At 73.0% G+C, this 57,671-nt stretch carries 47 protein-coding genes (1 of these 47 running past the window's edge); 11 read left to right on the forward strand and 36 right to left on the reverse strand.

The features are described from left to right. Positions 1-189 precede the first annotated feature (189 nt). The 25 genes from AB0K51_RS09690 to hrcA form a co-directional block, all read right to left on the reverse strand. Positions 190-1,035, reverse strand: coding sequence for a phosphate ABC transporter ATP-binding protein (locus AB0K51_RS09690; protein ID WP_363452442.1), 846 nt, complete (start codon positions 1,033-1,035; stop codon positions 190-192). Positions 1,036-1,091: 56 nt separating this feature from the next. Beyond that, positions 1,092-2,084: a sortase gene (locus tag AB0K51_RS09695; protein WP_363452444.1), complete on the reverse strand. Its 993-nt coding sequence runs from the start codon at positions 2,082-2,084 to the stop codon at positions 1,092-1,094. A gap of 2 nt (positions 2,085-2,086) precedes the next feature. Then, the gene (locus AB0K51_RS09700; RefSeq protein WP_363452446.1) at positions 2,087-3,985 is read right to left on the reverse strand and encodes a hypothetical protein; all 1,899 of its coding nucleotides are present in this window, start codon (positions 3,983-3,985) and stop codon (positions 2,087-2,089) included. Between the two features lie 180 nt (positions 3,986-4,165). Next, on the reverse strand, positions 4,166-5,758 hold the full coding sequence (locus tag AB0K51_RS09705; protein WP_363452448.1) for an Ig-like domain-containing protein: 1,593 nt from the start codon (positions 5,756-5,758) through the stop codon (positions 4,166-4,168). A gap of 38 nt (positions 5,759-5,796) precedes the next feature. Beyond that, the gene (locus AB0K51_RS09710; protein ID WP_363452450.1) at positions 5,797-6,798 is read right to left on the reverse strand and encodes a substrate-binding domain-containing protein; all 1,002 of its coding nucleotides are present in this window, start codon (positions 6,796-6,798) and stop codon (positions 5,797-5,799) included. Between the two features lie 159 nt (positions 6,799-6,957). Then, positions 6,958-9,606 carry a hypothetical protein gene (locus AB0K51_RS09715; RefSeq protein WP_363452452.1) on the reverse strand — a complete coding sequence of 883 codons (2,649 nt, stop codon included), beginning with the start codon at positions 9,604-9,606 and terminating at the stop codon, positions 6,958-6,960. Then, positions 9,603-12,929: a phosphate ABC transporter permease PstA gene (gene pstA / locus AB0K51_RS09720; protein ID WP_363452454.1), complete on the reverse strand. Its 3,327-nt coding sequence runs from the start codon at positions 12,927-12,929 to the stop codon at positions 9,603-9,605. Before pstA ends, AB0K51_RS09715 begins: the two co-directional genes overlap by 4 nt. After that, positions 12,926-13,942 carry a phosphate ABC transporter permease subunit PstC gene (gene pstC, locus AB0K51_RS09725; RefSeq protein WP_363452456.1) on the reverse strand — a complete coding sequence of 339 codons (1,017 nt, stop codon included), beginning with the start codon at positions 13,940-13,942 and terminating at the stop codon, positions 12,926-12,928. Before pstC ends, pstA begins: the two co-directional genes overlap by 4 nt. After that, positions 13,939-14,370: a hypothetical protein gene (locus AB0K51_RS09730; protein ID WP_363452458.1), complete on the reverse strand. Its 432-nt coding sequence runs from the start codon at positions 14,368-14,370 to the stop codon at positions 13,939-13,941. The genes pstC and AB0K51_RS09730 overlap by 4 nt, the downstream gene beginning before the upstream one ends. A gap of 293 nt (positions 14,371-14,663) precedes the next feature. After that, complete coding sequence (locus AB0K51_RS09735; protein ID WP_363452460.1) at positions 14,664-15,377, reverse strand: alpha/beta hydrolase; 714 nt, start codon at positions 15,375-15,377, stop codon at positions 14,664-14,666. A gap of 63 nt (positions 15,378-15,440) precedes the next feature. Further along, positions 15,441-16,379, reverse strand: coding sequence for a GTPase Era (gene era / locus AB0K51_RS09740; protein ID WP_363452463.1), 939 nt, complete (start codon positions 16,377-16,379; stop codon positions 15,441-15,443). 56 nt (positions 16,380-16,435) lie between these two features. Further along, positions 16,436-16,597, reverse strand: a complete 162-nt coding sequence (locus AB0K51_RS09745) for a hypothetical protein (RefSeq protein WP_363452465.1) — start codon at positions 16,595-16,597, stop codon at positions 16,436-16,438. Positions 16,598-16,711: 114 nt separating this feature from the next. Beyond that, on the reverse strand, positions 16,712-17,065 hold the full coding sequence (locus AB0K51_RS09750) for a cytidine deaminase (RefSeq protein ID WP_363452467.1): 354 nt from the start codon (positions 17,063-17,065) through the stop codon (positions 16,712-16,714). 43 nt (positions 17,066-17,108) lie between these two features. Further along, positions 17,109-18,098, reverse strand: coding sequence for an aldo/keto reductase (locus AB0K51_RS09755; RefSeq protein ID WP_363452469.1), 990 nt, complete (start codon positions 18,096-18,098; stop codon positions 17,109-17,111). Between the two features lie 91 nt (positions 18,099-18,189). Then, complete coding sequence (locus AB0K51_RS09760; RefSeq protein ID WP_363452471.1) at positions 18,190-18,729, reverse strand: DUF4383 domain-containing protein; 540 nt, start codon at positions 18,727-18,729, stop codon at positions 18,190-18,192. Beyond that, positions 18,726-18,968, reverse strand: coding sequence for a hypothetical protein (locus tag AB0K51_RS09765; protein ID WP_363452473.1), 243 nt, complete (start codon positions 18,966-18,968; stop codon positions 18,726-18,728). The genes AB0K51_RS09760 and AB0K51_RS09765 overlap by 4 nt, the downstream gene beginning before the upstream one ends. A 110-nt stretch (positions 18,969-19,078) precedes the next feature. Beyond that, positions 19,079-20,410, reverse strand: a complete 1,332-nt coding sequence (locus AB0K51_RS09770; protein ID WP_363452475.1) for a hemolysin family protein — start codon at positions 20,408-20,410, stop codon at positions 19,079-19,081. 13 nt (positions 20,411-20,423) lie between these two features. Next, positions 20,424-20,918 (reverse strand): rRNA maturation RNase YbeY, encoded by a 495-nt coding sequence (ybeY, locus tag AB0K51_RS09775; protein ID WP_285737974.1) that lies wholly within the window; start codon positions 20,916-20,918, stop codon positions 20,424-20,426. A 14-nt stretch (positions 20,919-20,932) separates the two neighbouring features. Next, on the reverse strand, positions 20,933-21,943 hold the full coding sequence (locus tag AB0K51_RS09780; protein WP_363452670.1) for a PhoH family protein: 1,011 nt from the start codon (positions 21,941-21,943) through the stop codon (positions 20,933-20,935). Positions 21,944-22,198: 255 nt separating this feature from the next. Continuing rightward, complete coding sequence (locus AB0K51_RS09785) at positions 22,199-23,116, reverse strand: ribonuclease Z (RefSeq protein WP_363452477.1); 918 nt, start codon at positions 23,114-23,116, stop codon at positions 22,199-22,201. A 4-nt stretch (positions 23,117-23,120) separates the two neighbouring features. After that, a complete protein-coding gene (locus AB0K51_RS09790; RefSeq protein ID WP_363452479.1) occupies positions 23,121-23,474 on the reverse strand; it encodes a histidine triad nucleotide-binding protein in 354 nt (117 codons plus the stop codon). Between the two features lie 190 nt (positions 23,475-23,664). Next, the gene (locus tag AB0K51_RS09795) at positions 23,665-26,874 is read right to left on the reverse strand and encodes a PDZ domain-containing protein (protein ID WP_363452481.1); all 3,210 of its coding nucleotides are present in this window, start codon (positions 26,872-26,874) and stop codon (positions 23,665-23,667) included. Positions 26,875-26,954: 80 nt separating this feature from the next. Then, positions 26,955-27,698 carry a 16S rRNA (uracil(1498)-N(3))-methyltransferase gene (locus AB0K51_RS09800; protein ID WP_363452483.1) on the reverse strand — a complete coding sequence of 248 codons (744 nt, stop codon included), beginning with the start codon at positions 27,696-27,698 and terminating at the stop codon, positions 26,955-26,957. 99 nt (positions 27,699-27,797) lie between these two features. Next, positions 27,798-28,937, reverse strand: a complete 1,140-nt coding sequence (gene dnaJ / locus AB0K51_RS09805; RefSeq protein ID WP_363452485.1) for a molecular chaperone DnaJ — start codon at positions 28,935-28,937, stop codon at positions 27,798-27,800. A 74-nt stretch (positions 28,938-29,011) separates the two neighbouring features. After that, positions 29,012-30,085 (reverse strand): heat-inducible transcriptional repressor HrcA, encoded by a 1,074-nt coding sequence (hrcA, locus tag AB0K51_RS09810; protein WP_363452487.1) that lies wholly within the window; start codon positions 30,083-30,085, stop codon positions 29,012-29,014. Between the two features lie 309 nt (positions 30,086-30,394). Between hrcA and htpX the strand changes: the two genes are divergently transcribed. The 3 genes from htpX (at position 30,395) to AB0K51_RS09825 (ending at position 32,875) form a co-directional block, all read left to right on the forward strand. Beyond that, positions 30,395-31,318 (forward strand): zinc metalloprotease HtpX, encoded by a 924-nt coding sequence (gene htpX, locus AB0K51_RS09815; protein WP_363452489.1) that lies wholly within the window; start codon positions 30,395-30,397, stop codon positions 31,316-31,318. 44 nt (positions 31,319-31,362) lie between these two features. Next, on the forward strand, positions 31,363-31,950 hold the full coding sequence (locus tag AB0K51_RS09820; protein ID WP_363452491.1) for a hypothetical protein: 588 nt from the start codon (positions 31,363-31,365) through the stop codon (positions 31,948-31,950). An 85-nt stretch (positions 31,951-32,035) separates the two neighbouring features. Next, on the forward strand, positions 32,036-32,875 hold the full coding sequence (locus AB0K51_RS09825) for a DUF3097 domain-containing protein (protein WP_363452493.1): 840 nt from the start codon (positions 32,036-32,038) through the stop codon (positions 32,873-32,875). Positions 32,876-33,006: 131 nt separating this feature from the next. Here AB0K51_RS09825 and AB0K51_RS09830 read toward each other — a convergent pair whose 3' ends face one another. From AB0K51_RS09830 to AB0K51_RS09845, 4 genes are all read right to left on the reverse strand, one after another. Beyond that, the gene (locus tag AB0K51_RS09830; RefSeq protein WP_363452495.1) at positions 33,007-33,711 is read right to left on the reverse strand and encodes a hypothetical protein; all 705 of its coding nucleotides are present in this window, start codon (positions 33,709-33,711) and stop codon (positions 33,007-33,009) included. After that, positions 33,708-34,427, reverse strand: coding sequence for an RNA polymerase sigma factor (locus AB0K51_RS09835; protein ID WP_363452497.1), 720 nt, complete (start codon positions 34,425-34,427; stop codon positions 33,708-33,710). Before AB0K51_RS09835 ends, AB0K51_RS09830 begins: the two co-directional genes overlap by 4 nt. Before the next feature lie 130 nt (positions 34,428-34,557). Further along, the gene (gene hemW / locus AB0K51_RS09840) at positions 34,558-35,787 is read right to left on the reverse strand and encodes a radical SAM family heme chaperone HemW (protein WP_363452499.1); all 1,230 of its coding nucleotides are present in this window, start codon (positions 35,785-35,787) and stop codon (positions 34,558-34,560) included. A 70-nt stretch (positions 35,788-35,857) separates the two neighbouring features. Further along, complete coding sequence (locus tag AB0K51_RS09845) at positions 35,858-37,756, reverse strand: AMP-binding protein (protein WP_363452501.1); 1,899 nt, start codon at positions 37,754-37,756, stop codon at positions 35,858-35,860. A gap of 251 nt (positions 37,757-38,007) precedes the next feature. Between AB0K51_RS09845 and AB0K51_RS09850 the strand changes: the two genes are divergently transcribed. The 4 genes from AB0K51_RS09850 (at position 38,008) to AB0K51_RS09865 (ending at position 43,897) form a co-directional block, all read left to right on the forward strand. Next, entirely contained in the window at positions 38,008-39,741 is a 1,734-nt protein-coding gene (locus tag AB0K51_RS09850) for an ABC transporter ATP-binding protein (RefSeq protein ID WP_363452503.1), read from the forward strand. Positions 39,742-39,842: 101 nt separating this feature from the next. Further along, on the forward strand, positions 39,843-41,741 hold the full coding sequence (locus AB0K51_RS09855; protein ID WP_363452672.1) for an ABC transporter ATP-binding protein: 1,899 nt from the start codon (positions 39,843-39,845) through the stop codon (positions 41,739-41,741). Between the two features lie 96 nt (positions 41,742-41,837). Further along, positions 41,838-42,731, forward strand: a complete 894-nt coding sequence (sigJ, locus tag AB0K51_RS09860; RefSeq protein ID WP_363452505.1) for an RNA polymerase sigma factor SigJ — start codon at positions 41,838-41,840, stop codon at positions 42,729-42,731. A gap of 95 nt (positions 42,732-42,826) precedes the next feature. Next, positions 42,827-43,897, forward strand: coding sequence for an FAD-dependent oxidoreductase (locus AB0K51_RS09865; RefSeq protein WP_363452507.1), 1,071 nt, complete (start codon positions 42,827-42,829; stop codon positions 43,895-43,897). Between the two features lie 90 nt (positions 43,898-43,987). Here the strand turns inward: AB0K51_RS09865 and lepA are convergent, their stop codons facing one another. Further along, entirely contained in the window at positions 43,988-45,856 is a 1,869-nt protein-coding gene (gene lepA / locus AB0K51_RS09870) for a translation elongation factor 4 (protein ID WP_363452509.1), read from the reverse strand. A 104-nt stretch (positions 45,857-45,960) separates the two neighbouring features. Between lepA and AB0K51_RS09875 the strand changes: the two genes are divergently transcribed. The 3 genes from AB0K51_RS09875 (at position 45,961) to AB0K51_RS09885 (ending at position 47,792) form a co-directional block, all read left to right on the forward strand. Continuing rightward, positions 45,961-46,266 carry an antibiotic biosynthesis monooxygenase gene (locus AB0K51_RS09875; protein WP_363452511.1) on the forward strand — a complete coding sequence of 102 codons (306 nt, stop codon included), beginning with the start codon at positions 45,961-45,963 and terminating at the stop codon, positions 46,264-46,266. Between the two features lie 152 nt (positions 46,267-46,418). Beyond that, complete coding sequence (rpsT, locus tag AB0K51_RS09880; protein WP_285737949.1) at positions 46,419-46,682, forward strand: 30S ribosomal protein S20; 264 nt, start codon at positions 46,419-46,421, stop codon at positions 46,680-46,682. 435 nt (positions 46,683-47,117) lie between these two features. After that, positions 47,118-47,792: a hypothetical protein gene (locus tag AB0K51_RS09885; RefSeq protein ID WP_363452514.1), complete on the forward strand. Its 675-nt coding sequence runs from the start codon at positions 47,118-47,120 to the stop codon at positions 47,790-47,792. Positions 47,793-47,864: 72 nt separating this feature from the next. On the opposite strand, the gene holA is transcribed toward AB0K51_RS09885, so the two are convergent. Then, complete coding sequence (gene holA / locus AB0K51_RS09890; RefSeq protein ID WP_363452516.1) at positions 47,865-48,860, reverse strand: DNA polymerase III subunit delta; 996 nt, start codon at positions 48,858-48,860, stop codon at positions 47,865-47,867. Positions 48,861-48,955: 95 nt separating this feature from the next. On the opposite strand from holA, the gene AB0K51_RS09895 reads away from it, so the two are divergent. After that, positions 48,956-49,225, forward strand: a complete 270-nt coding sequence (locus AB0K51_RS09895; protein ID WP_363452518.1) for a hypothetical protein — start codon at positions 48,956-48,958, stop codon at positions 49,223-49,225. Positions 49,226-49,352: 127 nt separating this feature from the next. On the opposite strand, the gene AB0K51_RS09900 is transcribed toward AB0K51_RS09895, so the two are convergent. The 5 genes from AB0K51_RS09900 to leuS all read right to left on the reverse strand — a co-directional run. Further along, positions 49,353-51,974, reverse strand: a complete 2,622-nt coding sequence (locus AB0K51_RS09900) for a ComEC/Rec2 family competence protein (protein ID WP_363452520.1) — start codon at positions 51,972-51,974, stop codon at positions 49,353-49,355. A 104-nt stretch (positions 51,975-52,078) separates the two neighbouring features. Next, positions 52,079-52,723 (reverse strand): ComEA family DNA-binding protein, encoded by a 645-nt coding sequence (locus AB0K51_RS09905; protein WP_363452522.1) that lies wholly within the window; start codon positions 52,721-52,723, stop codon positions 52,079-52,081. A 1,141-nt stretch (positions 52,724-53,864) separates the two neighbouring features. Continuing rightward, positions 53,865-54,809 carry a DegV family protein gene (locus tag AB0K51_RS09910; RefSeq protein ID WP_363452524.1) on the reverse strand — a complete coding sequence of 315 codons (945 nt, stop codon included), beginning with the start codon at positions 54,807-54,809 and terminating at the stop codon, positions 53,865-53,867. A 180-nt stretch (positions 54,810-54,989) separates the two neighbouring features. Then, positions 54,990-55,775 carry a hypothetical protein gene (locus AB0K51_RS09915; RefSeq protein ID WP_363452526.1) on the reverse strand — a complete coding sequence of 262 codons (786 nt, stop codon included), beginning with the start codon at positions 55,773-55,775 and terminating at the stop codon, positions 54,990-54,992. A gap of 292 nt (positions 55,776-56,067) precedes the next feature. Further along, a protein-coding gene (leuS, locus tag AB0K51_RS09920; protein WP_363452528.1) for a leucine--tRNA ligase crosses the window boundary here: on the reverse strand, positions 56,068-57,671 show its 3' portion. 1,270 nt of this gene lie beyond the right edge of the window; 1,604 of the gene's 2,874 nt are visible here — the last part of the coding sequence; the start codon falls outside the window, past its right edge — the gene reads right to left on this strand; the stop codon is at positions 56,068-56,070.

A 57,671-nucleotide genomic window follows, 5' to 3' on the forward strand; every position in this document is an offset into this window, starting at 1 on the left:
GGCGGGCTGCGCGGGCCCGCGTACGGCGTACCGGACGGCTTCCACTACGAGATCACCGTCGACGGCCGCACGGTCTACTGCGCGGACCCCAAACTCACCGACTCCCAGCGCGAGTTGGTCAGTCTGGTGCTGCGCGAGGGCGCCTGACGGCCCGTCGGGTGCCTTCGGTGGCGCCCGCTGAGGCGGCTGTCAGCCGAAGCGGCCGTTGACGTAGTCGGCGGTGCGGGGGTCGGTCGGGTCGGTGAACATCGCCTCGGTCGGGCCGTGTTCGACGATGCCGCCGGGGGTGCCCTGTTCGGCCAGGAAGAACGCGCACTGGTCGGAGACGCGCTGGGCCTGCTGCATGTTGTGGGTGACGATCACGATGGTGACCTCCTCGACCAGTTCCCGGATGGTCTGCTCGATCCGGCGGGTGGAGGTGGGGTCGAGGGCCGAGCACGGTTCGTCCATCAACAGCACCTTGGGGCGCACCGCCAGCGAGCGGGCGATGCACAGGCGCTGCTGCTGTCCGCCGGAGAGCGCGCCGCCGGGCTGGCGCAGCCGGTCGGCGACCTCCTTCCACAGGCCGGCCTTGGTGAGGCACTCCTCGACCAGCTGGTCCTTCTGGGCGCGCGAGGCGCGGATGCCGGTGAGCTTCAGGCCGGCCACCACGTTGTCGTAGATGGACATCGCGGGGAACGGGTTGGGCTTCTGGAACACCATGCCGATGTCGCGGCGGGCCTCGGTGAGCCGCCGGTCGGGGGCGTAGATGTCGGCGCCGTCCAGCAGCACCTCGCCGGCCAGGGTGGCGCTCGGGATCAGCTCGTGCATCCGGTTGAGGATCCGCAGGAAGGTCGACTTGCCGCAGCCGGAGGGGCCGATCAGCGCGGTGACCCGGCCGGCCGGCATCTCCAGGGAGACCTGCTCCAGCACCTTGCGCTCCCCGAACCACGCGGAGATCGCGCGGGCGTCCAGCGTGCCGGCGGGGCTGGGCGCGCCGGACGGCAGGAGGGGCGCGGCGGGGCCGGGGACGGTGAGCGGTTCGGTGCTGGTCATCCAGCGCTCCTTGCGGGTCGGGCCGGGCCGCGCGGGGTGGCGCGGCCGAGGGTTCGTCAGATCAGGTTGGGCAGCAGCCGGGCGACCTCGTCGGCCACCGCGAGGGAGACCGCCCCGAGCACCGGGACGCCGATGATCCAGGTCGGCCGGCGGCCCCAGCGGGCCCAGCCCAGGGCGAGGCCGACGGCGGCGAGCAGCAGCAGTTCGCCCCAGAGCACCAGCGGGATCCACGCGCCGTCGTCGGTGCCCATCGCGGTCTCGCTCCTGGGCAGCGCGTCGGCGGACATCGGCCGCGGGTTGTTGGGGAGGACGTCGCTGGTCAGGTCGGCGTCGACGACCAGGGTGCCGTTGGGCCCGAACTCCGGTCCGGAGCCGGTGACCAGGATCAGCCGGCCGGCCCCGGGGGTGATGTCCGGGGGCAGCGGGTCGCCGGCCCGGCGCACCTTCAGCACCCGGAACTTGCTGACGCCCTGACCGGTGGTCACCTTGAAGGTCTCGCCGACGGTCAGGCTGCCGAGGTTGCCGAACGGCCCGCCGTAGCCGGCCTGCCGGCCGAGCAGCACGGCGGTGCCGGCCTGGCCGGGCATCGGCGAGTCGCGCCGGTGGCCGGGGCCGAGTTCCAGCACTCCCCCGGTGGTGCCCTCCCGGACCACCTCCGTCAGCCCGAGCTCCGGGATCTCCAGCAGCGCCACCGGCGTCCCGAGTTGGACCGGCGCGCCGGTCTGGTCCAGCTGCCCGATCGGCACCGTGCCCTTGGCGAGGCTCTCCCGCAGCGCGGCGTACCCGGTCTGGTGGTCGCGCAGGTGCTTGAGGCTGCCCAGCGGGCCGAGCTCCAGCACGAGTCCGATCAGCAGCGCGGCGACGATGGTCAGCGCCGCGCCGACCAGCTGCGGGCCGTCCGGGAGGATCCGCGGCCTGGTGCCCGTCGCGGCGGCGGGGGCCACGATCGGCCGCACCTGGGGCTTCGAGGGCGGCGGCGGGGCGAACGCCGCGGCGAGCGCAGCGGACGGCGTGGCGGACGGGTCGGCGGGCGACGGCAGCTCGGTCACGGTCACTTCACACCCGCCTCGGCGCCCGTCGCGGACTGACTGTCCGTGGCACCGAAGATCTCCGACGCCTCGATGCGCTCGGCCGTCGCGACACCCTCCGACGCCCCGGAGCCGTCCGAGGCGACATCAGTGGCATCAACGGCATCAGGAGCATCACCGGACGGGGCGTCACCACCACGCGGGCCGGCGTCTCCCGCGGGAGCGTCGCCCTCCCCCTCCTTGCGGCGCTGCCGCGCCTTGCGGATCTGCGGCACCGCGATCCAGCCGAGCAGCAGCAGCCCGCCGACCACCGCCAGCCAGGAGCCGATCGAGGTGGCGCTGTCGCCGGAGGCGGAGCCCGAGCCCGAGCCGGACCCGGAACCGGCCGCGGGCTTGGTCGCGGGCGGCGGGTTGGTGGGGTCGGCCGCGGCGGCGTGGATGACGCCGTCGGCGGCGACCGCGCCGGCCTTCCACGTGGTCGGTCCGGTGAAGGTGAGGGTGCCGGTGAAGTCGCGCAGCGACTTGGGGTTGACCTTGGCGCGGCAGCTGGCGGTGATGGTGTAGTCGCCGGTCAGCTGGCTGACGCCGCTGCGGTTGGCGATCACCCGCAGGGTGTTGGAGAGCGGGATCACGAAGCCGCCGTTGGCGGCGGGCCGGTAGGCGGTGACCGCGGTGGTGCCGATCAGCGGGACGCCCTCGGCGGGGAAGCCGGGCCCGGTGAGCTTGACGCCCAGGTAGTCGGCAACGGGGTCGGGGCACTTGCCGTCGGTGAGCAGGTCGATGGCGTCGTCGTCGTGGCCGGTGGCGTAGTCGAAGGACAGCGTGCCCGGCAGCACGGGTTCGGCGGCGGCGCGGTGGGCGCCGGTGAACTGACCGAGGGTCACCAGGAGGGCCAGGCCGACGGTGACCACGACCGGGTGGACCGGCGGGCGCAGCGCGGCGAGCCGGCGGTTGCGGCGGCGGGCCTGCCGGATCGCGAGGCCCAGGCCGACGACGAGCACCAGCAGGACCAGCACGGTCCACGGGATGGTGGCGTAGCGGTGCTTGTACACGGTGCTGGAGAGCTTGGGGTCGCGGTCGCCGTTGACGGCCATCGGGTCGATGGTGATGCCGGCCGTGCTCCACAGCGTCGGGTAGGCGCCGCTCACCTGGACCCGGTAGGTGACGCCGCTGCCGGGCAGCAGCTCCTGCAGGTCGGCGGGGGCGGCGCCGTTGGCGATGCTGCCGAAGGCGTTGGTGACCCGGACGGTCTGCTTGCCGCCGAGCCGGACGTTGCCGGTGTTGCGAACCGTGTAGGTGAGGGTGGTGCGGCCCTCCGCGAAGGGGTTGAGGCTCGGGTGGTAGACCGCGCGGGCGTCCTGGACGCTGAGCTCGGCGCGCAGGTCGCCGGAGACCCGGATGTTGACCCGGGTGCCGACCCGCTGGTCGACGGAGACCGCGTTGCCGTTGGCGTCCTTGCTCTCCTGACGGAGCGCCACCACGATGCCCGCGGCGTGGTCGCCGGGGGTGGCGTCGCGCGGGACGGCCAGCGTGAACGGGACGATCTGCCGGCTGCGGGCGGGGAGTTCGAGGGAGCTGACGGCGGTGCGCAGCCAGGCGCCGGCCTGGGTGGAGGGCTTGCCCTCGGGCAGCACGTCGTAGCCGCCGCTGTCGGTGTTGAAGGCGTCGGCGGGGTAGAGCCGCAGGGTCAGCGGCTGGTCGCCGTAGTTCCACACCGCCACGTGGTCCTTGACCACGGCGCCCGGGGTGGCGGAGTAGCCGAAGTTGCCGCGGCCGTCGGGGTCGGTGGCGGTGGCGGGCTGGATGCCGAAGGTCTGCGCCTGCGGGGCGTCAGCGGGCGCGGTCCGCGGTGCGGCGTGGGCGGGCTGGCCGCCGAGCAGGAGCAGCAGGGCGGGGAGAAGTGCCAGGAGCCATCGGCGCATCGGCGGGTTCCTCGGGGTGCGGGGGCGGTGCGGGGAGAGTGGCGGCCGGGCCGCCCTGGCGCTGGTTCGGCCACGAATGCGCGTACGGTGTACGGGCGTTGTGCTCGTGGTGTGCCGATTTCGCCAGGGCGGCCCGGCCGCCGGGTGACGGACTGACAGCCCTCAGGTGAAGGCTGGGCGTCAGATCGCGGTCAGGGTGAGCACGCCCTGGTAGGTGCCCGGCAGGGTGGAGGTCGGGGCCAGCAGGGTCAGGTCGGCGCCGAGCTTGGCGGTGCCGAGGCCGGTGGCGGTGGCCAGGGTCCGGGAGGACTTCAGGCCGAGCACGCCGTTGTCGTTGACCCCGACCGCGTCGGCCGGGTTGACCGTGCCGCCGAGGGTGACCTTGAGGCCGTCGCCCTTGGAGACCAGGTTCGGGGCCCAGCCGAGGTTCTGCGGGTTGATCAGGTTCGCGCCGGAGGTGAACTGCGCGACCTGGCCGCTGACCGACCAGCCGGGGGCGCCGGCACGGGTGTCGGTGACGGTGACGGTCTGGATCGGGCCGGCGGTGCCGAACCGGGTGGAGTCGTTGTTCAGGGTCAGCGGGGGCAGCGAGACGTTGGTCCCGGCCACGCTGATCACCAGGGCGCCGGGGGCGACCGTGGTGGTGATGGTCTCGGAGACCGGGGCCGGCGGCGGGGTGGTGCCGCCGCCACCGCCACCCGCCGGGGTGACGGTGAACGCCACGGCCGGGGAGACCGACGCCGCGTACAGGTTGGCGTCCGCCGGGGTGAAGGAGGCGGTCAGCGAGTGGTCGCCCTCGGCCAGGTCGGACAGGGTGACGGAGGCGGTGGCGGCGGAGACGGCCACCGGGGTGCCCAGCGGGGCGCCGTTGTCCAGGAACTGGACGGTGCCGTCGGCCGGCTGGTCGATGGTGGCGGTGACCTGGACGGCGGTGCCGTGCTGGGCCGAGCCGGACGGGTTGACCGCGAGGGCGGTGTGGGTCGCGGTCGCGGCCTTCGGGCTGACGGTGTAGGCCACCGTCTGCGCGGTGGAGCCGCCGAAGCCGCCGTCGGTGGAGGTGAACACCGCGCCGAGCGTGTGCGCGCCCTTGGCCAGGGTGCTGGTCTTCAGCACGGCCTGGCCGCCGGAGACGGCCACCGGGGTGCCCAGCGGGGCGCCGTTGTCGGTGAACTGCACGTTGCCCGCGGCGGCCGGGGAGACGGCGGCGGTCAGGGTGACCTCGCTGCCCTCGGTGGCCGAGCCGTTGGGGGTGGCGGTCAGCGTGGTGGTGGTCGCCACGACGACCGGCGGGTTCGGGTCGGTGCTGGTGTAGCTGTTCGGGGCGGTGAACCAGATCGCGCCCACGAAGTCGCCGAAGTAGGTCTGGCCGATCTTCGCCTGGCAGCGGACGTGGAACTCGTACTTGCCGCTGAGGGTGCTGAAGCCGTTCTTCTGCGCGAAGGAGGCCATGGTGTCGGACAGCGGCACCGAGAGGCGGCCCTGGGCGTCCGGCGGGTAGATGGACTGCGCGGCGTTCGGGGTGACGCCGTAGCCGTTGGCCGGGAAGCCCTGGCCGAAGACCAGCGCCTGCAGGTTGGTGCCGCCGGGGCAGCTGCCCGAGGTGACCAGGTTGATCAGCTCGGTGTCCGAGCCGGTCGCCGGGTTGACGGCGACGGTGCCGATGGTCGGGCTGTCCGCGGCGAACGCGGAGGCCGAGCCGAGGATGGTGGCGCTGCCGGCCGCCAGCAGGGTCGCCGCGCCGAGCGCGACGGTGCGGGTGATGCGGATGCTCACGACTGTGATGCCTTTCGCTAACGGAAGATGAGGGAGGGTCAGCCGGTGGTGCGAGAGGTGTCACCGCAGTTGGCGTTGACGCCGAAGCCGTACTGCTTGATGACCGCGGTCTGCTGGCAGACGAGCGCGCCGGAGCCGACGAACGCGTCGCTCCAGGGGCTGACGCCGACCTTGGCGGTGGGGATGACGTTGTAGACGTCGCGGGTCGCGGCGGCGTTGGTGTTCAGCAGCACCGACGGGACGCCGTTGATGTTGCCGAGCTGGGCGGTGCCGCGCAGGTCGGCGATGGTCGCCGAGGACTGGGCGATGTACTGGGCGATCGAGAACGGCACCAGCGAGTTGGTGTCGAGCACGCGGCCGTCGTGCTCCTCGATCTTCTTGCCGCCCTTGGTGTCCGAGACGCAGGGGTACTTGCCGGAGGTCACGTCGGCCTCGGTGATGCCGACCACGGACTCCCAGAAGCTGCGGGTGCCGGAACCGGCCTGCGGCAGCAGCGGGTGGATGTCGTAGTTCGGGCCGGTGCCGACGTAGCCGGGGTCGCAGCTGTAGATGGCGTGCAGGTCCGCGGTGGACAGGTCCAGCGGCAGCGCGGAGCCGGCCGAGACCGCGTAGGTGACGCCGTCGACGGCGAACGGGACGTAGGTCAGGCCCGGGGTGACGGCGGCCAGGTTCAGGCTGGAGGAGCGGGAGAAGTCCAGGCAGCCGTTGCCCTTGTTGAGCTCGTTGACCAGGGCGGTGCGGCCGGCGCCGGAGCCGTTCGGGCGGTTCAGGCCCTGGCAGGCGGCGGTGGACTTGGTGTTGATGGTCGGGGTGCCGACCGCGTCGTACGAACCGATGATCTTCTGGCCGTTCAGGGTCACGGCGTTGGCGATCGCGTTCATCACGCCCTGGGTGGTGTCGGAACCGACACCCGCCAGCAGGCGGTACTGCGGGGCACCGGTCGGGTCGGCCTGGGCGGTGCCGGTGCCGGCGATCATCAGACCGAGGCCGGTGGCCACGGTGACGGCCTTGGCCACCTTGCGCTTGGTGTGCAGGTTCATGGGCGTGAGTCCCCTTGTTCGGTACGAATCGGTGCTTATCGGACTGGTTCCGGGCAGCACGGAGCCGAGGCTCCGGCTTGGTGGCGCCGTGGTGCGTGCGAAGGGTCGGAAGGAGGACAGGTGGTCTGAGGGGGCGTCAGCGGCGCCGGCCGGGGCCGGTCAGCGGCGCAGCGCCCGGAGCAGCCGCGGTCCGAAGACCCCGGCGGCGGCGGCCAGCAGGCCGACCAGCAGTGCCCCGCCGAGCAGGTAGCGCAGCGCGCCGACGTCGGTGCCGGCGGTCTTGGCGACCGGGGCGGCCGAGGGCGCGGGCGACAGCATGCTCGGCTCGTGCGAGGGCGTCGGCGACGGGCCGGGCGGTGTGCCCGGGTCCTGGGCGCCGCCGGCTCCGCCGCCGTTGTCGGCGTGGCCCGCACCGGTCGAACCGGTGCCGCCGGCGCTGCCACTGCTGCCGCTGCCCGTGGTCGTACCGGTGGTGCTGCGGGTGGCGGGACTGGAGGCGGCGGCGGTGGGCGTGGCGCTCGCGGTGGGCTCGGGCACGCCGGCCCGGGCCTCGATCGCGTCGGCGACGGCGAGGGTCTGGGTGCGCAGCGTCTGCGGCAGCTGGGCGTAGCCCGCGGCGAGCTGTCCGGCGGCGACGCCGGGCACCTGGCCGCCGCCCATCGCGTAGCGCAGCAGCGCGGCGTAGGACTTGCCGCTCTCCTTGTCGAGCGCGCTGGGCACGGTGGCCGCGTAGGTGATGGTGGTGAGCGGGTAGCCGCCGGCGACCTTCGCCGCCGGGTCGACCACCGGTGCGCCGACCTTCTCGCCGGCCGGCGCGGCGGCCGCCTCGGTGAGCAGTGCCTGGTCGGTCGGCGCGACGAACTCGCCGTTGGCGTTGCGCAGTTGGGCGGTGTTCAGCCCGTAGCGGGCGGCCTGGGCGGTGGTGGTGACGGCGAGGATCCCGCGCAGGCCCTGGGCCTGCGGCGCGGCCTTCTTCAGCGACGGCGGCAGCGCGGTGGCGTCCCACACCGACTTGGCGAGCGTGTCGCCGCGGGCGGTGGCGCGGGAGCCTTCGCGCATGTTGCTGGCGTAGGGGTGGCCGTCCAGGTTGCACCACTCGGGGCGGTTGAACGGGTCGTCCGGGAACGCCTGGCAGTAGCCGTCCGGCTTGGGGTAGTTGGAGCGCGGCATCTCGACCTGGGCGAGGGTGAAGTGCGGGTTCACCTGGTGGTGCCACTTGGCGTCGGGCTGGCCGTTCAGGAACGCGCGGGCGTCGGCGTCGGCGAGCACCCAGAGCCACAGCAGGCGGGCCGCGTCTCCCTCGCCGGACGGGAGCAGCACGTCGGCGATCCGGGAGGGGAAGTACAGCGTGGAGAACTGCGGGTTGAGCTCGATGAACTCGGGGTCGGAGGTGAGGTCCAGCGGGTTGCCCGGCGGGATGTCGGGGTCTCCGGGGTTCACCGAGTAGCGGTAGCTCTGGCTGAGCAGCTTGGCCACCAGCCGCGGGGTGAGCTTGAGGTCGGTGATCCGCTGGCCGTCCTTCTGCCGGATCTCCGGGGGTGTCCGCGAGTAGGACTGGCTCTCGATGTTGAACGAGATCGCCAGGCCGGACACCGCGAGCGGGGCGTACACCGGGGTGCGGCCCTCGACCTGCTCGGCCTTGGGCAGCGGGCTGCCGACGAAGATCAGGCCGGGGTCGCCGCGGGTGAGCCGGCTGCGGGCCAGGTCGTCGGTGATCTGGGTGTAGCTGAAGATGCCGCCGGCCTGCTGGCACAGCACCGGCTGCCAGCGCCAGACGGCCTCGGCGGCGACCTCGGTGCCGGCGGTGGGCCGCTCGGTCGAGCCGATCGGGCAGGACAGGCCGACCGGTTCGAAGTGCAGCGGGACCACCAGGCGCTTGTCCCAGTTGGTGCGGGACAGCGGCGAGGACTGCAGCTGCCCGGACGAGCCGACCGGCGGCTTGTCGTCGACCTCGAGCTCGCCGCGCGGCACGACCACCAGCCAGCACTGCCGGCCCTCGGTGAACGGCCCCGGCTGGCCCTTGGGCGTCTGCCCGCAGCCCAGGCCCGGCGCCTCCATGCCGGTCTGCACCTCGAAGAACACCTGGCCGGTGCCGTCCGCCCGGGTCGGCGCGAACGGCACCTCGTTGGTGGACTGCACGTCGTAGAACTGGCTGCTGCCCTGCGTCTCCTCCGGGTCACCGGTGACCGAGCGGAACGGGACGTAGGTGTTCTGGTTGTCGGTGCGGTCCGGCAGGTTCTCCCGGCCGTCCTTCAGGATGCCGTAGTTGAGCTGCCGGCTGGGCACGTACGCGCCGCCGCGGCTGTCGCCCTTGGTGGCGCCGTACTGGCACTGGCTGCGGTCCGGACCGGCGCCGTCGCCCCAGCACTGCATGAGCGTCAGGTAGTCCTGGCCGAACACCATCGGGCTGGGGACGGTCGGCTTGCCGCCGGTCCAGCCGACCGTGACCACCTGGTTCACCAGGTGGGTGGTCTGCGAGACGGTCACCTTCAGGTTGGCGAACTCGCCACTGCCGGTGACGGTGACCGCGTCGCCGGTGGCCCCGGCGGCCTGCGGCTTCGCCGCGGCGGCGCTGCCGGTGCCCTGCGGGGCGCGCTTGGTGGCGCTGTGCGTCGGGTCGATGCCGGTCGGGGCGCCGGTCAGCGGGTCGACCGGGATCTCGGTGGTGGCGTCGTGGGCGTCCGCGACCCGCGCGGGCGGGCCGCCCGGGTCGGCGGAGAGCGCCGCACCGCCGGCCGCCGCCATCACCAGCGCCAGCACGCCGACGGTCCGCGCCGCCCGCTGCACCGCACTGCGTCTGCCGCTCATCGGGTCTCCCCCTCGTCGACCTTGGGCAGCTCGGCGGTCGGGGCGTCGCCCTTCGGGGCGTCGCCGCTCGGCACGCCGGCCGACGGTGCGTCACCCTTCGGCGCGCCCGCCCCGCCCGCTGACGGGGCGTCGGCGCTCACCGGCGCGTCGGCCGACGGGGCCTGGGCGGGTGCCGACTCGGCCGCGGCGGGCTCGGCGGGCGGCAGGGCCGCGGGGGCGCCGGGCTGCGGCGCGGGCACCATGCCGCCCCACATCACGGGCGCGCCCTGCGCCGGGACCGGCGGCTGTCCGCCGCCCCACGGCGGGCCGAACGGCGGCTGCGGGAACGGCTGCGGCGCGAAGGGCGCCGGCCCGTACGGGGCCTGACCGGGCATCAGGGCAGGCGGGGCGACGGCCACGAAGCCGTCCGCGGTGCGCGCGGTGCGCCCGGCGATCAGCGGCGGCAGCACGATCAGCGCGACCAGCAGACCGCCGGCCATCGCCATCAGGGTGTAGCGGAGCCCGGACCCGGCTCCCGCGGCCAGCGGCACCGAGTCGGCGCTGTACTGCTGGCCGGAGCCGCCGGAGGTGCCGCTGCCGCCGCCGGTGAGCGCCGGGTCGCCGCCGGAGCCGCCGCCACTGGCGGAGCCGCCCGCCGCGCCGCCCGCCGCGCCACCGGCCGTGCCCCCGGTGCCGCCCGTCCCGCCGGTGCCGCCCGCGCCGCCGGTGCCGGAGCCGCCCGCCGCGCCACCGGCCGCACCGCCGGCGCTGCCGCCGCCGTTGTTGGTGACCGGGGTGGTGGACTTGTTGCCGCCGGTGCCGGTGGCGCACTGCTTGCCGGAGTCCTTGCGGTCGCAGTCCTGCGGCTTGTCCGCGCTGTCGGCGTACGGGTTGCTGCCGTTCGGGCCGAAGGTCGGGTTGGAGCACTTGCCGGCGTCGAAGGCGCGGCCCTCGCTGCCCGGGATCTTGGCGAGCTGTTCGAAGCCGGACTGCACCAGGTTGGGGGTCAGCGGCGAGTAGCCGAGCCCGTCGGCCTGTTTCTGGCCCTCGCAGAGGAAGTAGTAGCCGAACGCGCCGAGCGTCTTGCCCTTGTCCCTGCTGAACGTCCCGACCTCGCTGGTGTGCACCACCATGTAGCTGTACGAGGAGAGCGGGTAGGCCCGGCTGTCGGGGGCGTCGTACACGCTGTCGAGCTGCTGGGTCAGGTCGGGGTTGATCCGGACCTGCTTCAGCGCGACCGAGACGTTCTTGCCGTTCGGCTCGGCGTAGTAGCCCGCGCTGTTGAGCATCTTGGCCACCGGGAAGCGGCTGTTGAGCGCGTACGAGTACTCGACGTAGGTGATCGCGCCGACGTTGGCGTCGTTGGCGACCGCGTTGGCGACCGCCACGGAGGTGCCGAGGGCCTGCCAGGTGGAGCCGGACAGCAGCGGGTAGAAGGAGGTCATGCCGCACGGCTGCTTGCGCGGGGTGCGCCGGCAGTAGTCGTCCCAGATCCCGGTCTGCTTCTTGCTCATCCAGGTGGTGAGCTGCGCGGTGGTGCCGGAGCCGTCGGAGCGGACCACCGGGCGGACCGCGATGTCCGGCATCTTCAGCCCGGGATTGTCGGCCTGGATCGCCGGGTCGTTCCAGCGGGTGATCACACCGGTGAAGATCTTGGCGATGGACTCGCCGGACAGCCGCAGGTTGGTGACCCGGGCGCCGCCGATCTTCAGGTTGTACATGAACGAGGTGCCGCCGGCCACGATCGGCAGGTACGCCGAGGGCCACGGCGGCGGCGCGTCGAACTGGCCGCCGTCGTTGAGGCCGTACGGGATCTCGGTGACCGCGAAGTCGGTGGCGCCGTTCTTGAACTGGTTGCGGCCGTAGCTGGAGCCCTGGGCGTCGAAGTCGATGGTCATGCCGTACTGCCGGACGTTGCTGACCCAGGAGTCCATCGCGTTGGAGCTCCAGGTCGAACCGGCACCGGAGATCCGCCGGTAGTCCTCGGCCGCGGCGCGCGGGACCGCGCCGAACATCACCGAGGCGGCGGACAGGGCGAGCACGGCGAAGAAGGTGAGGGTGCGGGAGATCGCGCTCCTGGACACGGGGGCCTTTCGGGCGGTTCGGTTCGAGGCGGGGGCCGCGGGCGGTGCGGGCCACGGCGGGGCGGCGGGCTGCGGCTGGGCCGGCTGCGGGACCATCCGCAGCAGGTCCTGGTACGAGCGCAGCTGACGGCGGCGCTGCTGACGGGCGGTCAGCTCGCCCGGGCCGCGGCCGCCGAGGAAGCGGGCGACCAGGAAGAGCAGCAGGACCAGCCCCATCAGCACCGCGGCGGCGCCGAAGGCGCGCGCCTTGTGCAGGTCGGACGGCAGCTTGATGAGGGTGAACGCCATCAGCGGCAGCGAGGCCTGCGCGCCGTCGGTCGGGTCGAGGTTGAGGTTCTTCGTGTAGCCGGAGCACAGCAGCACCGGCGAGGTCTCGCCGATGCCGCGGGCGGCGGCCAGGATGATCGCGGTGGCCAGGCCGGAGCGGGCGCTGGGCAGGGTGACCGTCCACACGGTGCGCCAGCGGCCGGCGCCGAGCGCGTAGGAGGCCTCCTTCAGCGAGCCGGGCACCAGCCTCAGCACCACGTCGGAGGCGCGGATCAGGATCGGCAGCATCATCACGGACAGCGCGACGCTGGCGGCGAAGCCGGAGCGGGAGAAGCCCAGGGTGATGACCAGCACGGCGTAGATGAACAGGCCGGCCAGGATCGAGGGCAGCGCGGTCATCGCCTCGACCAGGGTGCGCACCAGCCGGGCGAACCGGCCGGGCACCTCGCTGAGGAAGACCGCGCAGGACAGGCCGAGCGGGATGGTGATGGCCAGGGAGATGGCGATCTGGCTGAGCGTGCCGACGATGGCGTGCAGCGCGCCGCCCTGGTCCAGCGGGTCGGCGGGGCCGGCCAGCGAGAGGTCCTGGGTGTAGAAGTTCAGGTGCCGCAGTGCGGTGAAGCCGTGCCAGAAGACGTAGCCGACGGTCCACAGCAGGATGCCGAGCAGCAGCGCGGCGATCGAGTGCACCACCGCGGAGGCCAGCCGGTCGCGGACCGAGAGCTTGCCCTCGTCGCGCAGCACCAGCGCGTAGAGGCCGAGGAAGCCCAGCCAGGTGCAGACCACGAAGCCGATGGCGCCGCTGAACGGGGCGATCCGCTGGAACAGCAGCGCGGAGAGCGCGACGGCGCCGGCCAGGCTGCCGAGCAGCGCCCAGTGGTCGGTGCCGCGCTTGCCGCCGGTGCGGCGGCGCGGACCTTCGGCGACGGCGCCCGGCGCGGGCTTGTCGACCACCGTGGTGCGGCGGGTGGTGGGCGGGGTGAGGGTGGTCACGAGCTGGCCCCCGATCGGCTGCGGGCCACCACGGCGGCCGCCGCGAAGTTGACCACCAGGGTGAGCAGGAAGAGCGTGAGTCCGGCGGCCATCAGCGCGGAGACCGAGAAGTTGCTGGAGTCGCCGTAGCGCAGCGCGATCAGCGGCGCGACGGCGCTGCCGCCGGTCTGCAGGATGTGCGGCTGGATCTCGAAGTGCATGGAGAGGATCAGGTAGACGCTGATCGTCTCGCCGAGCGCCCGGCCGAGGCCGAGCATGGTGCCGCCGATGATGCCGCCGCGGCCGAACGGCAGGACGACGGTGCGGATCATGCCCCAGCGGGTGGAGCCGAGCGCGTAGGCGCCCTCGCGTTCGCCGGCCGGGGCCTGGTCGAAGACCTCGCGCATGATGGAGCACATGATCGGCGTGATCATGAAGGCGACCACGGTGCCGGCCATCAGGCTGGAGGCGGTGTAGATCAGCGGCGGAGTGACCGGGTCGTCGACCTTGACGTCGCCGCTGACCGTGAAGAGCGGGAACCAGCCGAAGTAGGTGGCCAGCCAGCGGGCGATGCCGGTGAGCTTGTACTGCAGCAGGACGAAGCCCCACACGCCGTAGACCACGCTGGGCACCGCGGCCATCAGGTCGACCATGCCGATCAGGGTCCGCTTGAACTTCCGCGGCGCGTACTCGCTGATGTACAGCGCGCTGCCGAGCGCCAGCGGCATCGCCAGGGCGACCGCGATGCCGCCGATCAGCACGGTGCCGGTGAGCACCGCGGCGATGCCGAACTGGCCGTGGCCGCCGTCCGGGTTCCAGTTCTCGACGGTGAGGAACGACCAGCCGGCGGTGCGCAGCGCGTCGGTCGCCCGGACCGCCAGGTAGCCGCCGACGCCGAGCATCACGCAGAGCACGAACGCGCCGCTGGCCCGGGCACAGGTGAGGAACAGCACGTCCGCGAGGTCGGGCCGCGAGGACGGGGTGATCCGCCGTTCGGTGTCGTCCTTGGCGAGCCGGACCTGGGTGTCGCTCATACGCCGCTCCTGCGCAGGGCCGGACCGGCCGTCGGACGGACCGGGGCGGCGCCCTGCCGGGGCAGCGCGACCAGCGGGCGCGGTCCGGGGTCGGCGGTGCGGGCTCCGGCCAGGAACAGGCCGAGGCTGTACTGGCATTCGCGCTGCCGACGGTATGCGCGCGTAGAACTTGCCACCGGCTCCCCCTCGATCTCCAGTCGCCAGCGCCAGAGTTGGCCGTGCTCCACGCCGGCGACCACCGAGCGGGCGTGGTCGAGTCCGAGTTGCAGCCTGCCGATCGCCGCCAGGCAGTCCGCGAGCTCGGCGAAGACCCGCTCGCCCTGCCCGAGGTGCCGGTTGTTCGCTCCGAGGAGCCGCCAGACCACGCCCCCGCCGGCCAGTTCAGGCTGCGGGGGTCTGCTGACGATGAGGAATCTCGGCTGTCCCATGCCGGTCTTCGCCTTCCGGAGCGTTCAGTGGCCGGAACAGACCGTCTCGGTTCCGGGGGGATTCGTGGAACCAGAGGCATGAACGCCGGACACGGGCGAAGTGAACGAGGGGTGCGCTAGACCTCCACATCTCGTGCACCGGCCATTCGATTCTGATGACCCGTCAGATACCTTCGGACACCGGTCCGTTGACGAAGAATCGGGACATGCCAAGGACGGCCGGGACAGTCCACCACCCGACACCGGAGCATCGCCGAAGTTTTACCCTGTCACGGGAACCGTCTGGCGTCCCATCAGATCCAGCCGTCGAGGGAGTCGAGGAACGCCGCCGGATCGTCCCGGTGGATGCAGTGGCCGGTGCCGGGGACGGTCCGGACCTCGAAACCGCGGGTCCGCAGCCGCTCGGCCTCGACGGGGGTCACCAGGGTGCTCGGATCGGCGAGCTGGACCAGGGAGGGGACGGCCGCGGCGGCCGGCAGCCCGGAGTGCCCGGGATGGGCCCACAGGCCGACGGCGGTGTCCGGGTCCCAGACGGCCAGGGTGGCGAGCTCCACGTCCACGTCCTCGGCGGCCCAGCCGGGGTGCATCGCGGTGATGAAGGCCCGGGTGCCGAACCGCTTGAACCCGACGAAGGGTTCGGGTCCGGCCCCCGGCCGGTCGTAGACGAAAGCCGGGTCGCTGTACACCGCACGGGCGGGTTTCAGCCGTTCCACGGCGTCTCGCAGGGCGAGACCGCCCATCGAGTGGCCGAGGGCGAGTGCGACGCCCGCGGGCAGCGTCTCCACCAGGTCGTCGGCGTACCGCGCCGGGTGGTAGCGCTCGGCGGGGCCGGCGCCCGCCCCGCGCGGGGAGGCGCCGTGGCCGCGCAGGTCGGCGGCGATCACCCGGTAGCCGCGCTCGGCCAGCGCCGGGCCGACCAGCCGCCAGGTGCGGTGGTCGGCCTGGATGCCGTGGATCAGCAGGGCGATCCGGTCGCCGGTGCCCCATTCGCGGGTGTGCAGCTTCACGCCCGGACCCTACCGGAACCTCCCCGGCCCCACCGGAACCGCCGACGGCCCGGTGACGCGCCGTCAGAAGCCGAGCTTGCGCAGCTGCTTGGGGTCGCGCTGCCAGTCCTTGGCGACCTTGACGTGCAGGTCCAGGTAGACCGGGGTGCCGAGCAGCGCCTCGATGTGCTTGCGGGCGGTGGTGCCGACGTGCTTCAGCCGGGCGCCCTTGGCGCCGATCACGATCGCCTTCTGGCTCTGCCGCTCGATGTACACGTTGGCGTGGATGTCCAGCAGCGGCCGGTCCGCGGGACGGCCCTCGCGCGGCAGCATCTCCTCGACCACCACCGCCAGCGAGTGCGGCAGCTCGTCCCGGACGCCCTCCAGCGCGGCCTCGCGGATCAGCTCGGCCACCATGATCTGCTCCGGCTCGTCGGTCAGGTCGCCGTCCGGGTACAGCGGCACGCCCTCCGGCAGCAGCTTGGTGAGCAGGTCGGCGACCAGCGTCACCTGCTGGTCGCCCACGGCCGACACCGGGATGATCTCGGCCCATTCGAAGCCGAGCTCGAGCCCGAGCTGGTGGACCGCGATCAGCTGCTCGGCCAGGCGCTTGGAGTCCACCAGGTCGGTCTTGGTGACGATCGCCACCTTGGGGGTCTTCTTGAGCTCGGCGAGCTCCTTGGCGATGAACTTGTCGCCGGGGCCGAGCTTCTGGTCGGCGGGCACGCAGAAGCCGATCACGTCGACCTCGGCCCAGGTGGTGCGGACCAGGTCGTTGAGCCGCTCGCCGAGCAGCGTGCGGGGCTTGTGCAGCCCGGGGGTGTCGACCAGCACCAGCTGGGCGTCGGGGCGGTGCACGATGCCGCGGACGGTGTGCCGGGTGGTCTGCGGACGGTCGGAGGTAATCGCGACCTTCGTCCCGACCAGCGCGTTGGTCAGGGTCGACTTTCCCGCGTTGGGACGGCCGACGAAGCACGCGAACCCGGAGCGGTACGGGGAGGAAGGGGCATTCATGGCACCCATTGTCGCCGATCGGCGGACCGCCTCCGCTCAGGCGGTGCCCGTGGTGCCCACGCCGGTCAGCCGGTCTTCTTCTTCCCGCTCCCGGTGATGCCGCCGACCAGCACGAACGCCAGCAGGACGAGCGTGCCGGCCAGCCACCACGGCGAGCCGGTCTCGTGCCAGCGGCCGAAGCCCATCACGCTGAGCAGCAGCCCGCAGAAGAACGCCGCAACTCCCATGTCCCCTCCCCGGGTTGCCCCCGCCGGGGAGCCCCCCAGCCGATGCGATTATCGCACCCGGACAGCGCAGGGGTGGGGCGCCGTTTCCGGACACCCCACCCCTGCGCGGAGGGTTCAGCGGGCCTCGGCGGCCAGCTTCAGCACCCCGTCCGGACCGGCCAGCAGCACCGGCGTACCGGCCCCGCCCAGGTCCCGGACGGCCGCCAGGTCCGCCTCGGCCGGAGCCTCGGCGGCGGAGACCACCGCGGCCGCCTCCAGGCTCTTCGCCCCGCTGGCCACCGCCATCGCCACCGCGGTCTGCAGCGCGCTCAGCCGGAGCGACTCCAGCGCGACGGTGCCGGCCACGTAGGTGCGGCCGGTCTCGTCGCGGACCGCCGCACCCTCGGCCACGCCGTTGCGGGCGCGGGCCGACCGCGCCAGCGTGATGATCTTCTTGTCCTCGGGGTCCAGTTCGGTGAGCTCAGTCATGGCCCCGAGCATAGGCGGCCGCCCCGGGCCCGGGTACGGACGCTCAGCCCTTGAGCACCGCTCCCTCGCCCAGCGGCGCGAACTCCGCCAGCGCGGCCTCGATCCGGGCCAGCACCGCCCCGTCCAGCGCCAGTTCGGCGGCGGCCAGGTTCTCCGCGATGTGCGCGGGGGTGCGGCTGCCCGGGATCGGCACCACGTGCGGGTCCTGGTGCAGCAGCCAGGCCAGCGCCAACTGGCCGGGCTTGACGTCGAGTTCGGCGGCGATCGCGCGCAGCGGGGCGTACCGGTCGTTGTTCGCGGCGAGGTTCTCGGCGCTGAACCGGGCCTGCTGCTGCCGGAAGTCGCCCTCGCCGACCTGCTGCACGGTGCCGGTGAGGAAGCCGCCGCCGAGCGGGCTCCAGGCCACCACGCCGACGCCCAGCTCGCGGGCGGCGGCCAGCAGCTCCGGGTCGGCCGGCTGCCACATCGACCACTGGGTCTGCACCGCGGCGACCGGGTGCACCGCGTGCGCGGCACGCAGCTGCGCGGCGGTCACGTTGGAGACGCCGAGGTGCCGCACCAGGCCGTCGGCGATCAGCTCGGCGACCGCCCCGACGGTCTCCTCGAAGGGCACCTGCGGGTCCGGGAAGTGCGGGTAGTACAGGTCGATCGCCTCGACGCCGAGGTTGCGCAGCGACTGCTCCGCGTAGCCGCGCACGTACTTGGGCTCGCAGTTCACCGCCAGCTCGCCGAAGGCGAAGTGCACCGGGAAGCGGTGCGGCTCGGCGCCGTCCGGGATCCGGAAGCCGAACTTGGTGGCCAGCACCACGTCCTCGCGCCGGCCGTGGACCGCGCGGCCGACCAGTTGCTCGTTGTGCCCGTCGGCGCCGTAGCCGTCCGCGGTGTCGATCAGCCGGGCCCCGGCGTCGATGGCGGCCCGCAGCGCGTCCTGCCCGCGCTGCTCGTCGATCTCGCCGTACATGCCGGGCGAGAGCACCATCGCCCCGAACCCGATCGGCGAGCTGGCCAGCGCCCCGAGAGTGCGCTCGGTCATCGGTCGTTCCCCCTCCAAACAGCCTTTCACCCGGCGGATCTGACGGTCCGTCGGGTGCTGGAGGCCCCACTCTACGATGGTTCGTCGACGTTCAGTGTCCGGTCGGGTGCGACGGCCCGGGGCGCAGGATCTTCACCATCGCGGGCGGTCCGGAGGGCTGGTCGGCGTCATGGGTGTGCCGGTGCTTCCAGTACGGGTTGTCCTGCGGCAGGTGGCTGCTGACCCTGCCGTACATCCCGAAGGTCAGGATCACGAAGCCGAAGACGAAGCTGAAGATGACGTTGGAGATGTGGAAGGCGAGCCGGTTGGCGCTGGAGTCCAGCACCATCAGGCCGACGAAGCCGGCCAGCACGAACAGCACGCCCATGACCATGTTGATGTCGGACGCGAGGTTGCCGCCGATCACCGCGCCGAGGATCAGGATCCCGCCGGCCACCAGCGACAGCACGCTCAGCGCCCCGTTGCTGGACAGGCCCAGCACCTCCTTGCCGGAGGTGTCCAGGAAGCCCGGGCTGGTGTCGGTCAGTCCGAGGATGCCGAACACCACCAGGAACACGCCGCCGAGGCCCGCCCCGATGCGGTACACGGTGCCCAGCCGGTGGTCGACCGGTAGTTCGTCTTGGAGTTTCACCAGGTCCTCCCCGCATGCTCGGACCGGAGGAACGGGACCTCGTGCAGGTACAGCGACCCGCACTGCTGGCAGCAGTACAGCCCGGTCCCCCAGGCCTCCTCCGGCTTGGTCTCGGCGCCCTCACCGATCTCGGCGCCGCACATGCCGTGCGAAGGGTCGGTGCCACGGACCACGTGCCACCTGGCCACCTCGCCGGCCGGCCCGTTCGGGCCGTACTCCGCGCGCAGTAGATGAGCCATGTCTTCATGGTCGGCACGTTCGGGCACAGGAGGCAAACGGGCCCCGGGACACGGTGTCCCAACCGGTCGCTCCGGTCGGACACCGCGGCCCAGGGCCCGCGGGGCAGCCGCTACTGCTGCACGTCCTCCTCGGCCGGCTCCTCGGACTGCTCGGCGATCCACACCGGGGCGGCCACCACGGTGCCGATCCGGTTGCGCCGGCCCGCCGAGCTCTCCGCGGTCAGCGCGATCGCCGCCAGGCCGCTGCCCTCCGGCACCGGGATCTCGCAGGACGAGCCCGGGATCGGCACCCGGCCCAGGCACTTGGCCAGCAGCCCGCCGACGGTCTCCACGTCCTCGTCGTCCAGCTCGATCCCGAACAGCTCGCCGAGGTCCTCCACGGTGAGCCGCGCGGTGATCCGGTAGGAGCCGTCCCCGAGGTCCTCGACCGGCGCGATCTCCCGGTCGTACTCGTCGGTGATCTCGCCGACGATCTCCTCCAGGATGTCCTCGATGGTGACCAGGCCGGCGGTGCCGCCGTACTCGTCGATCACGATCGCCACGTGCGAGCGCATCTGCTGCATCTCCCGCAGCAGGTCCGCGGCCGGCTTGGAGTCCGGCACGAAGACCGCCGGCCGCATCGCCGAGGCCACCTGCTCGGACTCGGCGTCCCGGTTGATGTGGGTGCGCCGCACCAGGTCCTTGAGGTAGACGATGCCGACCACGTCGTCCTCGTTGTCGCCGACCACCGGGATCCGCGAGAACCCGGAGCGCAGCGCCAGCGTGAGCGCCTGACGGACCGTCTTGTGACGCTCGATCATCACCAGGTCGGTGCGCGGCACCATCACCTCGCGCACGATGGTGTCGCCCAGCTCGAAGACCGAGTGCACCATCCGGCGCTCCTCGTCCTCGATCAGGTCGTCCTTCTCCGCCAGGTCGACCAGCGCCCGCAGCTCGGCCTCGGAGGCGAACGGCCCCTCCTTGTAGCCCTTGCCCGGCGTCAGCGCGTTGCCCAGCAGGATCAGCAGCCGCGGGATCGGCCCGAGGATCCGGGCCAGCGGCAGCAGCACGTAGGACGCCGCGGTGACCGTGGTCAGCGGGTGCTGGCGGCCGATCGTGCGCGGGGAGACCCCGACCGCCACGAAGGACACCAGCACCATCACGCCGAACGCGACCAGCACCGCCTGCCAGGTCTGGTCGAAGCTGCGCACGCACACCACGGTGACCAGCACCGCCGCGGCCATCTCGCTGGCCACCCGGATCAGGGTGGCCAGGTTCAAGTAGCGGATGCTGTCCGAGGCCAGCGTCAGCAGCCGGTCGGAGCCCCGCCGCCCGGAGCGGACCGCCTCCTCGGCGCGGAACCGCGAGATCCGGGAGATCCCCGCCTCCGCGCACGCCGCCAGCCAGCCCAGCACCACCAGCAGCAGAGCCCCGATCAGGAAGCTCGTACTCTCACCACTCACAGACGGCCGGCCCTCAGTGGACGGTCGGCGCCGGCGACAGCCCGCTCAGCCCGCGTCCGGCCCGCCAGTCGTCCAGGATCCGCTTCTGCAGCGCGAACATCTCGCGCTCCTCGTCGGGCTCCTCGTGGTCGTAGCCGAGCACGTGCAGCACCCCGTGGACGGTGAGCAGCTGCAGCTCCTCGTCCATGGAGTGCTTGGTCGGGGCGGCCAGCCCCTGCTGCTTCGCCACCTCGGGGCAGAGCACGATGTCGCCGAGCAGGCCCTCCGGCAGGTCCTCGCCCTCCTTGCCGGGCCGCAGTTCGTCCATCGGGAAGGACATCACGTCGGTCGGACCGGGCAGGTCCATCCACTGGACGTGCAGCTCCGCCATCGACTCGCTGTCGTAGAGGATCACGGAGAGCTCGGACTGCGGGTGAATCCGCATCTTGTCGAGGGCGTAGCGGGCGACGTCGAGGATGGACTCCTCGTCGACGTCCCACCCGGACTCGTTGGCGATGTCGATCGACATGGAGGGCTCAGTACTCAGCTTTCGGTGCGATGGGACTGTCGGGGCGCCCGGGCGCCCCGGCGCTGGACGGGTTTGCGGTCACTGGACTCCTCGGCCTCCTGCCGGGCGTCCCAGCGCTCGTATGCGTCAACGATGCGGCCGACCAGCTTGTGCCGCACCACGTCGGTGCTGGTCAGCACCGAGAAGTGGATGTCGGGCACGTCGACCAGGATCTCCTGGACGACCTTCAGGCCGGACCGGGTGCCGTTCGGCAGGTCGATCTGGCTGGTGTCGCCGGTGACCACCACGCGGGAGTTGAAGCCGAGGCGGGTGAGGAACATCTTCATCTGCTCCGGCGAGGTGTTCTGCGCCTCGTCGAGGATGATGAACGCGTCGTTCAGGGTGCGACCGCGCATGTACGCCAGCGGCGCGACCTCGATGGTGCCCGCCGCCATCAGCCGGGGGATCGACTCCGGGTCCATCATGTCGTGCAGCGCGTCGTACAGCGGGCGCAGGTAGGGGTCGATCTTCTCGTAGAGCGTGCCGGGCAGGAAGCCCAGCCGCTCGCCCGCCTCGACCGCCGGCCGGGTCAGGATGATCCGGTTGACCTCCTTGGCCTGCAGCGCCTGCACGGCCTTGGCCATCGCCAGGTAGGTCTTGCCGGTGCCCGCCGGGCCGAGGCCGAAGACGATGGTGTGCTTGTCGATCGCGTCGACGTAGCGCTGCTGGTTCAGGGTCTTGGGGCGGATGGTGCGGCCCCGGTTGGACAGGATGTTCGCCGTGAACACCTCGGACGGCACCGGGTGGTCCGGGTCCTCGGCGGCGCTCCTGAGCATGGTGATGGAGCGCTCCACGGCGTCCTCCGTCAGGGGTTGGCCGGTGCGCAGCACCAGCATCATCTCGTTGAAGAGCTGCTTGACGAGGGCGACGTCGGCGGGCGAGCCGGTGGCCGTCACCTCGTTTCCGCGGACGTGGATGTCGGCGTCCGGGAAGCCGTTCTCGATCACTCTCAGGAGCGAGTCGGCCGCGCCCAGCAGGGTGACCATCGGGTGCTTCTCCGGAATGACGATCCGGGTGCTGGTAGCCGCCGCGTCGGGGCGCTGCTGTCCGTTGGGTCGGGTCTGCGGTGTGTCAGTCATGGGTCGGCGCTGCGGCCTGCCTCATCCCAATCCGTCTGTCGTGTGGCTCGGGCTCTCCGGGTCACCAGGGTACGCCGCGTGGATGTTCGCCGGAGCGGCGCGGCGGGTTCGATGGTGGGGGCTCCGGCCCCGATGTGCGAACGGTTTTCGGCGGGCGGCCGCTCAGCGGCGGGGCGGGACGGCGATCCTGGCGAGGTCCTCGGCGACCACGATCTCGCCGTCGAAGTGCCGCCGGGCCTCGGCGAGATGGCCGGACAGGTCCGGGTAGCGCTGCGAGAAGTGGGTCAGCACCAGCCGCCGCACGCCCGCCTCGGCGGCCACCCGGGCGGCCTGCGCGGCGGTCAGGTGGCCGTGGTCCTCGGCCAGCTGCGCGTCCGCCTCCAGGAAGGTCGCCTCGATCACCAGCAGGTCGGCGCCGTCCGCGAGTTCGGCCACCCCCGGGCAGAGCCGGGTGTCCATCACGAAGGCGAAGCGCTGGCCGCGGCGGACCTCGCTGACCTCGTCCAGGGTGACCGTGCGACCGGCCACCTCGACCCGGCCGGCCCGCTGGAGCTGCCCCACCAGTGGCCCGTGCACGCCCAGTTCGCGCAGCCGCTCGGGCCGCAGCCGCCGGCCGTCGGGCTCGGCCAGCCGGTAGCCGAACGACTCCACCGGATGCGACAGCCGCACCGCCGACAGCTCGAACGGCGCTCCCGGCGCCGCCAGCGGCCCGGCCTCCGCCACCGGCCGCGGCCGCAGCTCGGCGGTCTCGTGGAAGACGCTGGCCTGCCGCAGCCGGTCGAAGTACACCTGCCCGGAGGCCGGGTAGTACGCGTCGACCGGGTGCGGCACCTGGTCCAGGTTGATCCGCTGCACCACGCCGGGCAGGCCCAGGCAGTGGTCGCCGTGGAAGTGCGAGACCGCGATCCGGGTGATCCCGGTGGCGGTCACCCCGGCGTGCAGCATCTGCCGCTGGGTGCCCTCCCCCGGGTCGAACAGCAGCCCCTCGCCGTCCCAGCGCAACAGGTACCCGTTGTGGTTGCGGTGCCTGGTCGGCACCTGGCTGGCCGTGCCCAGGACGACGAGTTCACGCTGCGACAACGGTTCAGACCATTCCCTCGGGCAGCTTCCGGCCGCCGATCACGTGCACGTGCGCGTGGAAGATGGTCTGCCCCGCGTCCGACCCGGTGTTGAAGATCAGCCGGTACGCGTCGATGCCCTCCAGCGCGGCGACCTCCGCCGCCTCGGTGAGCAGCTCCGCGGCGATCAGCGGCTCCGCCGCGGCCAGCTCCGCCGCGTTCGGGTAGTGCACCCGCGGGATCACCAGCACGTGCGTCGGCGCCTGCGGGTTGATGTCCCGGAAGGCCAGCGTCCGCTCGGTCTCGCGGACCACCTTCGCCGGGATCTCCCCCGCCGCGATCTTGCAGAACAGGCAGTCCGCCTGCGGTTCCCCGGCCATCGTCCGAACCCTTCTGATCACCCGTCACTGGCGCGACGACCTTACCGTGCACCGCCAGGGGCGCGGGGAACTGCGCGAGGAACCATTCCCCGACAGCCGGATCGCCCGCGCGTGCAGGTCACTGCCCTGCGTCGCGATCCTGCTGTGGGGTGCCTTCCGCTGCTCGCAGTTCCCCGAGCCCCTGTCGGGGTCACCCTTCCAGCGCCGGAGGCTGCTTCGCCGGGGTCCGCTCCAGTGCCTCCAGCGCCAGCCGGACCGCCGTCTCCAGCTGCGGGTCGCGGCCCGCCGCCCAGTCGTGCGGGGCGATCGGCACCTCGACGTCCGGGGTGACGCCGTGGTTCTCCACGTTCCAGCCGTAGCCCTCCAGCCAGAACGCGTACTTGGGCTGGGTCACCGCCGTCCCGTCGACCAGCGCGTACTTGCTGTCGATGCCGATCACGCCGCCCCAGGTGCGGGTGCCGACCACCGGGCCGATGCCGAGCGCCTGGATCGCGGCGTTGACGATGTCACCGTCGGAGCCGGAGAACTCGTTGGCCACCGCCACCACCGGGCCGCGCGGGGCGTCCGCGGGGTACGGCTCGGGGCTGTCGATGTCGCGGGCGGCGTCCCAGCCGACGATCCGGCGGGCCAGCTTCTCCACGATCAGCTGCGAGGTGTGGCCGCCGCGGTTCTCCCGCAGGTCGACGACGACGCCCTCGCGGGCCATCTCGACCCGCAGGTCGCGGTGGAGCTGCGCCCAGCCGGCGCTCTGCATGTCGGGGATGTGCAGGTAGCCGAGCCGTCCGCCGGACAGCTCGCGGACGGCGGCGCGCCGCCCGGCCACCCAGTCGTGGTAGCGCAGCGCCTCCTCGTCGTCGAGCGGCACCACCACGGGGTGGCGCTCGCCGCCGTCCTTGCCGCTGACGGTCAGTTCGACGGGCTGGTCGGCGGTGCCGGCCAGCAGCGGGGCCGGGCCGGTGACCGGGTCGACGGGGCGGCCGTTGACCGCGAGGATCGCGTCGCCGGCACGGACCGCCACGCCGGGCGCGGCCAGCGGGGAGCGGGCCCGCGGGTCCGAGGACTCGCCGGGCAGCACCCGCGCGACCCGCCACACCTCGCCGTCGCGGACCAGGTCCGCGCCTAGCAGGCCCTGCCGCCGGGCGGACTCGGTGCCGCGGCCGGGCGGCACCACGTAGGCGTGCGAGGTGCCGAGTTCACCGACCGTCTCCCACAGCAGGTCGGCCAGGTCGGAGTGGCTGCCGGCCCGGTCGACCAGCGGCCGGTAGCGCTCCAGCACGCCCGCCCAGTCGACGCCGCCGAGGTCGGCGCGCCAGAAGTTGTCGCGCATCAGCCGGCCGTTCTCGTCGAACATCTGCCGCCACTCGGCGGACGGGTCGACGGTGACCCGGATCCGGCTCAGGTCGACGTCGGTGTCGTCCTCGTCGCCGGCCTTCGAGTCGGCGGGGACGATCCGCAGGCCGCCCTGGTCGAGCACCGCGAGCCGGGAGCCGTCGCCGCTGACCGCGAAGCCGTCCAGCCCGGCGACGAGTTCCTCGGCGCGGCGCTTCTTCAGGTCGAAGCGCTCCAGCGCGGCCCGGGCCGGCTCGTCGTCCAGCGAGGCGGCGGTGTCGCCGAGTTCGCCGGTGAACGGCAGCCGGGTCCACAGCACGCCGTCCTTGGCGGCGCGCAGCGCGCCGAACCGCCCGGCCTCCACCGGGAAGGCCACGATCCGGTCGGCCAGGCCCTCCAGGTCGACCCGGGTGGTGGGCACGGCGGACTCGTCCTTCTTCTCGCCGTCCTTGGCCTCCTCGTCCTCCCCGCCGACCGGCCGTCCGGCCCGCTGCGGGCCGAACGGTGACGGGGTGTCGGCGGCCAGCGTGAGCAGGTACGGGCGGGCGCCGCCGGGGAAGGACAGGTCGAAGACGTGCTGGTCGTAGACCGGGTCGAAGGTACGCACCGAGAGGAACGCCAGGTGGCGGCCGTCGGCGGTGAAGGCCGGCGAGTAGTCGTGGAAGCGCTGCGGGGTGGCCTCGCTGACGGTCCGTGAGGTCAGGTCGGCCAGCATGATCTGGCGCAGCGCCCACGGTCCGAGGGTCGGCTGCGACCAGGCCAGCCAGCCCGAGTCCGGGCTGAACACCAGGCCGTGGACCTCGCCGTCGCCGCTGCGGGCCAGTTCGTGGACGGCGCCGTCGCTGAGCGCCACCAGCAGCACCCGGCCGTCGTGCGAGGCGACCGCGAGCTGCCGGCCGTCCGGCGAGACCGCCAGCCCGAGCACCCGGCCGAGCTGCCCGGCGGCCAGCCGGCGGCGCTCCGCGCCGAGCACCGCGGGCGCGAACTCCAGCGCGTCGTCGCCGTCCGCGTCGGTCACCCACACCGCGCCCTGCGCGCCGTCCTCGCCGGGGACGACCCGCACCAGGCGGCCGCGCACTCCCGGCGTCTCGTCCAGCACCCGGGCCGGCCCCTCACGGTGCGTCAGCCAGTGCACGGTGCCGCGCACCACCACGGCGGCGGCCCGGCCGGTGCGGTCCACCGCGACGGTCTCCACCTGCCCGGCGGCCGGCGTCGGGTGCGGCTGGCGGCGGGTGCGCGGTCCGGCCAGCCGGATGTCCAGCCGGCGCGCCTCGGCGCCGTCCAGGTCGTCCAGCAGCCACAGGTCGCCCGCGCTCTGCCAGATCACCCGGGCGCCGTCGGTGGCCGCCTGCCGGGCGTAGAAGCCGGTGTCGGCGGGGCCGTGCGCCCGCAGGTCGCCGCCGTCCGGCAGGCTCGAGTACAGCCGGCCGACGCCCTCGTGGTCGGAGAGGAACGCCACCCGGTCGCCCACCCACAGCGGGCACTCCAACTGGCCGTCCAGCTCGGCGTGCAGGCGTTCGAACTCGGCCGCGCCGACCCACAGCTTCCCGGCCCGCCCGCCCCGGTACCGCTTCCAGTGCGCGGCCTCCCGGTTGTGCGTGCCCAGCAGCACCCGCCCGCCGCTCGCGCCCGCGGGCACCGGCTCGAACGCCAGCGACCCGATCGGCCCGTACGGCAGTCGCTGCGGCTCCCCGCCGTCGAGCGGCACCGCGAACGCCCAGGTCCGCCGGATCGTCTCCTGGCCCGCCGTGGTGATGGCGATCGGCCGTCCGTCGGCGCTCCAGCCGACCAGCGCGGTGAACGGGCTCCCCCAGTGCGTCAGCCGCCGGGACTGCCCGCCCTCGACCGGTGCGACGTGCAGCTCCGGCGCGCCGTCCCGGGTGGAGGTCCAGGCCACGTGCCGGCCGTCGGGCGAGATCCGGACCGCGCCGACCGGCACCTGGTCGGCCGTCAGCCGCCAGGCCCGCCCGCCGTCGACCGGGGCCAGCCAGACATCGTCCTCGGCGACGAAGGTCACCAGATCGCCGTGCAGGTGGGGATGGCGCAGATAGGCGCGCTGCGAATCGGTCATCCTGCCACCCTAGGCAGCGGGATGCGTCACCGCGAAGCGTTTCCCCGGACCGGCGGCGCGGCGGCCCTCCCGACGACGCGTCAGGCCCAGCGCCCGGTACGGCCCAGCAGCAGCGCGCCCGCGGCGACGCCCGCGGTGGACGTCCGCAGCACGGACGGGCCGAGCCGGTACGGGGCGGCGCCGGCCTCGGCGAAGGCGGCGAGCTCGTCCGGCGAGACGCCGCCCTCGGGGCCGACGATCAGCACGATCTCACCGCTCGCGGGCAGTTCGGCGGCGGCCAGCGCCCGCGCGCCCTCCTCGTGCAGCACCGCTGCGAACGCGGCCCGCTCCAGCAGCGGCAGTAGTTGACGGGTCGTCACCAGCTCGTGCACCTCGGGGAAGCGCAGCCGCCGCGACTGCTTGCCGGCCTCCCGCGCGGTGGCCCGCCACTTGGCGAGCGCCTTCGCGCCGCGCTCGCCCTTCCACTGGGTGATGCAGCGCGCGGCGGCCCACGGGACGACGGCGTCGACGCCGACCTCGGTCATGGTCTCGACGGCGAGTTCACCGCGGTCGCCCTTGGGCAGCGCCTGGACGACGGTGATCCGCGGGCTGGGCTCGGGCTCGTGCCGGACCGCCGTGACGGCGACCTCCAGGACGTCCTTGCCGTGCACCGCGGCGACGGTGCCGTCCACGCCCAGGCCCCGGCCGTCGGCGAGGGTGACCGCCTCGCCGGGCTCCAGCCGCTTCACGGCGACGGCGTGGCGGCCCTCCGCGCCGTCCACCCGGACCGTCCCGCCGGGGGCGGCGGCCGCCAGGTCATCGACGACGAACACCGGTGCGGTCATCCGAACGGAACCCTCTCAGAACTACGCGGACAGGTCGGAACGGCAGCCGGGCCGGGGGCGGACAGCGCCGCCCCCGGCCCGGTGGGAAATCCTCGCGCCTCAGCGCCCGTTGAAGGCGTCCTTCAGCCGGGAGAACAGGCCCTGCTGGCCGGGCGCGAACTGGCCGGACGGGCGCTCCTCGCCGCGCAGCACGGCGAGCCGGCGCAGCAGCTCCTCCTGCTCGGGGTCGAGCTTGGTGGGCGTCTGCACCTCGACGTGCACTATCAGGTCGCCCCGGCCGCCGCCGCGCAGGTGGGTGATGCCGCGGCCGTGCAGCGGGATCGACTGGCCGGACTGGGTGCCGGGCCGGATGTCGACCTCCTCGACGCCGTCCAGCGTCTGCAGCGGCACCTGGGTGCCGAGCGAGGCGGCGGTCATCGGGATGGTGACCGTGCAGTGCAGGTCGTCGCCGCGTCGTTGGAAGGTCGGGTGGCTGGTCTCGGCGATCTCCACGTACAGGTCGCCGGCCGGGCCGCCGCCGGGGCCGACCTCGCCCTCGCCGGCCAGCTGGATCCGGGTGCCGTTGTCGACGCCCGCGGGGATCTTCACCGTCAGCGTCCGACGGGCCCGCACCCGGCCGTCGCCCGCGCACTCCGGGCACGGGGTCGGGACCACGGTGCCGAAGCCCTGGCACTGCGGGCAGGGACGCGAGGTCATGACCTGGCCCAGGAAGGACCGGGTCACCTGGGAGACCTCGCCCTTGCCGCGGCACATGTCACAGGTCTGCGCCGAGGTGCCGGGGGCCGCGCCCTCGCCGTTGCAGGTGGTGCAGGTGACGGCGGTGTCGACCTGGAGTTCCTTGGTGGTGCCGAACGCGGCCTCCTCCAGGGTGATCTCCAGGCGGATCATCGCGTCCTGGCCGCGCCGGGTCCGCGAACGCGGACCGCGCTGGCCGGTGGCGGCGCCGAAGAAGGCGTCCATGATGTCGGAGAAGCCGAAGCCCGCCGCACCCGCGCCGAATCCGCCCGCACCGCCGCCGTTCGGCGACAGCGGGTCGCCGCCGAGGTCGTAGACCTGACGCTTCTGCGGATCGGAGAGCACCTCGTAGGCGGCGTTGATCTCCTTGAACCGCTCCTGCGTCTTCGGGTCCGGGTTGACGTCCGGGTGCAGTTCACGCGCAAGGCGTCGGAACGCCTTCTTGATCTCGTCCTGCCCCGCGTCGCGTCGGACGCCGAGTACCGCGTAGTAGTCCGTGGCCACCAAATGCTCCGGTTTGTTCCGCCTCTAGAAGTGCCTGCGATGGACGCGTGAGTGTCTCACGGGCCGCTGTACTGCTATGACTCGGCCAGGATCTGGCCCACGTACCGTGCCACCGCTCGCACCGCCCCCATTGTGCCCGGGTAATCCATCCGGGTCGGACCGATCACTCCCAGCTTTGCCACGCTCTGGTCGCCCGAACCGTAACCGACCGAGACCACCGAGGTGGAATTGAGCCCCTCGTAGGCGATCTCGTGGCCGATCCGGACCGTCATCTCCGAGTCCGCCGTCTCACCCAGCAGGCGGAGCAGGACGACCTGCTCCTCCAGCGCCTCCAGCACCGGCCGGATGGTGAGCGGGAAGTCGTGGCCGAAACGGGTCAGGTTGGCGGTGCCCGCCAGCATGATCCGCTCCTCGTTCTGCTCGGCCAGGGTCTCGAACAGGGTGGCCAGCACCGCGCTGACCGCCGCCCGGTCGGAAACCTCGAAGACGGCCGGCAGGTCCTCCAGGATCACCGGCACCTCGGGCAGCCGGCAGCCGCCCGCCATGCCGTTGAGCCTGGCCCGCAGCTCGGCGAGGAGTCCCTCGCCGACCGCGCCCGGGCAGTCCACCATGCGCTGCTCGACCCGGCCGGTGTTGGTGATCAGCACCAGCATCAGCTTGGTCGGGGTGAGCGCCACCAGTTCGATGTGGCGGACCGTGGAACGGGTCAGCGACGGGTACTGGACCACCGCGACCTGCCGGGTCAGCTGCGCCAGCAGCCGCACCGTGCGGGCCACCACGTCGTCCAGGTCGACCGCGCCCTCCAGGAAGTGCCGGATCGCCCGGCGCTCCGGAGCGGTCATCGGCTTGACCTCGGCCAGCCGGTCCACGAACAGCCGGTAGCCCTTGTCGGTGGGGATCCGCCCCGCACTGGTGTGCGGCTGGTGGATGTACCCCTCCTCCTCGAGCGCCGACATGTCGTTGCGCACCGTGGCCGGCGAGACGCCCAGGTTGTGCCGCTCCACCAGGGCCTTGGAGCCGACCGGCTCCTCGGTCCCCACGTAGTCCTGGACGATCGCGCGCAGCACCGCGAGGCGCCGCTCGTCCAGCGGGCGCACGGACGGGCGCGTGTCGATCAGGCGGCCGTCGGGCTTGCCGTCATCCGGCATGGGGCACGCACCTCCGTCGTCGTCCGTTGAGCTGGTGGTCGAACCGCTCTGGCACTCAACTGGGCAGAGTGCCAGAACCGTACCTGCCAGTGTAAGGCCCGGGCCTGACGGCAGGAACGGTCCGCCCACGTGATCCTCGTCGGATTGCGATCGCGGCGGCGTGCGTCGTCCGGCGTTCGCCCGACGGTCGCGCGGCGGTGGTCCGACCGCCCGTCCGGCGCGGATGGCGTGATTTGGTCCGGCGTGGATGGTGCCACGGGCCCCGCCCGGTGGCAGCATCGAAGGCGAGCGAGCACAGGAGGAGCAGCGATGTCGACGTCACAGCGGCACTCCCGGTTCACCCCCGACCGCGGGCTGACGGGTCGGATGGTGACCACCATGTTCCTGATCGGCCTGGTGTACGTGGGCTTCACCGGCCTGCTGATCGTGCTGCTGCGCGGAGCCTGGCCATTGATCGTACTGATCTCCGGCGGCCTGTTCGTCGCACAGTTCTGGTTCTCCGACAAGATCACCGAGCGGGCCATGGGCGCCCACCAGGTCACCCCCGAGCAGTACCCGCAGCTGCACGGCGCGATCGACCGGCTGTGCGCACTGGCCGACATGCCCAAGCCACGGGTCGCGGTCGCCGACAACGACATGCCCAACGCCTTCGCCACCGGCCGCAACCCGCAGAACTCGGTGATCTGCGTGACCACCGGACTGCTGCGCCGGCTGGAGCCCGAGGAGCTGGAGGGCGTCCTGGCCCACGAGCTGTCGCACGTGGCGCACCGGGACGTCGCGGTGATGACCATCGCCGGGTTCCTCGGCGTGCTGGCCGGAGTGATCACCCGGATGGCGTTGTGGGGCGGGTTCCTCAACGGCGGCAACCGCAACAGCAACGACCCCAACACCGCGATCGCGCTGATCCTCATCCCGCTGGTGTCGATGGTGGTGTACGCGCTCAGCTTCCTGCTGACCCGGCTGCTCTCCCGCTACCGGGAGCTCGCCGCGGACCGGGCCGCCGCCCAGCTCACCGGCCGGCCCAGCGCACTGGCCTCCGCGCTGACCAAGGTCACCGGGCAGATCGCCGCCATCCCCACCAAGGACCTGCGCCAGGCGCAGCCCTACAACGCCTTCTACTTCGCCCCCGCGCTCAGCGCCCGGGACGCCGCCTCGCAGCTGCTGTCCACCCACCCGTCGCTGGAGCAGCGGCTGGCCCAGCTGGAGAAGATCTCCGCCGAACTGGGACAGTGACGCTCCCGGCGACACCTCCTCGCGACACCCGAAAGGACCTTCACGTGGGATTCCTGGACGCGCTGTTCGGCCGGAGCAAGCCGGTGAAGCCCGACCTCGACCAGCTGTTCGGCATCCCCTCCGCCGCGCTCACCCTGGAGGCGGCGGCCGGCTTCACCCCGACCGGCCTCGGCTCGGTCTGCTTCGCGGCCGTCGAGGGCGGCGCCTTCGGCGAGGTGCAGAACCAGGTGCGGGCGCTGCTGGACGCCGACGCCGGAAGCGGCGGCGGCGTCCCGGTGGAGGCCTCGCAAGACTCCTACGGCTACTCCTGGCTGCTCGCCCGGCACACGCCCGAGGAACTCCCCGACCTGGTCAACGACCTGCACGCGGTCAACAGCGAGCTGGAGGCGAACGGCTTCGGCCCGCAGCTGCTCTGCTCGATCGTGGCCTTCCGCAATCCCGCCGGGCAGTCGCTCGGGCTGGTCTACCTGTACAAGCGCGGCAGTTTCTACCCCTTCGCCCCGATGCCTGGCGGCGGCGAGAAGCGCAACAGCCCGGTCGAGCTGCAGGTCAAGGCGATGCTCGCCAACGACCTGCGGGTCGAGCAGGACCTCTCCCGCTGGTTCCCGGTCTGGGGCGCGCCGGGCCTGTGACGGACGCGTCGTCCGCGTCGTCCGAGTCCTCGGCGTCGTCCGCGTCGTCGGCCGGCGGGCGGGCGGGTTTCGTAGACTCCGTCAAATGCGAAGCAGGGAGTACGGACCGGACCTGACACCTCCGTGGAAGCGGCAGCAGCCCGCGCCGGAAGTGGCGGCGGAACGGGACCTGGTGGTGGAGGAGGCGGCGACCGGCTTCTGCGGGGCGGTGGTGCGCTGCGAGCGGACGGCGGAGGGGTTCACCGTCACGCTGGAGGACCGGTTCGGCAAGCACCGGGTGTTCCCGCTGGTGCCGCGCGGGTTCCTGCTGGAGGGGCGGGTGGTGACGCTGGTGCGGCCCACCGGGCCGGCGCCGGAGCGCGGGCCGGGGAGGACCGCCTCGGGGTCGGTGGCGGTGCCCGGTGCGCGGGCCCGGGTGGCCCGGGAGTCGCGGATCTACGTCGAGGGCCGGCACGACGCGGAGCTGGTCGAGCGGGTCTGGGGTGACGACCTGCGGATCGAGGGCGTGGTGGTGGAGTACCTGGAGGGCGTGGACGACCTGCCCGCCATCGTGGCCGAGTTCGCCCCGGGGCCGGGCCGCAGGCTGGGCGTGCTGGTGGACCACCTGCTGCCCGGCACCAAGGAGCACCGGATCGCCGCGCAGGTGACCGGCGAACACGTGCTGGTCGTCGGCCACCCGTACGTCGACATCTGGCAGGCGGTGAAGCCGGGCGGGCTCGGCATCGCCGGCTGGCCGCAGGTGCCCCGCGGCGAGGTGTGGAAGGAGGGCATCTGCCGCCGCCTGGGCTGGCCGGTGGACACCCCGGCCGCCTGGAAGCGGATCCTGGCCTCCGTCCACACCTACCGGGACCTGGAGCCGGAGCTCCTCGGCCGGGTCGAGGAGCTGATCGACTTCGTCACCCTGCCCGGCGGGGCCCCGAACTGACGGACCGACCGCGAGGCTGGCCCGCGAGCTGACGGACCGACCGTCAGGCGGAGCCGCGAGCTGACCGGCCGTCATGCAGGCCACCCGACGGACGACCCGCCGTCCGACATCCGACGGGTGGCCTGACGCCGTCAGCTCGCGGTCGGCGTGGGCACCTCCCCACTCGACGCCCCGACGCGTTCCACCCGCACCATCGGTGGGACGCAGGCGGGCACCGCGTCGACCACCCGGGTGGTGAAGGCCGAGACGGCCGCACCGGCGCCCGGCCGGGCGGGCGTGGTGATCAGCAGCAGGGTGGCGCCGGGCGGGATCAGGGCGGGGTCGATCCGGACCGTGGTGCGGGTGTCGCCGGGCAGCTCCAGGTTGGCCCGGGCCGGGGGGCCGGCGGGCTGCGGCAGCGGGCACTGCGCCTCGTTCTCCGCCGCCTCGATGCCCGCCGCCCGGACGCCGTACCGCTGGAGCTCGGCGACCATGCCGGGCAGGCCGGCCGGGTCACGCAGTTCCAGGGCGATGGTTCCGCCGGGCCCGCGGGTGACGGCGTAGGCCGCCGCGCCGCCATGGGCTCCGCCGAGGGCGGACGGGAGCACCACGGCGGTGGTGGCGGCCGCGGCGACCGCGAAGACCGCAGCTATCCGCCGACCGGTGAGCAGCGGACGGCGGTGCGGCCCGGCCGCCTGCCAGCGGAACAGCGGCCCGTGGGCGGCCGCTCGGGCGGTGCGGGCGCGCTCGGTGGCCAGCGCGGCCAGCTCCTCGGCGAGGCGCTGCTCGAACATGCTGGTGCTGGGAGCGTGACGGCCGGAGTGGTCGGTGCGGTCGGTGCGGTCGGTCGTGGTCACGAGGTCACCTCGATGATCGGGTCGGCGGGGCGGGCGACGCGGGACAGCAGGCGGCCGGAGCCGGTGGACTCGGAGCTGGTGGTCTCGGGGGCGGCGGACTCGGGGACGCCGGTGCGTTCGACGCCGAGCCGGCGTCTGGCGCGGTGCAGGCGGACCCGGACGGTGGTCTGCGAGATGCCGAGGCGTTCGGCGGCCTGGGCGGTGGTCAGGCCGTCGACGGCCACCGCGTCGAGGACGGCGCGCAGCGGCGGGCTGAGTTCGGCGTGCCGCTCGGCGAGGGCGCGGGCGGCGCGCTGGGCGTCGATCCGCTCCTCCAGGGCGAGGATGTCCTCCTCGCCGAGCAGGCGGCGGCCCTGCAGTCGGCCCATGGCCTGGCGTTCGCGCGTGTCGCCGCGGCAGTGCCCCGCGATGACGTTCCGCGCGATGCCGTACAGCCAGCCCGCGGGAGTGCCGCGGTCGGGCCGGTAGCTCGCGGCGGCCTCGAGGGCGGCGAGGAAGATGTCCGCCGTGAGGTCGGCGGCGAGGTGCGGGTCGCTGACCCGACGGGTGACGAAGCCGAGTATGTCGTCGATCTGCTCGCGGTAGAACGCGGTGAAGCCCTCCGGGGTGGTGAGTTCCACTGTGGTGCTGACGTCCGTGGCGGCCGGTTCCGTGATGGCCGGCTCGGGTGACGGGGTGACCCGCCCCCACCCGCCGCGGGATTCACGCTCGCGCATGCGGCCCTCCCTGTTCGGGGAACCCTGGTCGGTTCCTTCACCAGGTAATTGGCCGCAGCGCCGGAATGCGTTTCACCCGGCCCCGGGAATTCCCCGAAGTCAGATCATCGCAAGGCGAAGTGACGTCGGCTCAGTCCACCAGGTCCCGCACCACCGCGTCGGCCAGCAGCCGTCCGCGCAGCGTCAGCGCGGCCCGTCCGGCGGTGAAGGCCGCGGGCTCCAGCAGGCCGTCGGCGAGCGCCTTCTCGGCCGCTTCGCGGCCGACGGGCGTGAGCAGGTCGAGCGGGCAGCCCTCGGCGAGGCGCAGTTCCAGCAGGATGCGCTCGACCCGGCGGTCCTCGTCGGCCAGCACCTCGCGGCCGAGGCCGGGGGTGCGGCCCTCGGCGAGGGCCTGCGCGTAGGCGGCCGGGTGCTTGGCGTTCCACCAGCGCACCCCGCCGACGTGGCTGTGCGCACCGGGTCCGGCGCCCCACCAGTCGGCACCGGTCCAGTACAGCTCGTTGTGGCGGCAGCGGCCCTCGGGCGTGGTCGACCAGTTGGAGACCTCGTACCAGGAGTAGCCGGCGGCGGCGAGCGCCTGATCGGCCATCAGGTAGCGGTCGGCGTGCACGTCGTCGTCGATCATCGACAGTTCGCCGCGCTTGACCCGGGCGGCCAGCCGGGTGCCGTCCTCGACGATCAGCGAGTAGGCGGAGACGTGGTCGGGGCCGGCGCCGATGGCGGCGTCCAGCGAGGCCTGCCAGTCCTGGTCGGACTCGCCGGGGGTGCCGTAGATCAGGTCCAGGTTGACGTGGTCGAAGCCGGCCTCGCGGGCCTCGGCGACGCAGGCCTCGGGGCGGCCCGGGGTGTGGTGGCGGTCCAGCAGCGCGAGCACGTGCGGGCGGGCGCTCTGCATGCCGAAGGAGATCCGGTTGTAGCCGCCCTCGCGCAGCTCGGCGAGGTACGCGGGGTCGACGGACTCCGGGTTGGCCTCGGTGGTGACCTCGGCGCCGGGGGCGAAGCCGAACTCCTCGCGCAGTGCGGCGAGCATCCGGACCAGGTCGCGGGCGGGCAGCAGGGTGGGGGTGCCGCCGCCGAGGAAGACGGTCTGCACCGGCAGGTCGGTCTCCCCCAGCACCCGGCGGGCCAGCCGGATCTCCGCGATCACGTTGTCGGCGTAGGTCTCCTGCGAGGCGACCGCGCCGGAGGAGCGCAGCTCGGTGGCGGTGTAGGTGTTGAAGTCGCAGTAGCCGCAGCGGCTGGCGCAGTACGGCACGTGCAGGTAGAAGCCGAACGGCCGGTCGCCGAGTCCGTGCAGGGCGCGGGCGGGCAAGGAGCCGTCGGACGGCACGGCTTCGCCGTCGGGGAGTGCGGAGGGCATGAGCCCATTGTCCGGTACGGCCGGCGAAAGACCGAAGGCCGTACCGGACGGGGCCGGCGGACGGGGCGGATCAGGCCTCGTTGGCGCCCGCGTACATCGCGGTGACCTGGTCGGCGTAGGTCTTCTCGACCACCGGGCGCTTGATCTTCAGGCTCGGGGTGAGCTCGCCGTGCTCGATGTCCAGGTCGCGCGGCAGGAGCGTGAACTTCTTGATCGTCTGCCAGCGCTGCAGCTCGCCGTTGAGGCGCTTGACGAAGCCGTCGATCAGCTCGACGGTGCGCGGGTCGGCGACCACCTCGGCGTAGGACTTGCCGGCCAGCTCGTGGTCGGCGGCCCACGGCATGATCACCGTCTCGTCGAGGGCGATCAGCGCGGTGCAGAAGTTGCGGCCGTTGCCGATCACCAGGATGTTGCTGACGAACGGGCAGATCGCCTTGAACTTGCCCTCGACCTCGCTGGGCGCGACGTACTTGCCGCCGGAGGTCTTGAACATGTCCTTCTTGCGGTCGGTGATCCGCAGGTAGCCGCCGGCGCCGAGCTCGCCGATGTCGCCGGTGTGGAACCAGCCGTCCGGCTCCAGCACCTCGGCGGTCTGCTCGGGCATCTCGTGGTAGCCGCGCATGATGCCGGGGCCGCGCAGCAGGATCTCGCCGTCCTCGGCGATCCGGACCTCGGTGCCGGGCAGCGGCAGGCCGACCGTGCCGACCCGGAAGTCCTCGGCGCGGTTGACGGTGGAGCCGGCCGAGGTCTCGGTCAGGCCGTAGCCCTCCAGGACCGGGACGCCCGCGCCCTTGAAGAAGTAGCCGATCTCCGGGGCCAGCGCGGCGCTGCCGGAGACCGCACCGCGCAGCCGGCCGCCGAACGCGGCGCGGATCTTGGTGTACACCAGCTTGTCGGCCAGCGCGTGCTGCAGCTTCAGGCCGAGCGGAGCGCTCTCCCGGCCGGTGGCGATCTTGCTGGCCTGGGTGGCGTGCGCGTAGTCGCGGGCGACCTTGGCCGCCCACATGAAGATCTTGTACTTGGCGCCGCCCTCGGCCCGGGCCCGGCCGGCGATGCCGTTGTAGACCTTCTCGAAGATCCGCGGCGCGGAGGCCATCAGGGTCGGCCGGATCTCCGGCAGGTTGTGGATGATCCGGTCCACCCGGCCGTCCACCGCCATCACGTGGCCGGTGGCGATCTGACCCGAGATCAGCGTCTTGCCGAAGACGTGCGACAGCGGCAGCCACATGAACTGCACGTCGTCCGGGCGCAGCAGCCCGCTCTCCTCCTGGGCCACGCCCTCGTACGACCAGCAGTCGTGCACCAGGCGCACGCCCTTGGGGCGGCCGGTGGTGCCGGAGGTGTAGATGAGGGTGGCCAACTGCTCCTTGTCGAGCGAGTCGACGGCCTTCTCGATGGCGTCGGGGTGCTCGGCCAGGTAGTCCTTGCCGCGCTGCTCCAGCTCGGCGAGGGTGAGCACGGTCAGCCCGTCGGCGGCCGGCTCGTCCGGGGCCGCGTCGAACAGGACGACGTACTCCAGCGCGGGCAGCTGGGCCTTCTGCTCGACGGCCTTGCGCAGCTGGACGGCGTTCTCGGCGAACAGCGCGCGGCTGCCGGAGTTGGCCAGGATGAAGGCGGTCTCGTCGGCGTTGGTGCTCGGGTAGACCGTGGTGGTGGCCGCGCCGGCGCACATGTTGGCGAGGTCGGCGAGGATCCATTCGATCCGGGTGGCGGAGGCGATCGCGACCCGGTCCTCGGGCAGCACGCCGAGGGCCATCAGGCCCGCGGCGACGGCGTTGATCCGCTCGGCGGCCTGCGCCCAGGTCAGCGAGCGCCACTGCTCCGCGCCGGGAGCGCTGTTCGCCGCGTGCTCGTCCACCGGAACCGGGTACCGGTACGCCTCACCGTGCGGGGTGGCCTTTACCCTGCTGAGCAAGAGGTGCGCCACGGAGGGCGGCCGCCGCTCGATCATGGACTGCGCGGAACTCAACGAGGACCTCCGGGGGCGGGTGGACCGAGTGTGGGAGACGGCGGCCGTGGGGGCGGCCCGCCGACCGACTTAACCGGTGAGTAACAAGAGGGCAATCTGCAGCCTAGGGGGTGGGGGGCCGTTCCGTAAGGGGGTGTGGTGAGCTGGCACACCCGCAGGTCGGCAGTGCACTGGTCGTCCACAGGCGAAGGTTTTCCACAAGTACCTGAATTTGGGATGCGCGCGTCCCCGACGAAGACGAGAGTGTCGAGGTGCTCTTCAGACTGCTACGGGCTCAAATGGGGCCCTATTCCCGCGATATCACGCTGCTGGTCCTCCTCCAGCTGATCTCCACCATCGGCATGCTCTACCTGCCGACGCTGAACGCCGACATCATCGACGACGGCGTGCTCAAGGGCGACACCGACTACATCCTGCGCGTCGGCGCGGTGATGATCGGCGTGTCGCTGGCCCAGGCCGTCTGTTCGATCGGTGCGGTCTACTACGGCGCGCGCACCGCGATGTCGGTCGGCCGGGACATCCGGGCCGCGGTCTTCGACCGGGTCCAGGCGTTCTCCGCCCGCGAGCTGAACCAGTTCGGCGCGCCCTCGCTGATCACCCGGACCACCAACGACGTCCAGCAGGTGCAGATGCTGGCGCTGATGACCTTCACGCTGATGGTCGCGGCGCCGATCATGTGCGTCGGCGGCGTCGTGATGGCGCTCAACCAGGACGTACCGCTGTCCGGCCTGCTGCTGGCCGTGGTGCCGGCACTGGGCGCGGTCGTGGTGGTGCTGGTCAGCCGGATGCGGCCGCAGTTCCGCGGCATGCAGACCCGGATCGACTCGGTCAACCGGATCATGCGCGAGCAGATCACCGGCATCCGGGTGATCCGCGCCTTCGTCAAGGACGACCACGAGGCCAAGCGGTTCAGCGGCGCCAACGGCGAGCTCGCCGACTACGCGCTGCGGGTCGGCCGGCTGATGGCGCTGATGTTCCCGATCGTCATGGGCGTGGTGAACATCTCCAGCGTCGCGGTCTTCTGGTTCGGTGCGCACCGCATCGACAGCGGCCAGATGCAGGTCGGCGCGCTGACCGCGTTCCTCTCCTACCTGATGCAGATCCTGATGAGCGTCATGATGGCCACCTTCATGTTCATGATGGTGCCGCGCGCCGAGGTCTGCGCCGAGCGCATCCAGGAGGTGCTGGACACCGACTCCAGCGTCGTCCCGCCGCTCTCCCCGGTCTCCGAGCTGCGCGGCAACGGCAGCCTGGAGCTGCGCGAGGTGGACTTCCGCTACCCGGGCGCCGAGGCCTCGGTGCTGCGCGGGATCGACCTGACCGCCCGGCCCGGCGAGACCACCGCGGTGATCGGCTCCACCGGCTCCGGCAAGACCACCCTGCTCGGCCTGGTCCCCCGGCTGTTCGACGCCACCGGCGGCGAGGTGCTGGTCAACGGCGTGGACGTGCGCGACATCGCCCCGGAGAAGCTCGCCGAGGTGATCGGCCTGGTCCCGCAGAAGCCGTACCTGTTCTCCGGCACGGTCGCCTCCAACCTGCGCTACGGCAAGCCGGACGCCTCCGACGAGGAGCTCTGGCAGGCCCTGGAGATCGCCCAGGCCAAGGACTTCGTGGAGAAGTTCCCGGAGGGTCTGGAGGCGCCGATCGCGCAGGGCGGCACCAACGTCTCCGGCGGCCAGCGCCAGCGCCTGGCGATCGCCCGGGCCCTGGTCCGCCGCCCCGAGATCTACCTGTTCGACGACTCCTTCTCCGCGCTCGACTACGCCACCGACGCCCGGCTGCGCGCCGCGCTCGGCCGGGAGACCGAGAACGCGACCGTGGTGATCGTCGCCCAGCGGGTCTCCACCATCCGCGACGCCGACCGGATCATCGTGCTCGACGAGGGCTCCGTGGTCGGCGCCGGCACCCACCACGAGCTGATGGCCGACAACCCGACGTACCGGGAGATCGTGCTCTCCCAGCTCACCGAGCAGGAGGCGGCGTGACCACCCCGGAGAAACCCGTCCTCGACAAGAAGGACGCGCCCGCCACCTCCAACTCCCAGGAGGCGGCCGCCCGCCGCGGCGGTCCCGGGCCGGGTCGGTTCATGGGCGCCTCGGGCACCGAGAAGTCCAAGGACTTCAAGGGCTCCGCCCGGCGCCTGCTCACCCTGCTCGGCCCCGAGCGCAAGCTGCTGTACGCGGTGCTCACCCTCGGCGTGCTGTCCATCGGCTGCTCGGTGGTCGGACCGCGGGTGCTCGGCAAGGCGACCGACCTGATCGTGGCCGGCGCCACCGGCCCGAAGTTCGCCGGGGCCCCGAGCAAGCAGGCCGCGCTCGACGCGCTGCGTGCCAGGGGTGACGGCAGCATCGCCGACCTGCTGCAGACCATCGACTTCACGCCCGGCCAGGGCATGGACTTCGACAAGATCGGCACCGTCCTGCTCTGGGTGCTCTGCATCTACCTGGCCGCCGTCGTCTTCGGCGTCTTCCAGGGCCGGCTGGCCGCGCTGGCGATCAACCGGACGGTCTTCCGGCTGCGCGAGGAGGTCGAGGCGAAGCTCGCCCGACTGCCGCTCAGCTACTTCGACCGCCAGCCGCGCGGCGAGGTGCTCAGCCGGGTCACCAACGACATCGACAACATCAACCAGTCCATGCAGCAGACCATGGGCCAGGTGGTGAACTCGCTGCTCACCATCGTCGGCGTGCTGGCGATGATGTTCTGGATCTCCCCGCTGCTGGCGGTGATCGCGCTGGTCTCGGTCCCGGTCTCGGTGGTGGTCGCCACCAAGGTCGGCAAGCGCGCCCAGCCGCAGTTCATCAAGCAGTGGGGCTCCACCGGCAAGCTGAACGCGCACATCGAGGAGATGTACACCGGCCACAGCCTGGTGAAGGTGTTCGGTCGGCAGAAGGAGGCCGCCGCGCTCTTCGCCACCGAGAACCAGGCGCTCTACGAGGCCTCGTTCCGGGCGCAGTTCATCTCCGGCATCATCCAGCCCGCGATGATGCTGGTCGGCAACATCAACTACGTGCTGGTCGCGGTGGTCGGCGGTCTGCGGGTGGCCGGCGGCGCGCTGTCCATCGGCGACGTGCAGGCGTTCATCCAGTACTCCCGGCAGTTCAGCCAGCCGCTCAGCCAGGTCGCCTCGATGGCCAACCTGGTGCAGTCCGGCGTCGCCTCCGCCGAGCGGGTCTTCGAACTGCTCGACGCGCCGGAGCAGTCGCCCGAGCCGCTCTCCCCCGAGCGCCCGGACGAGGTGCACGGCCGGGTCGCCTTCGAGGACGTCTCGTTCCGCTACGACCCGGACAAGCCGCTGATCGAGGACCTGTCGCTGAAGGTCGAACCGGGCCACACGGTCGCCATCGTCGGCCCCACCGGCGCCGGCAAGACCACCCTGGTCAACCTGCTGATGCGGTTCTACGAGGTCAGCGGCGGCCGGATCACCCTGGACGGCGTGGACATCGCCGCGATGTCCCGCGAGGACCTGCGCTCCGGCATCGGCATGGTGCTCCAGGACACCTGGCTGTTCGGCGGCACCATCGCCGAGAACATCGCGTACGGCGCCGAGTCCGCCACCCGCGAGCAGGTGATCGCCGCCGCCCGGGCCGCGCACGTGGACCGCTTCGTGCGCACCCTGCCGGAGGGCTACGACACCGTCCTCGACGACGAGGGCACCGGCGTCAGCGCGGGCGAGAAGCAGCTGATCACCATCGCCCGGGCGTTCCTCGCCCAGCCGTCGATCCTGGTGCTGGACGAGGCCACCAGCTCGGTCGACACCCGCACCGAGGTGCTAATCCAGCGGGCGATGGCCGAGCTGCGCACCGGCCGCACCAGCTTCGTCATCGCCCACCGCCTCTCCACCATCCGGGACGCCGACGTGATCCTGGTGATGGAGAACGGCGCGATCGTCGAGCAGGGCGGCCACGACGAGCTGATCGCCGCCGGCGGTGCCTACGCCCGGCTCTACCAGGCGCAGTTCGCCCAGGCGATCGCCGAGGTCGACTGACGGCGCATCAGGTGAAACACGAGGGGAGGTCCGCCGCGGGCCTCCCCTCCGCCGTCCCCGCTGACCGCCCGTCAGGGCCTGCGCTACGGTGGGCGGGTGCCCGAACCGACCGCGCTGCACACCGCCGCCCGCCCCGAGGACGTCTTCCAGGCCGAGCGCCGCTACCTCGGCGCGGTCGCCTACCGGCTGCTGGGCTCGCTCGCCGACGCCGAGGACGTGCTGCAGGAGGCGTGGCTGCGCTGGCAGTCCGCGGACCACGGCGCCGTCCTCGACCCGCGGGCCTTCCTCACCACCGTGGTCACCCGGCTCTGCTACGACCTGCTGGGCTCGGCCCGGGTCCGCCGCGAGGCGTACGTCGGCGAGTGGCTGCCGGAGCCGCAGGTCGCCGTCGAGGACTCCCCCGCCGAGCAGGCCGAGCTCGGCGAGGCGGTGTCGGTGGCGATGCTGGCGGTGATGGAGCAGCTGACCCCGGCCGAGCGGGCGGCGTTCGTGCTGCACGACGTGTTCGCGGTCGGCTTCGAGGAGATCGCCGAGGCGCTGGACCGCTCCCCGCAGGCCACCCGGCAGCTCGCCTCCCGGGCCCGCCGCCGGGTCAAGGACGGCACCCGCCGCGCCACCGTCGACCCGGCCGAGCACCACCGGGTGGTCTCCGCGTTCACCACCGCGGTGGCCGGCGGCGACCTGAACGCGCTGCTCTCCCTGCTCGACCCCGACGTGGTCTGGCACGCCGACGGCGGCGGGATCGTCCAGGCGGTCCGCCGCCCGGTGTTCGGCGCGCTCTCGGTCGGCCGCCTGCTGCGCAACATCACCACCCGCTGGGTCACCCCGGCCAACCCGCTGGTGCCGGCCGTCGTCAACGGCGAGACGGGCGCGCTCTGGTACGCCGAGCCGGGCGTGGTCGCCGGCGTGCTGGCGTTCGACGTGCAGGACGGCCGGATCACCGCCGCGTACGTGATGGTGAACCCGGAGAAGCTCGCCCACCTGTCCTGACCGCGGTGTGACCCGGCTCACCGTCACACTCCGCACGGCCACTCCGTCCCCCTTCCGAACCCGCCGCGAGCGGGGACGGCGCGAAGGAGAACGAGATGACCGGCAAGCACATCGTGGTGATCGGCGCGGGCTACGCGGGGCTGTCCGCCGCGGCCGGGATCGGCCGCGGCAAGGACCGGGTGACCCTGATCGCTCCGGAGCAGCACCTGCGCCACCGGATCCGCCAGCACGAGGACGCGGCCGGCCGCCGCGTCTCCCGGCCCGAGATCGCCCGCGTCCTGCGCGGCCGCAACGTCACCCACCTGCGCACCACCGTCACCGAACTCGACCTGGCCGGGCGGAAGGTGTTCACCGCAGACGGCGAACCGCTCGGCTACGACACCCTGGTGTACGCGCTCGGCAGCCGCACCGCCCTGGACGCGGTGCCCGGCGCCGCCGAGCACGCGTACGCGCCCGAGCACGCCGAGCGGCTGCGCGCCCGGCTGGTCGGGGCCCCGGAGCCCGGCACGCTCGCGGTGGTCGGCGGCGGCGCGACCGGCATCGAACTGGCCACCGAACTCGCCGAGGCCTACCCGCGCTGGCAGGTCCGGCTGGTGGCGTCCGGACGGGTCGGCGGCTGGCTGTCGGCCCGTGGACGCGCGCACGTCCTGGCGGTGCTCGCGCGGCTCGGCGTTCAGGTCGAGGAGGACCGGCGGGTCACCGCAGTCGGCCCGGACGCGCTGGAGACAGACGCCGGGCCGCTCCCCTCCGACGTGGTGGTGTGGGCCGCGTCGATGGAGCCGCACCCGCTGGCCGCGGCCTCCGGACTGGCCGTCACCGACCGCGGCCAGGCGCTGGTCGACGACCGGCTGCGCTCGGTCTCGCACCCCGACGTCCACGTGATCGGCGACGCCGCCGCCGTCGACGTGCCCGGCATCGGCCGGCTGCGGATGGCCTGCGCGACCGCCTTCCCGCAGGGCCGCTACCTCGGCAAGCTGCTCAGCGGGCGGACCGACGAGGCGTTCGCCTACCGCTACGCCACCCAGTGCATCAGCCTGGGCCGCGGCGAGGCGCTGGTGCAGCTGATCCACGGCGACGACTCGATGCGCGATCGGGTGCTGACCGGCGCGCTCGGCCGCCTCATCAAGGCGCTGATCGTCCAGGGCGTCCCGCTCGGCCTGCGCTGACGGCCGGTCAGGAGAGCACCGAGCCTCGCAAAGCACCGAGCCGGAGCCCCCGACGAACGGGGACTCCGGCTCGGCGCGGCCGTGCGACCGCTACTTCTTTTCCTTCGGCGCTTCGGCGTCGGTGGACAGCGCGGCGATGAAGGCCTCCTGCGGGACCTCCACGCGGCCGACCATCTTCATCCGCTTCTTGCCTTCCTTCTGCTTCTCCAGCAGCTTGCGCTTACGCGAGATGTCACCGCCGTAGCACTTGGCGAGGACGTCCTTGCGGATCGCGCGGACCGTCTCACGGGCGATCACCCGGGAGCCGATCGCGGCCTGGATCGGCACCTCGAACTGCTGACGGGGGATCAGCTTCTGCAGCTTGCCCGCCATCATCACGCCGTAGTTGTAGGCCTTGTCCTTGTGCACGATCGCGGAGAACGCGTCCACCGCGTCGCCGTGCAGCAGGATGTCGACCTTGACCAGGCTGGCGGTCTGCTCGCCGATGGGCTCGTAGTCGAGCGAGGCGTAGCCGCGGGTCTTGGACTTCAGCTGGTCGAAGAAGTCGAAGACGATCTCGGCCAGCGGCAGGGTGTAGCGCAGCTCCACCCGGTCCTCGGAGAGGTAGTCCATGCCCTGCAGGTTGCCGCGGCGGGACTGGCAGAGCTCCATGATCGCGCCGACGAACTCGTTGGGCGCCAGGATGGTGCCGCGCACGACCGGCTCGTACACCTCGGCGATCTTGCCGGTGGGGAACTCGCTCGGGTTGGTGACGGTGTGCTCGGTGCCGTCCTCCATGATCACCCGGTAGACCACGTTCGGGGCGGTGGAGATCAGGTCGAGGTTGAACTCGCGCTCCAGGCGCTCCCGGATGATCTCCAGGTGCAGCAGGCCGAGGAAGCCGCAGCGGTAGCCGAAGCCGAGGGCGACCGAGGTCTCCGGCTCATAGACCAGCGCGGCGTCGTTCAGGCGCAGCTTGTCGAGGGCGTCGCGCAGCAGCGGGTAGTCCGAGCCGTCCAACGGGTACAGGCCGGAGAACACCATCGGGCGCGGGTCCTTGTAGCCGCCGAGCGGCACGGTGGCGCCCTTGGTCTGCGAGGTGATGGTGTCACCGACCTTGGACTGCCGGACGTCCTTCACACCGGTGATGATGTAGCCCACCTCGCCGACGCCGAGGCCGTCGGCGACCTTCGGCTCGGGCGAGATGACGCCGATCTCCAGCAGCTCGTGGGTCGCGCCGGTGGACATCATCGCGATCCGCTCGCGCTTGGTGAGCTGGCCGTCCACCACACGCACGTAGGTGACCACGCCGCGGTAGGCGTCGTACACCGAGTCGAAGATCATCGCGCGGGCCGGGGCGTCCTTGACGCCGACCGGGGCGGGGATCTTCTCGACCACGTGGTCGAGCAGGTCCTCCACACCGAGGCCGGTCTTGGCCGAGACCTTCAGCACGTCGGCCGGGTCGCAGCCGATGATGTGCGCGATCTCGGCGGCGTACTTCTCCGGCTGGGCGGCCGGCAGGTCGATCTTGTTCAGCACCGGGATGATGGTGAGGTCGTTCTCCAGCGCCAGGTACAGATTGGCGAGGGTCTGCGCCTCGATGCCCTGCGCGGCGTCCACCACCAGGATGGTGCCCTCGCAGGCGGCGAGGGACCGGGACACCTCGTACGTGAAGTCGACGTGGCCCGGGGTGTCGATCATGTTCAGGATGTGCGTCGTGCCCGCGTTCTCACCGGTCCGCGGCGCCCACGGCAGGCGGACGGCCTGCGACTTGATGGTGATGCCGCGCTCACGCTCGATGTCCATCCGGTCGAGGTACTGGGCGCGCATCTGGCGGGGGTCCACCACGCCGGTGATCTGCAGCATCCGGTCGGCGAGCGTCGACTTGCCGTGGTCGATGTGGGCGATGATGCAGAAGTTGCGGATCACCGCCGGGTCAGTCCGGCTGGGCTCTGGCACGTTGCTGGGGGTCGCGGGCACCTTGGTCCGATTTCTGATCCGGTCGATTGGGTTTCGGTCCATCCTCCCATGCCGGAGCACGGGCGGGCCTTCCGTCCCGAGTGGGCGTGCGAGAGGATGCCCTCATGATCTTGGAAAGCGCGCTGCTCGACGTCCGCCCGGGTCAGGAGGAAGCATTCCTGGCCGCCTTCGCCGAGGCCCGGCCGCTGATCGCGGTGCAGCGCGGGTTCCGCTCCCTCGAGCTGCGCCGCTGCCTGGACGAGGGCGCCGCCTCGCGCTTCCTGCTGCAGGTCGGCTGGGAGACCCTGGAGGACCACACCGAGGGCTTCCGGCGCTCCCCCGAGTACCAGCGCTGGCGCGAGCTGCTGCACCACTACTACGACCCGTTCCCGGTGGTGGAGCACTACGGCGAGCCGCTGCTCACCGTCTGAACCCCGGGCCCGCCGCGCCGGTTTGGGCGGGCACGTGCTCCCCTGCTACCGTGGGCGGCTGCACCCTAGCCTTCGGCATGCCCTCTCAGCAGGTCCGGAGGCGGCGCGGGGTGCGTCCCGTAGCAACGATTCACACAGACTGAGGCTCTTTCGTGGCGAACATCAAGTCCCAGATCAAGCGCAACAAGACCAACGAGAAGGCGCGCCTGCGCAACAAGGCCGTCAAGTCCTCGCTGAAGACCGCCCTGCGCAAGGCCCGCGAGGCCGCTGCCGCCGGTGAGACCGAGAAGGCCACCGAGCTCGCGCGTGCCGCCTCCAAGGCCCTCGACAAGGCCGTGAGCAAGGGCGTCATCCACAAGAACCAGGCCGCCAACAAGAAGTCGGCGATCACCAAGCGCGTCAACGTCGCCGCCTGATCACCAGCTCCGGCCACCCGCACCACCCGGCACCATCCGGACGGCGTGAACCGCGGCCCTCTACCCGCGCCCGCCGACCGACCCCTCCCGAAGCGCCCGGCCCTCTACCCGGACACCAGGGAGTAGCACGACCCGTACCGCACGCGGCCTGCGTTCGCCACGCGGGTGCGGTACACCCAGGACATCGGGGCGCCTGACCATCCGGCGCCTCCCCGACTGCCCGTCCGGTCCCCACCGGGCGGGCAGTCGGCGTTTCGGGACCAGGTAGGGTGCGTGCCACCGCTCGCTCGCGACCTAGCACCCGGGGGAACGATGTCGACTCCGCCACCGCCGTCGTTCCCGGGGTACCGGCCCGCGGACGGGGCCACCGCGCACACCGGTCCGACCGCTGCGGCGGGGACGTCCGGGTTTCCGGCGCCGACCGGCCTTCCGACCGTGGTCACGGAGCCCGGCGGTCCGGGGCGGCGGCGCGGGCGCGGGGTGTGGTGGGGCGTCGGCGGAGCGCTGGTGGCCTCCGCGGTGTGGGCGGTGACGGTGCTGACCGTGCCGTCGCTGGTGCACCGCGACACCGTGACGCCGGCCGCGCCGCAGACCGCCGGGTACCGGCTGGTGGACGACCTGTGCGGGACCGCCCGGCTCACCTCGTTCGGCCAGCTCTACCCGTCGCCGTCCGGCACCCCGTACCACTACACGACGCGGACCCGGGCGCTCGACGACATGTACTGCAGCCAGTACCGCAAGAAGGTCGGCAGCGACTCCGCGTACTACTCGATCTACCTCCAGGTGCAGCTGCACAAGGTCACCGACCCGCGCCCGGAGTTCGAGGCCCAGCGCGACGGGCTGGACCAGCGGCGCTACCAGATCACCCCGGTGCCGGGCCTCGGTGACGAGGCGTACCTCGGCTACCTGGACGACCCGGGTGCCGGTGACAAGACCTGGCACTACCTGACCCACGTGCTGTACGTCCGGCAGGGCGGGATGACCTGCTACACCAGCTGGTCCGGCTCGTACCAGGAGGGCAAGGGCGCCGCGCCGGACCGCGAGCAGGTGCGGCTCGCCCTGATGTCGGACACCCGGGAACTGCTGCGGGCGCTCGGCGGGACGGTCTGACGGGCGCTCTGCGCGGGGTTGTCCGGCCAGGCCGGAGGTGAGCGGGTTGGTGAACGGGCGTCAGGTCCGCGGTCAGTACGGGCGGGAGCCGGCGCGGGAGGCGCGGGCGACGGCGACCACGGCGCGCTCCAGTGCGTAGGCCGGGTCGTCGGAGCCGCCCTTGACGGCGGCGTCGGCCTCGGCGATGGCGGTGAGGGCCGCGGCGACGCCGTCGCCGGTCCAGCCGCGCATCTGCTGGCGGACCCGGTCCACCTTCCACGGCGGCATGCCGAGTTCGCGGGCCAGGTCGGCGGGACGCAGGTTGCGGCCGGCGGTGGCCAGGCGGCCGATGCTGCGGACGCCGGAGGCCAGGGCGTAGGTGATGCCGGTCGGCGGCTGGCCGACCGCCAGGGCCCAGCGCAGGCGCTCCAGCGCCTCGGCGGCCCGGCCGGTGACGGCGAGGTCGGCCACCTCGAAGCCGGTCGCCTCGGCTCGGCCGCTGTAGTACCTGGCGACCGCGGTCTCGTCGATCGGCCCCTCGACGTCGGCGGTCAACTGGCTGCAGGCGGCCGCGAGTTCCCGCAGGTCGCTGCCGAGCGCGTCGAACAGCGCCTGGCAGGCCTCCGCGGTGGCGGCCCGGCCCAGGGTGCGGAACTCGCCCCGGATGAACGCCAGTTTGTCGCTCGCCTTGGTCAGCTTGGCGCACTGCACCTCGCGCGCGCCGGCCTTCTTCGCCGCGTCCAGAAGCCCCTTGCCCTTGGCCCCGCCCGCGTGCACCAGCACCATGATCACTTCGTCGGCGGGGGCGTCGATGTACGCCTTGACCTCCTTGACCGCGTCGGCCGAGAGGTCCTGCGCGGCGCGGACCACGATCACCTTGCGCTCCGCGAACAGCGAGGGCGTGGTGAGTTCGGCCAGCTGACCGGGCTGGAGGGCGCCCGGCGCGAGGTCGCGCACGTCGGTGTCCGGGTCGGCCGCCCGCGCCGCCGCCACCACCTCGGCGACCGCGCGGTCGAGCAGCAGCTCCTCCTGGCCGACCGCAGCGGTCAGCGGGGCGAGCAGGTCGTCGGGTGCACTCTTCCTGGCCATCGCGTACCAGGATCGCACGGCCCGACGACAGGCCTGTCCGGGCCGGGCGGCATGCACGCGGGGGCGGCGCGGGGCGTCTGCCGGGCTTGGGCAGAATGGGTGACGTGATCGAGAACAATGACCGTCAATTGCTCGTCCTTCCCGACCGCGACGCGGCGGAGGAGGTCGCCGAGGAGCTGACCGCCCGCTGGCCCGACCTGGGCGAGGTGGAGGTCGTCCGGGACGCGCTGGCCGGCGAGGACGACGCCGAGGACGCCCAGTGGATCGTCGTGGTCGAGGCCCCCGAGGACGGCTGGACCGCCCGCCTGCTCGCCGAACTCGACCGCCTCACCGGCGAGCAGGACGGCTGGCGCGAGCAGGACTGACGGGCGGGGTAGAGCAGGACTGGCGGGTGGGGCAGGACTGACGGACAGGAATAGGCCGGCGGGCAGGACAGGACTGGCGGGCGGGGCAGCAGTCCGGGTGGGACCCGGGCGTGGGGTGGCCGCCGGGTCAGGGCGTGGACGGGTGGGGGTGGGTGGCCACGGCGAGGTCGCCGTGGCCACCGAGGACGGCGATGTCTCCGGAGCGGTCGGTGCGCAGGACGGTGGCGCCGAGCGCCCGGAGCGCGGTCACCGTCTGCGGGGCGGGGTGGCCGTACGGGTTGCCGGTGCCGCAGGAGATCAGCGCGAGCCGCGGGTGGAGTGCGGCCAGCAGGGACCAGTCCTGGTTGGCCGAGCCGTGGTGGGCGACCTTGAGGACGTCGACCCGGCCGGGAGACGCCTGCGCGAGCGGTTGGCCCGGGGTGAGCAGCGTGGACTGGGCGGGCGGTTCGAGGTCGCCGAGCAGGACCACCCGGAGCGGGTCGGCGGCCGGGCCGAGGGTGGCGAGGATCGCGATGCTGGCGTTGTTGGGACCCGGCGCGTCGGGGGCCGGGTCGGGGCCCGGCCACAGCACCTGCCAGGACAGTTCGGGGCCGGCGCTACGGCGCTCCCCGCGGTGCGCGCGCAGGACGGGCACGCGGTCGTCGGCCGCCCAGCGCACCACCCGGTCCCGTTCGCCCGCGGGCTCGTCCAGGGTGGTCACCTCGATCGCGCCGACCGCTCGGCCGCGCAGCACGCCGGGGACGCCCTCCGCGTGGTCGGCGTGGAAGTGGGTGACGATCAGCACCGGCACCCGGGTGACGCCGAGGGTCCGCAGACAGCCGTCGGCCGTCTTGGGGTCCGGCCCGGCGTCCACCACCACGGCCGTCCCCGGCGCGACCTGAAGCACCGTCATGTCGCCCTGTCCGATGTCGCAGAGCGCCAGCCGCCAGCCCGCCGCGGGCCAGCCCGTGGCGAGGCGGGTGACGGACGCGGGCCGGAGCAGCACCAGGGGCAGCAGCACGGCGACCGCGAGCCCGGTGACGGCCCTGGCCGGTCGGCCGCGGGCCCGGTGGGTGGCGAGCAGCGCCGGCAGTGACCAGGCCAGCGCGGTGAGCACGACGACCAGCAGCGCCGCGCCCGGCAGGCCGGCGGGCCAGGCGAGTTCGGCGCCGGGCAGCTCCGCGCCGTACCGGGCGACGGTGGCCAGCCAGCCGACCGGCACGGCCGCGAGGTCTGCGAGTAGTTCCGCCGCGCGGGCCGAGAACGGCGCCGCCGTCAGAGCGGCGAAGCCAAGCAGTGTGGCGGGCGCGACGGCCGCCTCGGCGAGCAGGTTGCAGGGGATTCCGACCAGACTGATCCGCGGCGCGAGCAGCACGGTGACGGGTGAGCAGAAGGCCTGCGCGGCGGCCGTGGCGCCGACCGCCGCGGCGAGGTGGTGCGGCCAGCGGCGGGCGCGCAGGGCGGCCGTCCACCTGGGCCCGAGGATCAGCAGGCCGCCGGTGGCCAGGGCGGAGAGCAGGAAGCCGTAGGAGCGGGCGAGGTACGGATCCACCAGGACCAGGACCAGCACGGCGCCCGCCAGCGTCGGAACGCCTTGCCGTGGACGGCCGGTGGCGAGCGCCAGCAGTCCGATCAGCCCGGTCGCCGCGGCGCGGAGCACGCTGGGTTCCGGGCGGCAGATGGTGACGAACGCCAGGGTGAGGCCGGTGCCGAGCAGCGCCGTGGTGCGCAGCGACAGCCCGAGGATGCCCGCCAGGCCGCCCCGCGAGGGCGCGTCGGGGTCGGCGGGTGTCCCGCCGACCAGCACCGCCAGGATGATCGCCAGGTTGGCCCCGCTCACGGCCACCAGGTGGCCGAGGTCGGTGGCCCTGAAAGCGTCTGACAGGTCGTCGGGCAGTCGGGAGGTGTCGCCGACCACCAGGCCCGGCAGCAGGCCGCGGACGTCCGGCGAGAGGTGGTCGCAGGCGTCGCGCAGACCCGTGCGGAGGCGGGCGGCGGTGCGCTGCGGCAGGTCCGGCGGCGCGAGCAGACGGGGTGGGGTCTGCGGGGTGAGCAGGGCCGCGATGTCGGTGCGGTGGCTGCGCGCCGGGGTCGAGGCCGGAGTCGGGGTGGCGGCGGGCGTGGGTTCGGGGAGGACCTCGACGTCGACGGCGAGGCGGGTGGAGGGGATCAACTCCCGCCACCGGGCGGCGTCCTGGGCGCGGACGAGCACGGTGACGGGCGTCCGGGTGGCGGTGGGCGGGGTGCGGTCGTCGTCGGCGGGACGGACGCGGGTGACGAGGGCGGGGATGGTCAGGTTCGGCGCGGAGAGGGTGCTGCCCCGGGCTTGCGGGCCGTGGGACCTGGGGTCGCCGGTGACGGTCAGTTCGACGGTGATGCGGGGGTGGGGCGGCGGCTCGGGTTCGCCGTCGCCGTCGGCGTCGCCGTCGGCGCCGGAGCCGGAGCCCGGCTCGGTGGTGGGAGGCGGTGGGTGGGCGAGGGCGGGGAGGGGTCCGCGGTGCAGGTCCGCGGTGTGCAGGACGGTCGTGGTGACGGCAGCGGCGGCGGTGAGCAGGACGGCGGCGACCAGGCGGTACGAGGAACGGTGCGGGCCCTTCGCGGTGAGGAGGGTGCCGGCGGTGACGGTGGCGAGGAGTGCGGCGAGCAGCAGGGACGGGTGGTGGCGGGGCTCCAGGCCGAGCACGGCGGCGGCCACGGCCCAGGCGGTGACGGCGGGGAGGAGGAGCCGGTGGTCGGTACGGCTCTGCGGGGTGGGCTGGGCGACGGACACGGACACCTCCTCTCGAACGGAGGGGCTGGGAGGGTGGGTTGACGAGGCGTTCGGGCGGTCCGCGAGGGTGGGCCGAGCCGCCGGTAGGAGCGGGCGCGGTGCGGTCACAGAGTCAGGAGAGGCTTGAGGTCCTCGTACTTCCGCTCACCGATGCCCGGGACGTGGCGGAGTTGGTCGACGGAGTGGAACGGGCCGTGGGCGAGGCGGTACTGGAGGATGCGTTGGGCCAGGGCGGGCCCCACGCCAGGGAGGGTGTCGAGCTGGTCGGCGGTCGCCCGGTTGAGGCTGACGGGGCCGGCCGGCGCCGCGCCCGGTGCGACGGCGGGGGCGTCGCCGCCGACCAGGATCTGCTCGCCGTCGGCGAGCGGGCGGGCGAGGTTGAGGGAACTGGTGTCCGTCCCGGGGAGTGGGCCGCCGGCGGCCGTGACGGCGTCGGCAACGCGCGAGCCGGTGGGGAGGGTGCGCAGGCCCGGGTGGTGGACCTTGCCCGCGACGTCCACGACGAGTGCCGGTCCGGCGGCGGGGTTCGAACCTCCTTCGGTGGTCGGGGCGAGGGTGGATTCGATGCCCGCGGCGGGGATGGCGACCGGGTACGGGCGGGCGAGCCAGAAGTGCTGGACGGAGTAGGCGACGGCGAGGAGCAACAGCACGGCGAGGCCGAGCACGGCGCGGCGGTCGAGGGCGAACGCGGCGGGGAGACGGAACCGCAGCGGCAGCGGCGGGGCAGCATCGGGCGAGTCGGTGGACATGGCGGCGGCGAACTTGTCGGAGGCGGCGGACCCGGGACCTGACGATCCATCAGGAAACGCCGACGAGTCGTTTTCAGGTGCGGGAGTGGGAACGGGAGCGGGAACGGCAGCCGGAGCAGGAACGGGAGTGGGAGCGGGAGCGGCACCGGAGATGGCAGCGGGAGTGGGAGGGGCACCGGGAACGGCAGCATGAACGGGAGCGGCACCGGGAACGGGAACGGCAGCGGGAACGGGAGCAGGAACGGCGCCTGGAACGGGAGCGGGAGTGAACGGAGCATCGGGACGGATCCGCCGACCGGTGGCCGATGCGGGAGTCGGCCGTTCGCCGGTAGCGGGGGAAAGGCGAATGGGTAGCTCGGCGAGCGGCAGCGGCGACGCCGGTAACGCGGCTGGGGCATCTCCGGGCACGCCTTCGCCGCAGGTGGCGGCCACCGCCGCGAGGGCCGTCCGGCCGACGGTGTCGAGCGCGGGTGGCGCGAGAACCTGCTCGGGCCGGTCCGATGCCGCGCGACTCGCGCCGGACGCACCCGAAACCCGAGCCTGCTCGGTCCAGTCGGCTGCCGCGCCGCTCACGTCGGAGCTACCCGATACCCGAGCCTGCTCGGGCCAGTCCGCTGCCGCACCGCTCATACCGGAGCTACCCGAAGCCCGAAACTGCTCGGGCCGGCCAGCCGCCGCGCCGCTCACGCCAGAGGCACCCGAAACCCGAGCCTGCTCGGTCCAGTCGGCCGCCGCGCCGCTCACGCCAGAGGTACCCGATACCCGAGACTGCTCGGGCCGGTCCGCTGCCGCGCCGCTCACGCCGGACGCACCCGGGACCGACTCGGTGACGGCAGCGCGATCGCGCAGGAGCGGAGGGTCGGGTCCGTCGATCAACGCCACAGCCAGCGCATCTGACGTTGAGTCAGGCGCGGAGTCGGGGACGGGCGGCGGGAAGAGTTGGGCGAGGCGGTCGAGGGTGGCGTCGAGGGTCTGGCGGCGGCGGGCCCGGGGGCCGGTGATGGTCCTCATGGCGAGGACAGTAGGAGGAAACCGGGAGACCGTCGGCGAATCCGAGTGGGCCTGTGGACAACCCGGGGGTGTGGATAACTCAGGTCCCTCGTAAGGGTGAGTCCCGCGCGGTTCGGCGCGCGGGTGCGGGCTACCGCGGGGCGTCGAGCACCGGGGACACCACGACGGCGAGCAGCCCCGGGCCGACGTGGGCACCGATGACCGCGCCGACTTCGCTGACGTAGAGGGTGCGCAGGGCGGGCACGCGCTCGCGGAGTCGTTCGGCCAGCGGTTCGGCGCGGTCGGCGGCGGCGAGGTGGTGGACGGTGATGTCGACGGGCCGGTCGGCGGCCGCGGCCTGGTCGACGGCGATCTCCTCCAGCCGGGCGATGGCGCGGGAGGCGGTGCGGACCTTCTCCAGCGGTTCGATTCGGCCGCCGGCGAGGTGCAGCAGCGGCTTCACGGCCAGCGCGGAGCCGACCAGCGCGCGGGCGGTGCCGATCCGGCCGCCGCGACGCAGGTGTTCGAGCGTGTCGACGTAGAAGAAGCTGCTGGTGGCGGCAGCCCGCCCTTCGGCCGCCGCGACCACTGCGGCCAGGTCGGCCTCCGTCGTACCGGAGAGCTCGGCGGAGCGGTCCCCGGACGCGGCAGAGGCGCCAGAGGTGGCAGAGGCTGCGGCGTCCAGCATGGCGGCCAGTTCCGCCGCGGCCAGGACGCAGCCGCCGAGGGCCATGCCGACCAGGCGGCTGTCGACCACCCGGACCGGGATCGGGGCGTCGGCGGCGGCGAGTCGGGCGGCCTCGGCGGTGCCGGAGAGTTCGGCGGAGAGGTGGATCGAGACGACGCCGCGGGCACCGGCGTCGGCTGCGGCGCGGTAGGCCGCGGCGAAGGTCTCCGGGCTGGGCCGGGAGGTGGTGACGCGCTGCTTGGAACGGAGTGCTTCGGCGACGTCCTTCGGGGAGATCTCGACGCCTTCCGCGAAGACCTCGTCACCCACCGCGACGCTGAGCGGGACCACCCGGATCCGGTGCCGGTCGACGGCTTCCTGGGGCAGGTACGCCGTGGAATCGGTGACAAGTGCGAGGTGGCCGGGCATGAGGCGGAGGTTACCGCCCGCCGGGCCCGGATGACAGCGCCGGGCTCGCGGTGGTGCGCCCTGGCCACCTGCCGGTCCGACCGGGCCCCTTGCCGTTCCGACCCGGCCACTCGCGGGTTTCGCCTCCGCCACAGCGGGTAACCACCCCGGGCACGGAGCGCAACCGCCGGTGACGCGGGGTCAGGGGCGGTTGGGGCGCGCCGGGTTCGGCTTGCGCAGGCGGTCGGCGAGGCGGGAGAGCGGTTCGGCGGCGAGGCCGAGCAGCTCCTCGGCGCTGCTCTGGCGTCCCGTGCCGACGCCCTTCGGTCGCGCCGCCGTGCCCGAGGCCACCCCGGAGGCAGCAGCCGCTCCGGAGGGAGCAGCCGCCCCGTCACCCGCCACGCCACCGCCCACCGGTTCGGCAGCGTCAGCGGCAGGCGTCCAGTGCCGCAGCGCGCCCGCCTCGTCCTGGCACTCCTTGCTGAGCCGGGCCAGTTCGTCGTCGGCGAAGTGCCGCATCCGGTCCTGCGCGGCCCAGCGCAGCGAGTCCGCGGAGTGGGTGATCCGCTCGGCGCGTTCGCGCAGTTCGGGCAGCTTGGCGGCGACCCGGGCGGTCTGCGGTTCGCGTTCCAGCATCCGCAGTTCGGCGTCGAGTTCGGCGGCGTGGGCGTCGAGACGGGCGAGCAGCTGGAGGGAGTCGCCGAGTTGGGCGTCCGCCGGGAGGCCGGTCTGCAGGACCTGGCGGGTGGAGTCGAGGGCAGTGCGCAGGGACAGCCGCAGGGCGGCGATCCGGCCCTGCTCGCCGGGCTTGGCGAAGCTCTTCGCCTTGAGGGCGGCGTTCTCCACGGCCCGGCCGGCGTTGACGCTGTGCCGCTCGACCTTCGCGGCCACCGCCTTCGCGGCCTTGACCGTCGCCACCACCGCCAGCACCAGCGCCGTCACCCCGAACAGCGCGACCAGCGCGACCACCACACCGAGCGCATCCATCGGGAGCCCACCTTCCGCCCGTGACGGCCCCGGGGCCGCCTGGTACGGCCCGCGCTGCCCGCCGACTTCCACCGTAGCCCGGCCGGGGCCCCCGCAGCAGGCCGGAACCGGCTGTCCCAGGAGAGATCAGGGACAGCTCAGGGGTTCCCCCGAGCGCTCCCCCGGAAGCGGGAACGGCCCGCTACGGGGCCCGGAACACCCACCGGCCCAGAACCCACCGGCCCAGAACCCCGACGGGCCGGCCACCTCCCCGGAACGGGAAGGCGGCCGGCCCACGGCAACTGACGGGACGTCAGCCGGTGACGATGTTGACCAGCTTCGGCGCGCGCGCGATGACCTTGCGGACCTGCGCACCGCCGATGGCGGCGACCACGGTCGGGTCGGCCAGCGCCAGCGCCTCCAGCTCGGCGTCCGAGATGCTCGGCGGGACCTCCAGGCGGGCCTTGACCTTGCCCTTGATCTGCACGACGCAGGTCACGGTCTCGTCGACCACGTACGCCGGGTCCGCGACCGGGTAGTCGGCGAACGCCAGCGACTCCTCGTGGCCCAGGCGGCGCCACAGCTCCTCGGCGATGTGCGGGGCCAGCGGGGCGACCAGCAGGACGATCCGCTCGGCGACCGAGCGCGGCGTGGAACCGCGCTTCACCAGGAAGTTGTTCAGCTCGATGGCCTTGGCCACGGCGGTGTTGAACCGCATGGCGGCCATGTCGCCGCGGATGCCGTCGATCGCCTTGTGCAGCGCGCGCAGCGTGGCCTCGTCCGGCTCCTCGTCGGTGACCACCAGCTCGCCGGTGACCTCGGAGACGATGTTGCGCCACAGCCGCTGCAGGAAGCGGTAGGAGCCGACCACGGCGCGGGTGTCCCAGGGGCGGGAGACGTCCAGCGGGCCCATCGCCATCTCGTACAGGCGCAGCGTGTCCGCGCCGTACTCGTCGGCGATCTCGTCGGGGGCGACGGCGTTCTTCAGCGACTTGCCCATCTTGCCCGCCTCGCGGCGGACCGGCTCGTCGTCCCAGTAGTACTGGCCGTCGCGCTCCTCGACCTCGGCCGCGGGCACCGGGAAGCCGCGGGCGTCGCGGTAGACATCGGCGGTGATCATGCCCTGGTTGAACAGCTTGTGGAACGGCTCGACCGATGAGACGTGGCCCAGGTCGTGCAGCACCTTGTGCCAGAAGCGCGCGTACAGCAGGTGCAGCACGGCGTGCTCGGCTCCGCCGACGTACAGGTCGACGCCGCCGGCCGGCTTCTCGGCGGTCGGGCCCATCCAGTAGGCCTCGTTGGCGGGGTCGACGACGGTGGCCGAGTTGATCGGGTCGACGTAGCGCAGCTCGTACCAGCAGGAACCCGCCCAGTTGGGCATGGTGTTGGTCTCGCGGCGGTAGGTCTTCGGGCCGTCGCCCAGGTCCAGTTCGACGTTGACCCAGGCCTCGTTGCGCGACAGCGGGGTCTTCGGCGAGGAGGCGGCGTCGTCCGGGTCGTAGGTGTGCGGCGAGTAGTCGTCGACCTCGGGGACCTCGACCGGCAGCATCGACTCGGGCAGCGCGTGCATCGCGCCGGTCTCGTCGTAGACGATCGGGAAGGGCTCGCCCCAGTAGCGCTGACGGCTGAACAGCCAGTCGCGCAGGCGGAAGTTGACGGTGCCTTCGCCGATGCCCTGCTCGGCCAGCCAGGCGGTGATCCGGGCCTTGGCGTCGACCACGGACAGGCCGTTCAGCGAGATGCCGTCGCGCTCGGAGTTGATCAGCACCGAGTCGTAGGTGTCGAAGGCGTCGTCCCAGGCGTGCGGGTCCTCGCCGCGGCCGTCGGTGGGCTGGACCACGCAGCGCATCGGCAGGTTGAACGCCTGCGCGAAGGCGAAGTCGCGGCCGTCGTGCGCCGGGACGGCCATGATCGCGC

It is taken from the genome of Kitasatospora sp. NPDC049285 (genome assembly GCF_040678815.1).
Lineage (GTDB): Bacteria > Actinomycetota > Actinomycetes > Streptomycetales > Streptomycetaceae > Kitasatospora.

Bases quoted from the DNA above. Each gene is read 5' to 3' on its own strand.
- AB0K51_RS09865 (WP_363452507.1), top strand. From the start codon at position 42,827: ATGACCGGCAAGCACATCGTGGTGATCGGCGCGGGCTACGCGGGGCTG.
- AB0K51_RS09875 (WP_363452511.1), top strand. From the start codon at position 45,961: ATGATCTTGGAAAGCGCGCTGCTCGACGTCCGCCCGGGTCAGGAGGAA.
- era (WP_363452463.1), bottom strand. From the start codon at position 16,379: ATGGGTGCCATGAATGCCCCTTCCTCCCCGTACCGCTCCGGGTTCGCG.
- AB0K51_RS09765 (WP_363452473.1), bottom strand. From the start codon at position 18,968: ATGGCTCATCTACTGCGCGCGGAGTACGGCCCGAACGGGCCGGCCGGC.
- hrcA (WP_363452487.1), bottom strand. From the start codon at position 30,085: ATGCCGGATGACGGCAAGCCCGACGGCCGCCTGATCGACACGCGCCCG.
- AB0K51_RS09915 (WP_363452526.1), bottom strand. From the start codon at position 55,775: ATGGATGCGCTCGGTGTGGTGGTCGCGCTGGTCGCGCTGTTCGGGGTG.
- AB0K51_RS09910 (WP_363452524.1), bottom strand. From the start codon at position 54,809: ATGCCCGGCCACCTCGCACTTGTCACCGATTCCACGGCGTACCTGCCC.
- AB0K51_RS09790 (WP_363452479.1), bottom strand. From the start codon at position 23,474: ATGGCCGGGGAACCGCAGGCGGACTGCCTGTTCTGCAAGATCGCGGCG.
- AB0K51_RS09750 (WP_363452467.1), bottom strand. From the start codon at position 17,065: ATGACTGAGCTCACCGAACTGGACCCCGAGGACAAGAAGATCATCACG.
- AB0K51_RS09905 (WP_363452522.1), bottom strand. From the start codon at position 52,723: ATGTCCACCGACTCGCCCGATGCTGCCCCGCCGCTGCCGCTGCGGTTC.
- AB0K51_RS09800 (WP_363452483.1), bottom strand. From the start codon at position 27,698: ATGACCGCACCGGTGTTCGTCGTCGATGACCTGGCGGCCGCCGCCCCC.
- AB0K51_RS09715 (WP_363452452.1), bottom strand. From the start codon at position 9,606: ATGAGCGGCAGACGCAGTGCGGTGCAGCGGGCGGCGCGGACCGTCGGC.
- holA (WP_363452516.1), bottom strand. From the start codon at position 48,860: ATGGCCAGGAAGAGTGCACCCGACGACCTGCTCGCCCCGCTGACCGCT.
- AB0K51_RS09690 (WP_363452442.1), bottom strand. From the start codon at position 1,035: ATGACCAGCACCGAACCGCTCACCGTCCCCGGCCCCGCCGCGCCCCTC.
- pstC (WP_363452456.1), bottom strand. From the start codon at position 13,942: ATGAGCGACACCCAGGTCCGGCTCGCCAAGGACGACACCGAACGGCGG.
- AB0K51_RS09700 (WP_363452446.1), bottom strand. From the start codon at position 3,985: ATGCGCCGATGGCTCCTGGCACTTCTCCCCGCCCTGCTGCTCCTGCTC.
- AB0K51_RS09730 (WP_363452458.1), bottom strand. From the start codon at position 14,370: ATGGGACAGCCGAGATTCCTCATCGTCAGCAGACCCCCGCAGCCTGAA.
- AB0K51_RS09795 (WP_363452481.1), bottom strand. From the start codon at position 26,874: ATGACCGATTCGCAGCGCGCCTATCTGCGCCATCCCCACCTGCACGGC.
- AB0K51_RS09855 (WP_363452672.1), top strand. From the start codon at position 39,843: ATGGGCGCCTCGGGCACCGAGAAGTCCAAGGACTTCAAGGGCTCCGCC.
- AB0K51_RS09895 (WP_363452518.1), top strand. From the start codon at position 48,956: ATGGGTGACGTGATCGAGAACAATGACCGTCAATTGCTCGTCCTTCCC.
- AB0K51_RS09780 (WP_363452670.1), bottom strand. From the start codon at position 21,943: ATGGTCACCCTGCTGGGCGCGGCCGACTCGCTCCTGAGAGTGATCGAG.
- AB0K51_RS09755 (WP_363452469.1), bottom strand. From the start codon at position 18,098: ATGACCGAGCGCACTCTCGGGGCGCTGGCCAGCTCGCCGATCGGGTTC.
- AB0K51_RS09710 (WP_363452450.1), bottom strand. From the start codon at position 6,798: ATGAACCTGCACACCAAGCGCAAGGTGGCCAAGGCCGTCACCGTGGCC.
- AB0K51_RS09835 (WP_363452497.1), bottom strand. From the start codon at position 34,427: ATGCGCGAGCGTGAATCCCGCGGCGGGTGGGGGCGGGTCACCCCGTCA.
- ybeY (WP_285737974.1), bottom strand. From the start codon at position 20,918: ATGTCGATCGACATCGCCAACGAGTCCGGGTGGGACGTCGACGAGGAG.
- htpX (WP_363452489.1), top strand. From the start codon at position 30,395: ATGTCGACGTCACAGCGGCACTCCCGGTTCACCCCCGACCGCGGGCTG.
- hemW (WP_363452499.1), bottom strand. From the start codon at position 35,787: ATGCCCTCCGCACTCCCCGACGGCGAAGCCGTGCCGTCCGACGGCTCC.
- AB0K51_RS09745 (WP_363452465.1), bottom strand. From the start codon at position 16,597: ATGGGAGTTGCGGCGTTCTTCTGCGGGCTGCTGCTCAGCGTGATGGGC.
- AB0K51_RS09825 (WP_363452493.1), top strand. From the start codon at position 32,036: ATGCGAAGCAGGGAGTACGGACCGGACCTGACACCTCCGTGGAAGCGG.